This is a genomic window from Cytobacillus oceanisediminis (genome assembly GCF_022811925.1).
Classification (GTDB): domain Bacteria; phylum Bacillota; class Bacilli; order Bacillales; family Cytobacillaceae; genus Cytobacillus; species Cytobacillus oceanisediminis_D.
On the sequence record NZ_CP065511.1, the window covers coordinates 5,002,877 to 5,060,330 of the forward strand.

At 43.5% G+C, this 57,454-nt stretch carries 56 protein-coding genes and 2 riboswitches (2 of these 58 cut by a window edge); of the genes, 16 read left to right on the top strand and 40 right to left on the bottom strand.

Translation table 11 applies throughout. The features are described from left to right. From trxB to IRB79_RS25295, 8 genes are all read right to left on the bottom strand, one after another. Window positions 1–299 carry the start of a thioredoxin-disulfide reductase gene (trxB, locus tag IRB79_RS25260; RefSeq protein ID WP_243505886.1) on the bottom strand. The gene continues 652 nt to the left of window position 1, outside the view, so the window shows 299 of its 951 coding nt (coding positions 1–299); it begins with the start codon at window positions 297–299; its stop codon lies beyond the left edge, outside the window. 126 nt (window positions 300–425) lie between these two features. Then, window positions 426–1,925, bottom strand: coding sequence for a tetratricopeptide repeat protein (locus IRB79_RS25265; protein ID WP_243505887.1), 1,500 nt, complete (start codon window positions 1,923–1,925; stop codon window positions 426–428). Between the two features lie 501 nt (window positions 1,926–2,426). Further along, window positions 2,427–3,890 carry an alanine/glycine:cation symporter family protein gene (locus IRB79_RS25270; protein ID WP_243505888.1) on the bottom strand — a complete coding sequence of 488 codons (1,464 nt, stop codon included), beginning with the start codon at window positions 3,888–3,890 and terminating at the stop codon, window positions 2,427–2,429. Window positions 3,891–4,055: 165 nt separating this feature from the next. Next, window positions 4,056–5,552 carry an aldehyde dehydrogenase family protein gene (locus IRB79_RS25275; RefSeq protein ID WP_243505889.1) on the bottom strand — a complete coding sequence of 499 codons (1,497 nt, stop codon included), beginning with the start codon at window positions 5,550–5,552 and terminating at the stop codon, window positions 4,056–4,058. A 20-nt stretch (window positions 5,553–5,572) separates the two neighbouring features. Further along, a complete protein-coding gene (gene dapA / locus IRB79_RS25280; protein ID WP_243505890.1) occupies window positions 5,573–6,466 on the bottom strand; it encodes a 4-hydroxy-tetrahydrodipicolinate synthase in 894 nt (297 codons plus the stop codon). A gap of 31 nt (window positions 6,467–6,497) precedes the next feature. Beyond that, window positions 6,498–7,451: a proline racemase family protein gene (locus tag IRB79_RS25285; RefSeq protein WP_243505891.1), complete on the bottom strand. Its 954-nt coding sequence runs from the start codon at window positions 7,449–7,451 to the stop codon at window positions 6,498–6,500. Further along, complete coding sequence (locus IRB79_RS25290) at window positions 7,448–8,485, bottom strand: proline racemase family protein (RefSeq protein ID WP_243505892.1); 1,038 nt, start codon at window positions 8,483–8,485, stop codon at window positions 7,448–7,450. Before IRB79_RS25290 ends, IRB79_RS25285 begins: the two co-directional genes overlap by 4 nt. Next, window positions 8,485–9,660: an NAD(P)/FAD-dependent oxidoreductase gene (locus IRB79_RS25295; RefSeq protein WP_243505893.1), complete on the bottom strand. Its 1,176-nt coding sequence runs from the start codon at window positions 9,658–9,660 to the stop codon at window positions 8,485–8,487. Before IRB79_RS25295 ends, IRB79_RS25290 begins: the two co-directional genes overlap by 1 nt. Window positions 9,661–9,876: 216 nt before the next feature. On the opposite strand from IRB79_RS25295, the gene IRB79_RS25300 reads away from it, so the two are divergent. The 4 genes from IRB79_RS25300 to IRB79_RS25315 all read left to right on the top strand — a co-directional run bounded on the left by IRB79_RS25300 (window position 9,877) and on the right by IRB79_RS25315 (window position 13,399). Next, a complete protein-coding gene (locus IRB79_RS25300) occupies window positions 9,877–11,487 on the top strand; it encodes a sigma-54 interaction domain-containing protein (protein ID WP_243505894.1) in 1,611 nt (536 codons plus the stop codon). A gap of 76 nt (window positions 11,488–11,563) precedes the next feature. After that, a complete protein-coding gene (locus IRB79_RS25305; RefSeq protein WP_221879541.1) occupies window positions 11,564–11,839 on the top strand; it encodes a (2Fe-2S)-binding protein in 276 nt (91 codons plus the stop codon). Further along, window positions 11,832–12,164 (top strand): (2Fe-2S)-binding protein, encoded by a 333-nt coding sequence (locus IRB79_RS25310; protein ID WP_221879542.1) that lies wholly within the window; start codon window positions 11,832–11,834, stop codon window positions 12,162–12,164. The genes IRB79_RS25305 and IRB79_RS25310 overlap by 8 nt, the downstream gene beginning before the upstream one ends. Continuing rightward, window positions 12,161–13,399: an NAD(P)/FAD-dependent oxidoreductase gene (locus IRB79_RS25315; RefSeq protein WP_243505895.1), complete on the top strand. Its 1,239-nt coding sequence runs from the start codon at window positions 12,161–12,163 to the stop codon at window positions 13,397–13,399. The genes IRB79_RS25310 and IRB79_RS25315 overlap by 4 nt, the downstream gene beginning before the upstream one ends. A 46-nt stretch (window positions 13,400–13,445) precedes the next feature. Here IRB79_RS25315 and hisIE read toward each other — a convergent pair whose 3' ends face one another. The 13 genes from hisIE to hprK all read right to left on the bottom strand — a co-directional run bounded on the left by hisIE (window position 13,446) and on the right by hprK (window position 24,479). Then, on the bottom strand, window positions 13,446–14,090 hold the full coding sequence (hisIE, locus tag IRB79_RS25320) for a bifunctional phosphoribosyl-AMP cyclohydrolase/phosphoribosyl-ATP diphosphatase HisIE (protein WP_243505896.1): 645 nt from the start codon (window positions 14,088–14,090) through the stop codon (window positions 13,446–13,448). Then, window positions 14,087–14,845 (bottom strand): imidazole glycerol phosphate synthase subunit HisF, encoded by a 759-nt coding sequence (gene hisF / locus IRB79_RS25325; RefSeq protein ID WP_243505897.1) that lies wholly within the window; start codon window positions 14,843–14,845, stop codon window positions 14,087–14,089. The genes hisIE and hisF overlap by 4 nt, the downstream gene beginning before the upstream one ends. Beyond that, entirely contained in the window at window positions 14,839–15,576 is a 738-nt protein-coding gene (gene hisA / locus IRB79_RS25330; protein ID WP_243505898.1) for a 1-(5-phosphoribosyl)-5-[(5-phosphoribosylamino)methylideneamino]imidazole-4-carboxamide isomerase, read from the bottom strand. Before hisA ends, hisF begins: the two co-directional genes overlap by 7 nt. Further along, entirely contained in the window at window positions 15,573–16,211 is a 639-nt protein-coding gene (gene hisH / locus IRB79_RS25335; RefSeq protein ID WP_243505899.1) for an imidazole glycerol phosphate synthase subunit HisH, read from the bottom strand. Before hisH ends, hisA begins: the two co-directional genes overlap by 4 nt. Continuing rightward, window positions 16,212–16,799, bottom strand: a complete 588-nt coding sequence (gene hisB / locus IRB79_RS25340; protein ID WP_035329278.1) for an imidazoleglycerol-phosphate dehydratase HisB — start codon at window positions 16,797–16,799, stop codon at window positions 16,212–16,214. It lies immediately after the preceding gene. 15 nt (window positions 16,800–16,814) lie between these two features. Continuing rightward, on the bottom strand, window positions 16,815–18,086 hold the full coding sequence (hisD, locus tag IRB79_RS25345; RefSeq protein ID WP_243505900.1) for a histidinol dehydrogenase: 1,272 nt from the start codon (window positions 18,084–18,086) through the stop codon (window positions 16,815–16,817). A gap of 161 nt (window positions 18,087–18,247) precedes the next feature. Continuing rightward, on the bottom strand, window positions 18,248–18,892 hold the full coding sequence (hisG, locus tag IRB79_RS25350; protein WP_243505901.1) for an ATP phosphoribosyltransferase: 645 nt from the start codon (window positions 18,890–18,892) through the stop codon (window positions 18,248–18,250). Further along, window positions 18,889–20,073, bottom strand: coding sequence for an ATP phosphoribosyltransferase regulatory subunit (locus IRB79_RS25355; protein WP_243505902.1), 1,185 nt, complete (start codon window positions 20,071–20,073; stop codon window positions 18,889–18,891). The genes hisG and IRB79_RS25355 overlap by 4 nt, the downstream gene beginning before the upstream one ends. Window positions 20,074–20,407: 334 nt before the next feature. Further along, a complete protein-coding gene (locus IRB79_RS25360) occupies window positions 20,408–20,959 on the bottom strand; it encodes an acyltransferase (RefSeq protein ID WP_243505903.1) in 552 nt (183 codons plus the stop codon). Further along, window positions 20,956–21,603 (bottom strand): pyrophosphatase PpaX, encoded by a 648-nt coding sequence (ppaX, locus tag IRB79_RS25365; RefSeq protein ID WP_243505904.1) that lies wholly within the window; start codon window positions 21,601–21,603, stop codon window positions 20,956–20,958. Before ppaX ends, IRB79_RS25360 begins: the two co-directional genes overlap by 4 nt. Beyond that, window positions 21,593–22,540: a nucleoside recognition domain-containing protein gene (locus tag IRB79_RS25370; RefSeq protein ID WP_243505905.1), complete on the bottom strand. Its 948-nt coding sequence runs from the start codon at window positions 22,538–22,540 to the stop codon at window positions 21,593–21,595. The genes ppaX and IRB79_RS25370 overlap by 11 nt, the downstream gene beginning before the upstream one ends. 19 nt (window positions 22,541–22,559) lie before the next feature. After that, on the bottom strand, window positions 22,560–23,384 hold the full coding sequence (gene lgt, locus IRB79_RS25375) for a prolipoprotein diacylglyceryl transferase (protein WP_243505906.1): 825 nt from the start codon (window positions 23,382–23,384) through the stop codon (window positions 22,560–22,562). Window positions 23,385–23,543: 159 nt separating this feature from the next. Beyond that, a complete protein-coding gene (gene hprK / locus IRB79_RS25380; RefSeq protein ID WP_243505907.1) occupies window positions 23,544–24,479 on the bottom strand; it encodes an HPr(Ser) kinase/phosphatase in 936 nt (311 codons plus the stop codon). A gap of 358 nt (window positions 24,480–24,837) precedes the next feature. Here hprK and IRB79_RS25385 point away from each other — a divergent pair, with 358 nt between their 5' ends. From IRB79_RS25385 to IRB79_RS25415, 7 genes are all read left to right on the top strand, one after another. Next, window positions 24,838–26,220, top strand: coding sequence for a PTS transporter subunit EIIC (locus tag IRB79_RS25385; protein WP_243505908.1), 1,383 nt, complete (start codon window positions 24,838–24,840; stop codon window positions 26,218–26,220). 87 nt (window positions 26,221–26,307) lie between these two features. Next, the gene (locus IRB79_RS25390) at window positions 26,308–27,381 is read left to right on the top strand and encodes a DUF871 domain-containing protein (RefSeq protein ID WP_243509658.1); all 1,074 of its coding nucleotides are present in this window, start codon (window positions 26,308–26,310) and stop codon (window positions 27,379–27,381) included. Then, window positions 27,378–28,283: an N-acetylmuramic acid 6-phosphate etherase gene (gene murQ, locus IRB79_RS25395; protein ID WP_243505909.1), complete on the top strand. Its 906-nt coding sequence runs from the start codon at window positions 27,378–27,380 to the stop codon at window positions 28,281–28,283. Before IRB79_RS25390 ends, murQ begins: the two co-directional genes overlap by 4 nt. 187 nt (window positions 28,284–28,470) lie before the next feature. Beyond that, window positions 28,471–29,661, top strand: coding sequence for an N-acetylglucosamine-6-phosphate deacetylase (nagA, locus tag IRB79_RS25400; RefSeq protein ID WP_243505910.1), 1,191 nt, complete (start codon window positions 28,471–28,473; stop codon window positions 29,659–29,661). Next, complete coding sequence (gene nagB / locus IRB79_RS25405) at window positions 29,658–30,395, top strand: glucosamine-6-phosphate deaminase (RefSeq protein WP_243505911.1); 738 nt, start codon at window positions 29,658–29,660, stop codon at window positions 30,393–30,395. Before nagA ends, nagB begins: the two co-directional genes overlap by 4 nt. A gap of 29 nt (window positions 30,396–30,424) precedes the next feature. Then, a complete protein-coding gene (locus IRB79_RS25410; protein ID WP_206840158.1) occupies window positions 30,425–31,156 on the top strand; it encodes a GntR family transcriptional regulator in 732 nt (243 codons plus the stop codon). 109 nt (window positions 31,157–31,265) lie between these two features. After that, a complete protein-coding gene (locus tag IRB79_RS25415; RefSeq protein WP_243505912.1) occupies window positions 31,266–31,931 on the top strand; it encodes an N-acetylmuramoyl-L-alanine amidase in 666 nt (221 codons plus the stop codon). A 41-nt stretch (window positions 31,932–31,972) separates the two neighbouring features. On the opposite strand, the gene IRB79_RS25420 is transcribed toward IRB79_RS25415, so the two are convergent. From IRB79_RS25420 to IRB79_RS25460, 9 genes are all read right to left on the bottom strand, one after another. Beyond that, window positions 31,973–32,332 carry a phage holin family protein gene (locus tag IRB79_RS25420; protein ID WP_243505913.1) on the bottom strand — a complete coding sequence of 120 codons (360 nt, stop codon included), beginning with the start codon at window positions 32,330–32,332 and terminating at the stop codon, window positions 31,973–31,975. A gap of 3 nt (window positions 32,333–32,335) precedes the next feature. Further along, entirely contained in the window at window positions 32,336–32,530 is a 195-nt protein-coding gene (locus tag IRB79_RS25425) for a PspC domain-containing protein (protein ID WP_221879562.1), read from the bottom strand. A gap of 194 nt (window positions 32,531–32,724) precedes the next feature. Further along, window positions 32,725–33,834 carry a DUF4097 family beta strand repeat-containing protein gene (locus IRB79_RS25430; protein WP_243505914.1) on the bottom strand — a complete coding sequence of 370 codons (1,110 nt, stop codon included), beginning with the start codon at window positions 33,832–33,834 and terminating at the stop codon, window positions 32,725–32,727. Between the two features lie 23 nt (window positions 33,835–33,857). Beyond that, on the bottom strand, window positions 33,858–34,172 hold the full coding sequence (locus tag IRB79_RS25435) for a magnetosome magnetite crystal formation protein family (protein ID WP_243505915.1): 315 nt from the start codon (window positions 34,170–34,172) through the stop codon (window positions 33,858–33,860). 355 nt (window positions 34,173–34,527) lie between these two features. Next, the gene (locus tag IRB79_RS25440) at window positions 34,528–34,872 is read right to left on the bottom strand and encodes a hypothetical protein (protein ID WP_035329260.1); all 345 of its coding nucleotides are present in this window, start codon (window positions 34,870–34,872) and stop codon (window positions 34,528–34,530) included. A 137-nt stretch (window positions 34,873–35,009) separates the two neighbouring features. Further along, entirely contained in the window at window positions 35,010–35,774 is a 765-nt protein-coding gene (locus IRB79_RS25445) for a DUF459 domain-containing protein (protein ID WP_243505916.1), read from the bottom strand. 81 nt (window positions 35,775–35,855) lie between these two features. Continuing rightward, window positions 35,856–38,732 carry an excinuclease ABC subunit UvrA gene (gene uvrA / locus IRB79_RS25450; protein ID WP_243505917.1) on the bottom strand — a complete coding sequence of 959 codons (2,877 nt, stop codon included), beginning with the start codon at window positions 38,730–38,732 and terminating at the stop codon, window positions 35,856–35,858. 7 nt (window positions 38,733–38,739) lie between these two features. Further along, window positions 38,740–40,719 carry an excinuclease ABC subunit UvrB gene (gene uvrB / locus IRB79_RS25455; protein WP_243505918.1) on the bottom strand — a complete coding sequence of 660 codons (1,980 nt, stop codon included), beginning with the start codon at window positions 40,717–40,719 and terminating at the stop codon, window positions 38,740–38,742. Between the two features lie 394 nt (window positions 40,720–41,113). Continuing rightward, window positions 41,114–41,350, bottom strand: a complete 237-nt coding sequence (locus tag IRB79_RS25460) for a DUF2198 family protein (RefSeq protein WP_243505919.1) — start codon at window positions 41,348–41,350, stop codon at window positions 41,114–41,116. A 149-nt stretch (window positions 41,351–41,499) separates the two neighbouring features. Between IRB79_RS25460 and IRB79_RS25465 the strand changes: the two genes are divergently transcribed. Then, window positions 41,500–41,799 (top strand): alpha/beta-type small acid-soluble spore protein, encoded by a 300-nt coding sequence (locus IRB79_RS25465; protein ID WP_243505920.1) that lies wholly within the window; start codon window positions 41,500–41,502, stop codon window positions 41,797–41,799. 156 nt (window positions 41,800–41,955) lie between these two features. Here IRB79_RS25465 and IRB79_RS25470 read toward each other — a convergent pair whose 3' ends face one another. The 5 genes from IRB79_RS25470 to IRB79_RS25490 form a co-directional block, all read right to left on the bottom strand. After that, a complete protein-coding gene (locus tag IRB79_RS25470; RefSeq protein ID WP_243509660.1) occupies window positions 41,956–43,164 on the bottom strand; it encodes a M20 family metallopeptidase in 1,209 nt (402 codons plus the stop codon). A 24-nt stretch (window positions 43,165–43,188) separates the two neighbouring features. Further along, window positions 43,189–44,016, bottom strand: coding sequence for a MetQ/NlpA family ABC transporter substrate-binding protein (locus tag IRB79_RS25475; RefSeq protein WP_243505921.1), 828 nt, complete (start codon window positions 44,014–44,016; stop codon window positions 43,189–43,191). Window positions 44,017–44,034: 18 nt separating this feature from the next. Then, complete coding sequence (locus tag IRB79_RS25480) at window positions 44,035–44,634, bottom strand: methionine ABC transporter permease (protein WP_431833453.1); 600 nt, start codon at window positions 44,632–44,634, stop codon at window positions 44,035–44,037. 40 nt (window positions 44,635–44,674) lie between these two features. After that, on the bottom strand, window positions 44,675–45,706 hold the full coding sequence (locus IRB79_RS25485; protein ID WP_243505923.1) for a methionine ABC transporter ATP-binding protein: 1,032 nt from the start codon (window positions 45,704–45,706) through the stop codon (window positions 44,675–44,677). A 108-nt stretch (window positions 45,707–45,814) separates the two neighbouring features. After that, a riboswitch (SAM riboswitch) is annotated at window positions 45,815–45,915 on the bottom strand. A gap of 99 nt (window positions 45,916–46,014) precedes the next feature. Continuing rightward, window positions 46,015–46,113, bottom strand: a riboswitch (SAM riboswitch). Between the two features lie 73 nt (window positions 46,114–46,186). Beyond that, the gene (locus IRB79_RS25490; protein ID WP_243505924.1) at window positions 46,187–47,101 is read right to left on the bottom strand and encodes a DMT family transporter; all 915 of its coding nucleotides are present in this window, start codon (window positions 47,099–47,101) and stop codon (window positions 46,187–46,189) included. A gap of 131 nt (window positions 47,102–47,232) precedes the next feature. Between IRB79_RS25490 and IRB79_RS25495 the strand changes: the two genes are divergently transcribed. Then, window positions 47,233–48,657 carry a MocR-like pyridoxine biosynthesis transcription factor PdxR gene (locus IRB79_RS25495; protein WP_243505925.1) on the top strand — a complete coding sequence of 475 codons (1,425 nt, stop codon included), beginning with the start codon at window positions 47,233–47,235 and terminating at the stop codon, window positions 48,655–48,657. Window positions 48,658–48,784: 127 nt separating this feature from the next. Further along, on the top strand, window positions 48,785–50,200 hold the full coding sequence (locus tag IRB79_RS25500; protein ID WP_243505926.1) for a PAS domain S-box protein: 1,416 nt from the start codon (window positions 48,785–48,787) through the stop codon (window positions 50,198–50,200). 32 nt (window positions 50,201–50,232) lie between these two features. On the opposite strand, the gene IRB79_RS25505 is transcribed toward IRB79_RS25500, so the two are convergent. From IRB79_RS25505 to IRB79_RS25515, 3 genes are all read right to left on the bottom strand, one after another. Then, on the bottom strand, window positions 50,233–50,988 hold the full coding sequence (locus IRB79_RS25505) for an NRDE family protein (RefSeq protein ID WP_243505927.1): 756 nt from the start codon (window positions 50,986–50,988) through the stop codon (window positions 50,233–50,235). Between the two features lie 243 nt (window positions 50,989–51,231). Continuing rightward, window positions 51,232–52,332, bottom strand: coding sequence for an AI-2E family transporter (locus IRB79_RS25510; RefSeq protein ID WP_243505928.1), 1,101 nt, complete (start codon window positions 52,330–52,332; stop codon window positions 51,232–51,234). A 168-nt stretch (window positions 52,333–52,500) separates the two neighbouring features. Next, the gene (locus tag IRB79_RS25515; RefSeq protein ID WP_243505929.1) at window positions 52,501–53,058 is read right to left on the bottom strand and encodes a hypothetical protein; all 558 of its coding nucleotides are present in this window, start codon (window positions 53,056–53,058) and stop codon (window positions 52,501–52,503) included. 390 nt (window positions 53,059–53,448) lie between these two features. Between IRB79_RS25515 and IRB79_RS25520 the strand changes: the two genes are divergently transcribed. Both IRB79_RS25520 and IRB79_RS25525 read left to right on the top strand, forming a co-directional pair. Then, window positions 53,449–54,558, top strand: coding sequence for a glycosyltransferase family 4 protein (locus IRB79_RS25520; protein WP_243505930.1), 1,110 nt, complete (start codon window positions 53,449–53,451; stop codon window positions 54,556–54,558). Window positions 54,559–54,573: 15 nt separating this feature from the next. Beyond that, entirely contained in the window at window positions 54,574–55,749 is a 1,176-nt protein-coding gene (locus IRB79_RS25525; RefSeq protein WP_243505931.1) for a glycosyltransferase family 4 protein, read from the top strand. Here IRB79_RS25525 and IRB79_RS25530 read toward each other — a convergent pair. Together IRB79_RS25530 and IRB79_RS25535 are read right to left on the bottom strand one after the other, a co-directional pair. Further along, on the bottom strand, window positions 55,746–56,903 hold the full coding sequence (locus IRB79_RS25530) for a glycosyltransferase (protein WP_243505932.1): 1,158 nt from the start codon (window positions 56,901–56,903) through the stop codon (window positions 55,746–55,748). The two genes, IRB79_RS25525 and IRB79_RS25530, sit on opposite strands and share 4 nt — an antisense overlap. Then, window positions 56,900–57,454, bottom strand: partial view of a glycosyltransferase family 2 protein gene (locus IRB79_RS25535; protein WP_243505933.1) — the 3' portion only. 159 nt of this gene lie beyond the right edge of the window; only the last 555 of its 714 coding nucleotides appear in the window; its start codon lies beyond the right edge, outside the window; the stop codon is at window positions 56,900–56,902. The genes IRB79_RS25530 and IRB79_RS25535 overlap by 4 nt, the downstream gene beginning before the upstream one ends.

Sequence of the window (57,454 nt, forward strand, 5' to 3'; positions counted from 1 at the left end):
GATCCCGAAACAACAGTTTTGTATTCCTCGCCGTCAATGATTTCTTTAATATCTCCATACGCATATTCAGCGCCAAATTTCTTCGCATGATCGAACATTTTGGTGGATAAATCCGGCCCTAAAATATGGTCAAAACCAGGATAGTTTTCCACTTCTTCTGTATTGGCCATTTGTCCGCCTGGAACACCGCGTTCAATCATTAGAGTAGACAGATTTGCACGAGATGTATATACAGCAGCAGTCATCCCTGCCGGCCCTGCGCCAGCGATAATGACGTCATAAATTTTTTCTTCAGTCACAGCGATTCACTCCTTCAGTAATCAGAATTCCAGTATTTTACTAAACCACTCTATAAATACGTATTATAGTATGACCTTCTTACTGTTATCCTATAAAATTGGCTCGTGTTTCGTCCAAACATCTGCTCACTGAAGGCGTTCGTTCACCGATTTTACATATTTGCCCATCGTCGAAGCGGAAATGCCGTATCTCCCTGCAATTTTTGATTGGGAAACCTTTTCGTTTCGAAGCTTATGCCAGACATACTCAATTGCTGCAGCCCAGGCATTTTTGTTTTTTATATTCTGCCGGTTATTTGTCAATTCAGCAAATATAGTAAACCACATTAAATATAGTCCGGCTTCCACCGTGCCAATCGGATGGTAGTTTTCATAAAACAGTTCAGCTGTCTCATGTGCAGCCTGAACCTGGGCAGGCGCTTCCCGGTCAGTTTTCACAAAAGAAAGATATTCCTTCTCCATAGCTGAAAACTTATTGTTTCGCACAATTGCTTCAGACGTCAAAATTTCATCTCTTCTGCTGGATACTGACGTAAGGAAAAGGCCGAATAGCCGCTCTTCGATATAGTCGCTTTCCAGCTTTTTTAGAATGGATGAATAATGGTCTTCAAAGCCGCTGCTGGTTACTTTTTCATCGTTCCAGGGCTCAAATCCTTCTTTTTCCGGATTAATCTCGATGGCTTTCTTCCATGCCGATTTCGCCATCTCTTCACGGCCCGTGAAATATGCGGAATAGGATAGCCAGTAATAAAATGGTCCGTCCCCTTCAAAGCCTTTCTTTTGAAGCTTACGAAGCCATGCAAAGGCAGCCTCATACTCGCCGGTCAAAGCAAAAGTGGCACCAAGCTTGAACTGATGTTCAATTGAAAGCGGCTTAATTTTTTTCAGAGCCTCTTTCAACAAGCGCACCTGCCTGAAATCCCGCTCGTAAAAAGCAAAGACAAGCTTGTTGCACAGAGCGTGGAGATTACCCGGATTTTCTTCCAGCACCTTCTCTAAAATATCTGATGCCTTTTGCACTTCTCCAAGGTAAAAATACGCCAGGGCCAAATTGTTATATGCGGACCAATACTCCGGATACTCATCAATAACAGAGTTCAGGATTTCAACCGCTTTTGGAAAATGGCCGGACTCCAGCAATTCCCGTGCGTGTTCCTGCTTCGTAATCAGGTCATCCTGCTCGTAAAGCTCGTCATCCAAATCTTCCGCCTCAAGCGTCAGTAGTTCCAGCAGATCCTCTGTATCTTCTGTAAACTCTCCGTCCCGATCCAAATCCAGATACGTATTTGCATGCGTGTAAGCATCTTTGAAAAGGCCCAAATGAGCATAGTTGTTGGCAAGGAAATAATGGCATTCCACCATATCCTCATCAAGCTCCTCCAATATAATATGAAGCAGCTGATTCGACTCCTGATACTCACCCATTTCTGAATGAACAATCGCAAGCTGGCAGATAATCATCGGTTCACCCGGCTCAAGCTGCATCGCCCGCATTAAATATTTCTTTGCTTTATGAAAATCCCTGCGGTGGTACGCCTTAATCCCTTTGGAAAAATAGTACTCACCATTCGGGATAAATGACAGTAACTTTCCCTTTTGGTGTCTAGCTTTAGAGTCTTTACTCATGAAATCCTCCATAAATGTTAGTAACTAAAGTAGTATATCACACGAACAAGCCTGTAGAGAAGGGAAGAAATGACAATACTATTTCCAGCCTTAATTTTTTATTGGAAATCTTATCGCGGTTATGTTTTAAAGGGTTATTGCGCTGATTTGGGGTGATGGTGTTCGGATCGGAAATATTCTGGCAGTTTGGCGGCGGATGATAGCGGCGGCCTCTGTTAGTACCGGTGTGGGGGCTGTTGAGGAAATCTAATAAACTTCTGGATATATGAAGAGACCTCTTTTGATATTTTATAGAAGTTTAAGATATCAAGCTTTTCTGGAGATCCTTATCTGTAAGTGGAGTTTGGGATCTAGCTGCTGAAAATAAAGATGGCGACAGCCTGCAGTACTGGCGGTTTCCTAAATTGGGCTCCAGTAGTTGGTGAAGAAGCTGCCACCACATGCAATAAGGATTTTAGAATTAAAAATGGAAAGTGTTCTCTGTTTCCGGCTGCATTTCTCTTATATTACTTTCTTGCCTTTTGAATTGCTTTCTTTCACTTTCTCCTCCCAAAAATCAGCACCTTTAATGCCAAGTTTAACAGGATCGAAGACTGGTTCAATGCCTGCTTTCTTCTGTTCTTCATAATCTTTAAACACTTTTAAGGCTGTTTTAGTCAGGAATAGAATAGCGACTAAGTTAAGCCAGGCCATACTTCCGAAGCCAAAGTCTCCGAGCGCCCATAATAGGGATGCATTTTCGACACTTCCAAAGTAGATCATTCCTAAGAAAACAATCATTAAGCCTGCTTTAAGCCCTTTTAGATTTCTCTTTCTGCCAAGGTAAACGAGGGTTGTTTCAGAAATATAGTAGTAAGCCATTAGAGTTGTAAAGGCAAAGAAGAAGATAGCAATAGCAACAAACAAGCTGCCAAACCCAGGGATAACGCTTTCAACGGCAGCCTGTGTCCACATTGGTCCAGCTTCAACACCTTGGATGTTTTCAACAATCGGCTGCTTTCCTTCTGGTGTAACGCTGTACATGCCGGTAATTAGAATCATAAGTGCAGTAGCTGTACAAACAATGATGGTATCAATATAAACAGAGAATCCTTGAACAAGACCTTGTTTTGCCGGATGGGATACATCTGCTGCGGCTGAACTATAAGTTCCTTCCCCTACACCAGCAACGTTAGAGAATACCGCTCTCTTAACGCCCCATGCAATCGCTGCACCGATAATACCGCCAAACATTTCGTTTGCACCAAATGCACTTGAAATAATCAGCCAAAGCATTGCTGGAATTTCTGCTGCATTTGCAAATAAAAGAACGAAAGTGATAACCACATACCCTAAGGCCATGAAAGGGACAACCTTTTCCGCAACAGTAGCAATTCGCTTAACGCCGCCAAAAATAATGATGCCAAGTAATACAACCAGAATGATTCCAGTGATGCTTTTATTGAGACCAATTGTGTTTTCGAACCCAACAGCAATCGTATTGGCCTGAATACCTGGAACTAAAATTCCGTAGCAGATGGTAACAACAATCGCAACAAACACTGCGAACCATTTCATATTTAAACCTTTTTCAATAAAATAAGGAGTTCCGCCCCGGTATTGATTACCATCTTTTACTTTATAGACCTGAGCAAGAGTGGATTCAATAAAAGCACTTGCTCCTCCTAATAAAGCCATGATCCACATCCAGAAAACCGCTCCCGGACCGCCAAATGCAATCGCAGTAGCAACCCCAGCAATATTTCCAATACCGACCCGGCCGGCTAAAGCCATTGAAAACGCCTGGAAAGAGGACACACCCGACTCTGGGTTACCCTTTTCAAAAAGAAGTTTAATCATTTCCTTAAAATATCTAAATTGCACAAAACGTGTCATAATGGAAAAGAACAATCCAGCACCAAGCGCGAACGCTACCAACCCAAGACTCCAAACCATACCCGACGCTTTATTCACTAATTCTTCCATCTTATGCCCCCTATTCAAACTTTAATTTGTTAGTTCCGTCTCTTTTTTAATTTATAATATTAATAATTTTCAGACATATAAGTGTGTAAAATGGGACAATGGAACAAAACGCTGTCCCACTCCCATCCAATTACACAGGATTGATTGTTCAATTCTTCCTTATAATTACTCAACATGCTTAATGTTAACAAATACACTTTTCACTTCCGTATAGTTTTGCAGGCCATATTCTCCACCCATTTCGCGGCCAATTCCTGATTGTTTGTAGCCACCGAAAGGCATAGTTTCCCATTCAAGACCAAAATCATTAATCCAGACTGTACCTGATTGCAGCTTGCTTGCAATGTAATGACCCTTTTTCATACTTTCTGTCCAGACACTTGCAGCTAAACCATAGTCACTATCGTTCGCCCGTTTAATGACCTCATCAATCGTATCGAAAACGAAAATGGACATGACTGGACCAAAGATTTCTTCACGTGCAATAACCATATGATCTTGTACATCAGCAAAAATGGTTGGCTGTACAAAGTATCCTTTTTCAAATCCTTTTTCGCCGCCTGCCATGATTCGCGCCCCTTCTTTCTTCCCTTGTTCAATATAATTAAGAACAGTTTGATGCTGTTTCGCTGAAACAAGTGGGCCCATTTCCGTTTCGGGGTTCATTCCATCACCTAGCTTCATTGCTTCCGCCCGTTCTGCTAAGGCTTTTACTACATGATCATATATGTTTCTCTGTACAAATACACGTGTACAGGCACTGCAGTTTTGCCCATGATTGTACATCGTTCCGTTAAATACCCCTTCAATTGCTTCCTCAAGATTAGCATCTTCTAAAACAATGGCTGGCGATTTTCCGCCAAGTTCCAGCGTAACACCTTTAATTTGATCTGCAGCTTTTTTCATTACTTCTTTTCCGACAGCAGTTGATCCTGTGAAGGCTATCTTATCGACATCTTTATGTGCAGTAATTGCTTCTCCCGCAATCCTGCCCGTTCCAGGCACAATATTCACAACACCATCTGGAAACCCAGCTTCTTTGAATAGCTTTCCTGCGTAAAGAAGAGATAATGGTGTTTCAGTTGCCGGTTTAATCACAACCGTACAGCCGACTGCAAGTGCAGCTCCGAGCTTCCAGGCAGCCATGGCAAGCGGGAAGTTCCATGGAATAATTTGGCCTACAACCCCAACCGGCTCATGTACAGTATAGGTTACATAATTCTTTGAAACCTGAGTTGTTTTACCAAATATTTTTGTGGCCCATCCGGCGTAATATCTAAAATGCTGGATTGTTCCGTCGATATCATCTGCCAAAGCGATCTTGTAGGGCTTTCCGTTATCCAATGATTCCAGTTGTGCAAGTTCCTCTCGATTTTCTTCTAAGAGATCGGAAAATTTATAGATTAGATGAGAGCGTTCAGCGGCATCCATTTTTGTCCATTCGCCTTCATCAAATGCCTTTCTTGCAGCAGCTACCGCAGCGTTAATATCTTCCTCTTGCGCTTCACTTACTTCTGCAATGACCTCTTCGTTTGCAGGATTAACGACGGGAAACGTTTTACCACTAATCGCCGGTTCATAGTTACCGTTAATGTATAATCCTTTCACACCTTCCAAGAATTCTTGAACTTTTGGTTTCAAATTGTAATTTGTCGCTTGCATGTTCTCACTCCCTCAATATTTTAGTTTTTTACTGTTTCTAAACTTGCAAGCAGGTCTTTTAGCTTTTGATCTTCCTCAGATGATAGACCTAAACGAGGGTAACGGGCAGGTCCGCCAGCCTGGCCAGTTAATTCCATGGCTCTCTTCACAATTTGCACATACTTTCCAGATCCTTCAAGGAACGCGCACAGTGGTAAAATACGATCATTGATGGACCAAGCTTCTTCAAACTCACCGTTTTGAAAATGGGTATACATGTCTGTAACTAGCTTTGGCACGATATTTCCTGCAACAGAAATCCACCCAGTTGCTCCAACTAAGTAAGACTCCATTACAAGCTCTTCAGCACCGCAGAATACTTCAAAGTCTCCTTTTCCTTTTCTTGCAAGATCTCTTACCTTGCCAATTTCACCGCTTGATTCCTTAATGTGAGTCACATTTTCACAATCCTTGCCAATCTGAAGCATTAAATCTGCGCTCATATTAACACCAGAAGTAAATGGGTTGTTATAAAGCATGATTGGAAGATTAACAGAGCTGGATACTTCTTTGAAATGATGGTAGATTTCATTTTCCTTTGGCTTCATGTAATAAGGGTTAATGATTAGAGCACCATCCGCTCCGTGTACTTCAGCTTGCTTTGTATACTCGATTGTTTCCCTTGTTGTTTCAGCAGCAGTACCCACAATAACAGGGATGCGGCCGCCTGCTTCCTTCATGACAGTTTCTACCATCTGGTATTTTTCTTCTCTTGATAGACTGACAAATTCACCAGTACTCCCATTGATGACGATACCTGCCACACCTTGATCCACAAAGTAATTAACATTATTCTTTACTCCGCCCCAATCAATTTCTTGCTCCTGTGTCATTGGTGTAATTAATACTGGATAAGCTCCTCTAATTGTAGTCATTTTAATTTTCCTCCCTATATTTAATAGTTTTTTATTTTAATAAAAACCCTGCGAATAATGGATCTGTCGGGTCTAATACATATGTCTGCATACCCGTAATAAATCCGCGGGCTGAAAAACTAAACTCGTAACCGGCTTCAAATTGTGCTGAAAGCTCGGCTGTCAATTTGCCGTTGAAAATGCTTTCATTTTCAATTGGGCCATTAACAGATATATCACCATTTTCTATTAAATAGCTGCAACAGGCAGCTAGAGTTCCAAATCCCGGAGAACGCACAATATAACGATCCGGACGGAAGGTTACCGTTTTGATTTTGCCTACACTTTTTTGCGAATGATCCATCAAGATCACTCTGCTGAAAGCATGGTTGCCTTCTAAGGCTTCAATCACCTTTTGCCCCCATTGATTAATGACTGGAAGGTCCTCCATCTCAATCTCAAAAGGCAGCTCTGCTTTATCAAAAATCGCATAAAGATGATCGGCTTGGACTAGAGATACTTCTGTCTTTAAATCTAAATAAGATACTGGCACATTGGTTTGCACAACCTGGCATGGCTCGCTTTTTAATTTAACTAATTTCACTTCATCATCTTTCATAGTTGCAGCAACACCAATAACACCGCTGATTGTTTCAATTCTGTATTCATTTGAGGACTTGGCCTTTAATTGGCCACACTCTAACAATGCGGTTATGACAGCAACGATTCCGCCATATTGCATCGGAACGGTTCCGTTATGATCGAAAAAAATAACAGCTGCATCGGCTTCGCTTTTAAAAGGTGGAACGACCAAACAACCCATCAGTCCAGCAAATCCGCGGGGCTCATTTAAAAGAAATTTAATTTCCTCCTCATAAGCAAGCGAAAATTGCTCATTTAGCTCCTGTATACTTTTATAATGAATAAGTGGTCCATCCTTAATAATGCGATATGCCTCACCTGCTACGTGTACATCAGTTGCTGTGTAAGACTTTTGAATTTTCATTTCACATCCTCCATTTCATGTTCCATTGGGGGAATAAGTAAGAAGCCTTCTTTAAGCGGGTCTTCCTCGTTATAAAAGAACCGGTGCATTCCCATTAGCCATGCTGAACCAATGATTCTTGTAATAACGGCCTCTACACCCTGAACATCTGTTGATTCAAGGACTTCTCCGCGGAATAAAGAGCCAACAATACTCTCATGTACAAATTCTTCTTTGATACCTATCTCCTTTTTGGAATAGAGGACAGATAATTTAGCCGAAGTACCTGTACCGCATGGTGAACGATCAATCCCGCCTGGAGGGACAATAACCGTATTTTTCACATCTGCTTCTTCATGGGTTGGCTCAGTGAAAAACTCAATATGGGTCAAACCGCGAATAAATGGATATTGCGGATGAACGACATCCGTTTTTTCGTTAATTGTATTTCTGATTTTGATAGCCTTTTCAATGATTTTTGAGGCATTCTCCGGTGTCAGTTCTAATCCAACTGATTGGGCATCAATGATTCCATAGAAGTTGCCCCCATAAGCAATATCTGCATCGACGATTCCAATTCCCTCAACATCAACAGAGACACTCTTTAACAGGAAGGCAGGGACATTACAGAAGGAAACCTCTTTTGCTTTTCCGTGCTCTACCTTAATCTCTGCCTTAACAAGGCCGGCTGGTGTATCAATTTTTATCGAAGTAACTGGCTCTTGAACAGGGATTAGCCCCGCTTCAACTAATGCTGTACAAACACCGATTGTGTCATGGCCACACATCGGCAAATAGCCGCCGGTTTCGATATATATAACACCGATATCAGCTTCCGGATGACATGGATCTGTCAAAAGTACTCCTGACATTACGTCATGTCCTCTTGGTTCATTCATTAGCAGCTTACGAATCCAGTCATATTCCTTTTGCATATGAAGCATTTTTTCGGACATTGTCGCTCCTTTTAGCTCTGGGAGTCCACTAATCAATGTCCTTGTCGGATTTCCGCCCGTGTGTGTATCAATGGTTGTAAAAACTCGATTTGCTTTCATCAGGTCCTCACCCTTTCCTTAAATCGAGAAAATCTCAGCGGTTCAATTGGGATGCAAGTTTCCTTTTCATTAAGCATTTCCTCTATCACTTTTCCAGTAACAGCGGCAAGGCTAATTCCGTCTCCCTCATGACCGGCTGCAATATAATAGTTTGGAATTCCCTCTACTTCTGACACAATTGGCAAATGATCCTCCGTCCAGGGCCGTAAACCAGCATAGGAACGTATAACCATCATGTCAGCCATTTTCGGATAAAATCTAATGGCCCGATTGGCAATGCATTTAATAATTTCATTGTTGATCTTTGTATTAAACCCAACAAATTCACGGCTGCTTCCAATCAGGAAGTTTTGACTTTCAGTTGGTTCAAAGACAAGGGCTACTCCATATTTTTCAGTTATCGGATCCACTTGCCGCTTGCCGCCAAATTTTGAGATTAAGTAGCCAAATTCCATCACTTTTCTTGGCCCTACAAAGTCCTGTCGTGATGCGACAATGATGTGGCCTTTTCTTGGTTTAATTGGAATAGACAAGTCCAGCATCTCACCGATATATGGAGCCCATACACCTGCAGCATTAATGACATAGTTCGCGGTGAAAGTTCCATTGGATGTTTCAACGGCAAAAGTACCGTCCGTCTTCCTGCTCATCCCAGTAACTTCAGTTTGTTTATGGGCTTTAGCGCCCATCTCCTTTGCCCCCTTAAGAAGGTTAAAGGCAAGAAGATATGGATTAACTGTTGAATCTGTCGCACACTCTAAGCCGCCTAATAAATCATCAGCAAAATATTTGGAATCCTGGCGAATGTCCTGTCTGTCCAGCATCCTGAACGGCAAGCCGGCCTCCCTCTGACGGTCAACCCACTTTTGTGCGGCTTCCATTTCTTCTTCCGTCTCGCAGACAAGGATGCTTCCAGGAGCGCGATATTCAAAAGGCTGTTTCAATTCTCTGCTTAATTCATCTACTAATTTCTGACTGACAAGTGACATTTGACTATCGAAGCCAGGATCTTTATCAATAGCTAAAATATTTCCGTCACAGCGGGATGAAGTGCCACTGACAAATTCACCTTTTTCAATAACTGTTACATTTCTTCCAGATTTAGAAGTATAATAGGCAATTGCACAGCCTATGATTCCCCCGCCTATAACCAAAACGTCACAATGATAACTCACAAAACCAACTTCCCTTCGTCTTGTTACATAATTTTATTAATGCAAATAACATGCCAACTTTTATAAACTTGCGTAAAAATAACAATCTCCTAATTAATTTTGCAGTTAATCAAAATATACGTTTTTCATTTTGTTCGCAATTGTCAAAAAATTTGTTAAAATGTTGTATAAAATATTAAACAGTGTATAAAAAATTTTACATATCAGGAGGCTGTCATGTTTGAATTACCGTCAGTCAAAGAAATAATTGAAAATAATTTCATCTGTCTAAACACAGACAATGAAAGCGCTTTAGTTAGTGTTTGTTTAGATGATTCCTTTGCTGCATTAGCTGATGCCTGCAAGCGCTATGTAACCGTTGCCGTTGTAAATTCAAGCGGTCAAGTACTCGGCTGCATCACAAATGAACAAATCATTGATTTTTTGCATGATTCCTACAATCAATTAAAGGCTTTCTATGAAGCTGTCATCAAAACATCGGACGCTTCAGTCACAGTGATTGATGCTGATGAACGTGTCCGCACATGGACAGAGGGAGCTGAAAAAATTTTCTCTGTCAAAAAAGATGAGATTGTAGGCAAACCAATAATAGAATTCTTTGAACATCAGAATCTGCAAATCTTAGAATCCTTGTACAAAGGAAAAAGAATCCGGGGAAAGCATCACCAGCCAAGATCTGATCTATTCGTCCTAATAAATTCAAACCCTGTTTACTTTAATGGACGCATTATCGGGGCAGTTGTATCGGAAACTGATGTGACAAGCCAGGTTGTTCTTAATGAAAAATTATTTAATATGTCGACTGAGGTTCACCGTTTAGAACAGGAGATGGCGAAATACAGACCTTCTGATCCCTTTAGATACATTAAAGGGAAAAGCGCTGTGATGGAAAAGACAGTGCAAATGGCGAAAAAGGTGTGCTCTGTCCGATCAACTGTATTGATCTTAGGAGAAAGCGGAGTCGGCAAGGAAGTCTTTGCCAAATCCATTCATGAGGCAACTGAAGGACCTGAAGCACCATTTATATCAATTAACTGTGGTGCTATTCCAGCTTCATTATTTGAAAGCGAATTATTTGGGTATGAACGCGGTGCCTTTTCCGGTGCAGACCATAGAGGAAAAAAGGGAAAAATTGAGCTTGCTAAAGGGGGCACTCTTTTTCTGGATGAAATTGGCGAAATGCCTTTAGAAATGCAGGTCAAGATGCTTCGTGTACTTCAAGAAAGAAAATATTACAAGGTTGGCGGTGAAAAAGAAATTGAGGCTAATTTCCGGGTAATTGCTGCAACAAATAGGGATTTAAAAGAATTAATAAAAGAAGGCCAATTTCGGGAGGATTTATATTATCGGCTAAATGTTGTCAGTTTAAAAATTCCTCCTTTAAAAGAACGCTGTGAAGATATCGTTGAACTAATTCATTACTTTTTAAATGATTTTTCACTGCGCTATCAGCGGCCGATCCATCATTTTTCACAGGAAGTTATGCAAGAGATGCTTCAATATGATTGGCCGGGCAATGTTCGGGAGCTGCGTAATGTCGTTGAACGTCTGGTTGTTTTTGCAACAGATGGAGTCATTCGAAAAGAATATTTGCCATTTCACTCAGTAATGAGCTATTCAGCTGCAGCTGATACGGACCTTCAGGAAAACAACATAGAAATGAAAACGGTCATTGTGCCACTTCAGGAGGAAATGGATCAGCACGAAAAGAAGGTGCTCGAAAAAGCATTGGCATTAACCCATGGGAACAAATTAGAATGCTCGAAAAAACTGGGAATCACCCGAGCGACCCTTTACAATCGTCTAAAACGTCTTGGCTTAAGCTGATTTAAAATACAGGATTCAAAGTTGGTACGATTTTTGCATTATATTTTTACATATAACTGAAGAGGAGGATTTCCAAATGAATAACAATGAAGCACTTGTGATATGTCGTTGTGAAGAGGTTACCTATGGGCAGGTTTTCGCAACAGCAAAAGAACATCAATGTACATCCCGGGAACTAAAGCTTAGAACAAGGGCTGGAATGGGTTTTTGTGGAGGACGCACATGCAGAGTCATGGTCGATCGGATTATTGAAAGTATCGTACCTAATACAGGAGAAGGTGAAATCCCATTAAAATATCAGCCTCCAATTCGCCCTGTAACTTTTGGAACGGTAGGTGATAATAATGACTAGAATTATAGATCATCCGGTTTTAGGAAAATTAGATGATAGAAAAAAGATTACATTCACATTTGATGGAAAAGAATATGAAGCACATGAAAATGAAACAATCGCGGCAGCTCTGCTGGCAAACGGTGTGAGAACACTGCGTGTTCATGAGGAAAGTGGAACACCAAGAGGGTTTTATTGCAATATCGGCCACTGTATGGAATGCCGTGTAAATGTTAATGGGCAGGCCAATATAAGAGCTTGTTTAACTGTGGTGAAGGAAAATATGGTTGTTGAAAGAGGAAAACATCATCCTAATATAGTTAAAAGGATGGTGGAAAATCAATGATAGATGTAATCGTAATTGGAGCTGGACCAGCAGGTTTAGCTGGTGCCATAACCTGTGCTGAATATGGCTTAAAAGTAACCGTCATTGATGAATTTGTTAGGCCAGGCGGAAGATTAATCGGCCAATTGCACCAGGAACCGTCTGGAGAATGGTGGAATGGAATAAAAGAATCAACTCGTCTGCACAACGAAGCACAGAAACTATCAGTAGATATCCGTTGCGGCGTTTCTGTATATAACCTTGAAAAAGATAAGCATTGCTGGAAAGTTCATACTAATATAGGAACACTGATAGCTCCTTATGTGCTGGTAGCAACTGGTGCAGCTGAGTTCCCAATTCCTGTGCAAGGCTGGACTCTTCCAGGTGTTATGTCCATCGGGGCTGCACAGGTCATGACTAATGTTCATCGTGTCGAGGTTGGCAAAAAAGGCATAATCATTGGTGCTAACATTCTAGCATTTGCGATTTTAAACGAGCTCCAATTAGCCGGAATTAATGTGGACCATATTGTGCTGCCAGAAAAGAGTCCGCTTAGCCAAAATGCGGGAGAACCAGAGGAAGTCTTGAAATCACTTCTAAATGCGGCCCATCTTGCCCCGTCACCAATCTTGCGTTTCGGCAGCCGCTTTATGAAAAATAGAGGATTCCGCAAATTAGGAATGAAATTTTACCCTAAAAGCGGCGTTAAGGTGAATGGAACACCATTGCAGCTTAGAAAAGCAGCACTTGAAATTCTTGGAAAGGATCAGGTGGAAGGCGTCCTCACTGCAGAAATTGATGCGAATGGGAACGTGATCAAAGGTACGGAAAAAATTTACGAAGCAGATTTCGTTTGTATCGCAGGTGGCTTGTATCCGTTAGCAGAGCTTACAGCAGTTGCCGGCTGCCCATTCCAATACGTTCCAGAACTTGGGGGACATGTTCCGCATCATTCTGAAAAAATGGAAACTCCGCTCGAAGGATTATTTGTTGCCGGGAATATCACTGGCATCGAAAGCGGGAAAATCGCTATGGCACAAGGAACAACAGCTGGCATTTCGATTGCTAAACACGCCGGAAAAGGCAGCACTGACATTAACAAGAAGCTTGAACAGGCATTGAAAAACGTTCATACTGTCCGTCAAAACGCTGCCATCCAATTCAACCCTGAAATTGCAAACGGCCGGAGGAAAATTTATGAGCTTTGGGACGATCTTTATGGGAAAGAACAGGATTCTTTACAGGAGTTAGGATAAAATGATAATGCTCCACAAGCAAATTTTCGTAAAAAAACCGCCCTCCCTATTCGGAGGCCGGTTCGCTTTTCTTGTCATTCCGTTTATTCAGTACTTTCAAAACTTCATTAAAAGGCAGTTCCTGCTCACGTAGGAGCACCATCAAATGATAAATCAGGTCGGCCGCTTCCCACTTCAGTTCGTCCTTATCACGGTTTTTCGCAGCGATGATGACTTCTGCGGATTCTTCGCCGACCTTCTTCAGGATTTTATCCACGCCTTTTTCAAAAAGATACGTCGTGTATGCTCCTTCAGGGCGTGTTTTTTCGCGTTCTTCAATGACCTTTTCAAGTGTATAAAGGATTTCGTAGTCAGACAAACTCCCTGACTCTTCCCCGTATACTCTATCCTCAAAGCAGCTGACTGTTCCCGTATGGCAGGCAGGTCCAGTTGGTTCAACCAGAACCACAATGGCATCCTGATCACAATCTACTTTCATTTCTATGATCTTCTGCGTGTTTCCGCTTGTTGCCCCTTTGTGCCAGAGCTCATTGCGGGAACGGCTGAAAAACCAGGTCTCTCCTGTTTCCGATGATTTTAAAAGGGATTCCCGATTCATATAAGCTAACGTTAAAACTTCTTTTGTGTTCGCATCTTGCACTACTGCAGGGATCAGTCCCTTTTCATCGAACTTTACACTCTCAATATTCATCGGACAACCACCCCTTTTTCCTTAATATAAGATTTCACTTCTGCAACAGACGTTTCTTTATAGTGAAAAATTGATGCAGCCAATGCAGCATCCGCTTTTCCATCGATAAATGCTTCAGCAAAATGATCAGCATTTCCGGCACCGCCTGAAGCAATAACCGGAATCGAAACCGCCTCGCTGACTGCTTTTGTCAGATTGATATCGAAGCCTTTTTTCTCTCCGTCAGAGTCCATGCTAGTAAGTAAAATTTCTCCAGCCCCGCGCTCCGCCGCTTCACGCGCCCATGCTATGACCTCAAGATCAGTCGGTGTCCGTCCGCCATGTGTGTACACGCGCCAGGAACCAAGCTCTTCATCGTATTTGGCATCAATCGCAACAACGATGCACTGTGATCCGAAGAAATTTGCCCCTTCTGTAATTAAATCAGGATTGTTTACGGCAGCTGTATTAAGAGAAACCTTATCAGCCCCTGCTCGCAAAATTCGTTTCATATCTTCCAGCGCGTTAATCCCGCCGCCGACTGTAAATGGAATGGCCAGCTCAGACGCAACAGCCTTAACAACCTCAACCATCGTTTTCCGTCCTTCATGTGAAGCGGAGATATCGAGGAAGACCAGCTCGTCAGCTCCCTGCCCATCATAAAAGCGGGCAAGCTCAACCGGGTCTCCGGCATCACGCAGCTGCACGAATTGCACCCCTTTTACCACACGGCCGTCTTTTACATCCAGACAGGGAACAATACGTTTCGTCAGCATGATTCCATCACCTCTTTCAGCGCTTCCGCTACGGTAAACCGGCCTTCATAAATGGCCTTTCCGACGATGGCGCCAGCAACACCTTCAGAAGCATGCTCCCTGAGCTTCGCCAAATCAGCCAGCTGGCTGACACCGCCAGATGCAATAACACTTTTCCCGGTTTCCCCTGCAAGCAGACGAACCGCTTCTATATTTGGCCCCGATAGCATTCCGTCTGTTGCGATATCTGTAAAAATAAATGTTTCCGCACCTGCGTCGGCAAATCGCCTGCCTAAGTCAACTGCCTTCACTTCAGACGTCTCCAGCCAGCCATGTGTAGCCACATAGCCATTCTTCGCATCAAGTCCTACCGCTATGGCTTTGCCGTATTTGCGGATCATTTCAATAGCAAACTCAGGATTGGAGACGGCGATGCTTCCAATGATTACGCGTCTTACGCCATTATCCAGGTAATGCAGGATGTCTTCTTCCGTACGGATTCCTCCGCCGATCTGGACGGAGACGCCAAGTTCGCGGGCAGCCTGGATGACATACTGATCATTAACCCGCATCCCATCCTTTGCCCCGTCAAGGTCTACCATATGAATCCAGTCTGCTCCTTCATTAGCAAACTTTTTGGCCATATCAAATGGAGAGTCGCCATACACCGTTTCCTTATCGTAATCCCCCTGCAGCAGCCGGACGCATTTGCCGCCTCTCATATCGATTGCCGGATAGATCGTAAAACTCATTTCACAGACATCCTTTCTTCAACCAGCTCGGTAAAATTGCGTAAAAGCGCCATGCCGAGCGAACTGCTTTTTTCAGGGTGGAACTGCATGCCGAACACATTGCCCCTTCCGACAACCGCCGGCACTTCTACGTCATACATACTTCTGCTGATAACTACTTCTCTATCATCTGTATCTGCAAAGTAAGAGTGGACGAAATAGACATAATCTTCATCAAGCCCTTTTAAAATCGGCGAATCCTGCAAGAATTCAAGACGGTTCCAGCCCATATGCGGAACTTTGTAGGTTTCGCCTTCTGCTGTTACACCGGGAAAACGCCTCACATGTCCAGGGAGAAGCTGCAGGCCTTCCGTCATCCCATTCTCTTCGCTATCATCAAATAGCAGCTGCATGCCAAGGCAAATACCTAGGAGAGGCTTGCCTGTATCAGTAAACTCCTTTACCAGATCTGCCAGGCCTGTAGAATTTAAGATGGCCATGGCGTCTTTGAAAGAGCCTACACCCGGCAGAATCAAGGCGTCTGCTCCCAGAAGCTCGTCTTTATTTTCAGAAAGGAAATAAGGAACCTCCAACCGTTCAAGCGCTTTACTGACGCTGAACAAATTCCCCATTCCGTAATCGATGATGCCGATCATTTACAACATCCCTTTCGTTGATGGAACACCCTTAATCCTTGGGTCAATCGTTGTTGCCTCATCAAGTGCACGAGCGAGTGCTTTGAAAATGGCTTCGATAATGTGGTGTGTATTCTGTCCATAGTGAACGATGACATGCAGGTTCATTCTCGCTTCAAGTGCAAGTTTCCAAAGAAACTCATGAACAAGCTCGGTATCAAATGTACCGACTTTTTGGCTTGGGAACTCGGCACGCATCTCAAGGTGAGGGCGGTTGCTGAGGTCAACTACAACTTGAGCCAATGCTTCGTCCATCGGAACAAAAGCATTTCCATAGCGCTTGATGCCTTTTTTATCTCCTAAAGCATCTTTAAGTACTTGGCCAAGGCAGATGCCAATGTCCTCTGTTGTGTGGTGGTCATCCACATCCGTATCGCCATTTGCGACGATGTTCAAGTCGAATTGTCCGTGCTTGGCGAACAGGTCAAGCATATGGGTCATAAAAGGCACACCTGTTTCCAGATCGCTTTTGCCTTCGCCGTCTATATTTAAAGAAAGAGTGATATTCGTTTCATTGGTTTTACGTGAAATTTCTGCAGTTCTGGCCATGATTATTCCTCCAGCTTATTTTCTTAGTCTTGTTTCAATGGATCTGGCATGGGCTTCAAGTCCTTCCAGACGCGCAAAGGCTGCAATTTTTTCGCCATTATCCTTTAATGCTTTTTCACTGTATAAAAGAATGCTTGATTTCTTTTGAAAATCTTCTACATTAAGCGGGCTTGAGAAACGGGCCGTTCCGTTTGTCGGCAGGACGTGGTTCGGGCCGGCAAAATAGTCACCGACCGGTTCAGGGCTAAATCTCCCGAGGAAGATTGCTCCGGCGTGACGAATCCGTCCGAGAAGCTCCATCGGATTCTCCGTTAAAATCTCCAGATGCTCAGGAGCCAGACTATCCACCGTTTCAATTGCTTCATCCATGTTTTCAGCCACATAGATAGCACCATAGTTTTCAATTGATTGAAAAGCAATTTCCCGCCTCGGCAGCTCAGCCAGCTGGCGGTCCACTTCGCTTGAGACCTGTTCTGCCAGAGCTGATGATGGTGTGACAAGGACTGCACTTGCCATCGGATCGTGTTCGGCCTGTGATAAAAGATCTGAAGCCACTTCATCGGCGTGTGCCGTATCATCTGCTAAAATGGCAATCTCACTGGGGCCTGCGATCATATCAATATTAACATCCCCGAAAACTTCACGCTTTGCAAGAGCGACAAAGATATTTCCGGGACCTGTAATTTTATCAACAGGAGCTATCGTTTCCGTTCCATATGCAAGAGCTGCAATTGCCTGGGCACCGCCCGCTTTATAGATTTCTTCTGCCCCTGCGATTTGGGCCGCAGCAAGGACCGCAGGAGGCAGCTTTCCAGTCTTTTTATCAGGAGGAGAGGTGATGACAATCCGTTTGACGCCCGCAACCTTTGCCGGGATCACATTCATAAGAACTGATGATGGATAGGCAGCCGTACCGCCTGGGACATACAGGCCGACTGAATCAAGCGGTGTGATCTTTTGGCCAAGCACTGTGCCGTTTTCTTCTGTTGTCATCCAGGAAGGACGCAGCTGCTTTTCATGAAAAGACCGGATGTTTTCAGCAGCTTCTTTAATGATCTCAAGGATTTTTCCATCCACTTGACTCAAAGCTTCTTCTACTTCAGCCTGCGATACCTTGAAATCATCCAGGGAGATGCCATCAAATTTTTCTGTGTAATCTTTTAATGCCCGATCTCCGTTTTGGCGGACTGATTCAATAATATCTTTTACAATCGCCCGCTGTTCTTCTGTTCCGTTATCAACAGACCGTTTAATTGAAATCTGGTCATTTACTTTTAAAATTTTCATAGACCTCTACATCCTTTATCGCATATTAACGGGCAGTAATATCCCTACCTCATATTTTCAATCAAGACCTAATTAGAATCAGGTAGGGATAAACTGCCCATAAAGGCCCGATTGGTTCAACTAACCATCAGTGGAAGAACACCACTGATGGAAGTTTCACTTTAAGAACGAATTTCTTCACCAGCTATTACTTCCGTGAGACGTCCAACGAGTTCACTTATGCGTTCATCCTTCATGCGGTAGCTGACAGGATTGACAATCAATCTTGAAGTGATGCCGACAATGGTTTCGTATTCAACGAGTCCGTTCTCTTTAAGCGTTCGGCCGGTTGATACGATATCTACGATCCGGTCCGCTAGCCCGATCATAGGCGCAAGCTCTATAGATCCGTTCAATTTAATAATCTCCACTTGCTCCCCCTGCTCGCGGAAATACGCTGCCGCAATCTGCGGATACTTTGTAGCAATTTTAGGAGCTACATCATTCAGCCTGGTATTTGGCAGTCCTGCAACCGCGAGATAGCAGGAACTGATTTTTAAATCAAGAAGCTCGTAAACATCTCGCTCTTCTTCAAGCATTACGTCCTTCCCGGCAATACCAAGGTCTGCTACACCATGCTCTACATAGGTTGGCACATCCATCGGCTTTGCAAGGATAAAGCGGAAATTCTCTTCCGGTACATCTATAATCAATTTACGTGAATCATCAAATTCCGGCGGCAATTGAAAGCCTGCCTGGCGGAGCAATTCAGCCGCTTCTTCAAAAATGCGGCCCTTTGGCATCGCAATCGTTAAAACCTCACTCATTTTATGCTCTCCTTTCCAGCTTTTCCGACTAAAAAGGTAATATCCTCATATTGGCTGGTGCAGGCATCGATGTCCTTGACACCGCTAATATCCTGCAGAACCACTTTCTTTCCGGCAGAACGTTCTTCCTTCGCAACATCGAATGCCTCTTTGCGGCGTTCGGGACTGTATAAAACGCAGTACACAGGTTCAGCTGCATTGCTGTCTTCCAGAGCCTCAAGCAGGCGGTCCATTCTGATGGCAAAGCCGGTTGCTCCCGTATCTTTTCCGAACTTTTGGAGCAGCAGATCATAGCGGCCTCCATTTCCGATCGGGAAACCAACATTTCCTGCATATACTTCAAAAAGAATTCCCGTGTAGTAGCTCATATGGCTGACGAGCGTTAAATCAAATTTAACTGTGCCTTCCTGGCCGTAGTCCTGCATAATGCCCCAAAGCTGTTCGAGCTCTGCTAATGCTTTTTTTCCTGTGCCGTTTTCCAGAAGGCCATAAGCAATCTCAATGACTTCTTCCCCGCCTCTTAATTTAAGGAAATCGAGAAGCCTTTGTTTATCAATGGATGAAAGAGCCAGGCTCTTTACATGTTCCCTGTACCCGACATAATTTTTTTCATATAAAAATCTTGTCAGGTTTTCAACTCTTTCTTCCGTTCCTAAAATCTGCTGGAAGAAGTCACGGACAAAACCGATATGACCAGCTGAAAGCTGGAAGTTCTGAAGTCCTGCTTCTTTTAAAGCAGAGATCATCAGCGCCATTCCTTCGCCATCCGCACTGATCGTATGGTCGCCTATGCATTCAACACCGATTTGCTCAAACTCAGCTGGCCTGCCCCCCTCCCGCTGCTGGGCGCGGTATACATTGGCAGAATATGCAAGCCTGATAGGCAGCTCATCTTTTAAAAGACGGGATGCAGCCACCCTTGCGATCGGCGCTGTCATATCCGGACGCAGCACGAGGGTATGGCCCTGCTGATCAAGGAGCTTAAACAGCTGCTGATCAAGTATTGCTGATGCAGCTCCAACTGTTTCGTAATATTCGAGTGCAGGCGTTTCGATAAACTGATAGCCCCAGCGTTTCATTTCCCCCTGGATGGATGACCGGACTGCTGCCTTTCTTTCGTATAAATCGGGTAATGTATCTCTCATGCCTAATGGCTTTTCAAACATAAATAATCGGCTCAAAAGTATTCACCTCTATGACTTAAAAATTCCGAATCCTTTAGTTCGCTAATATGGTAGCAAATTGAAGTTATATGTAGTTTAACGCGCAAACTCCATGCCGTCAACCAAAAGGAGCAGAAAAATAAAAAAGACTCCCTTTTTTAAAAAAGGAGCTTTCTCATAGTTTGTACTTTTTTGGAAAGGTTATTTAAGTTAAAGACTTACATCTAAAAATATCTAGCATCTTTTGTATTTTATCTTTCATCCTTCTCCATTTTTCTATCATGAAATGATTATTACCCAGCATGTTTCGAAAAATATCTTAAATCTCAATTATAGAAAAAACCCCGCAAGCCTAAGCAAGCGGAGTTTTGTCTTTATTAACACCATATATTGGATCATCCGCCCAGCGAGCGGCAAGTTCTTCCCTTGTATAGATGACACGCATCGGGTTGCCGCCAACAAAAGCTCCAGACGGGACATCTTTATGAACAAGCGTTCCAGCTGAAACAATCGCACCATCTCCGATCGTGACGCCTGGAAGAATGGTTGAATTGGCGCCAATCATGACTTCGCTGCCAATTTCAACCCTGCCAAGGCGATATTCCTTAATCAGATATTCATGGGCGAGGATCGTCGTGTTGTATCCGATGACCGTGTTGCGGCCGACACTTATTTTTTCCGGGAACATGACATCCAGCATAACCATGAGTGCGAATGATGTCTGATCCCCCACCTTCATACTCAGGAAATTACGATAGAGCCAATTTTTCATGCCCAGAAATGGCGTGTAGCGCGCAAGCTGGATCACAATAAAGTTTTTGACCACCTTCAAGAACGGGACCGTTTTATACACATGCCAGAGAGAATTGCCTCCCTCTACCGGAAAACGCTCCGTTTTTCTCATTGGTTTTCTGCCTCAAGAATATCGAGCAGGTCAGCCATATTGTCCAGCATATAATCCGGTTCAAAGCGCGCGAGGAAATCACGGCCTTTCGCTGTCCAGGCAACACCAGCCGTTTTCGTGCCGGCATTTTTTCCGCCATCGATATCGTGCGAATTATCACCGACCATAATTGCTTCTTCCGGCTTTGCATCCAGCAGGGTCAATGCCTTCAAGATTGGTTCCGGATCGGGCTTAGGCTTATCCACGTGGTCGAGCGTGACAACCACGTCGAAAAACTGGTCAAGATTTGTCAGCTTTAAGCCCTTTTCAACTACATTGGAAACTTTCGTCGTAACAATGCCCAGTTTATATCCCGATTCTTTTAAAGTCCGAACCGTTTCAAATACTCCAGCAAATTCCTTCACAAGCACGTCGTGGTTCTTAATATTGTACTCCCGGTAAACCGAGATCATCTCCTCCACTTTTTCCGGGTTGATGGACTCGAATGTTTCATGCAGGGTTGGCCCCATGAACGGGAGAACATCTTCCCGCTGATAGCGGTCAGGATAATATTTTCCCAGCGTATGCAAAAACGAGGAAATAATCAATTCGTTTGTGTCGATCAATGTTCCATCTAAGTCAAATAATAGTGTGTTAATGCTCATATGTTGCTTCCTTTCTTTTTGCCATATCAGCACGGTTCCAGATCGCTGCCACTGCCAATGTCAGGATAATTGCCACACCCAGGCGGATCAGCAGAAGCGGTAATACCGGAATGCCAAGCGGCACAAAAATCAACGTATCTTCAACGACTGCGTGGCAGGCAACGAGGAAAATAAATGCGATCGTTACATCTTTTTTGCTGACGCCATCTTCCTCTACAGCCTGGATCATGACGCCCGCCCCATAGGCAAGGCCAATCAGCAAGCCGGCTGCAAGGGTTGTAGATGTATTTTCTTTCATTCCAAGTGCCCTGGTCACAGGCGCCATCCATTTTGAAAAAACAGCAAGCCATTGCTTATCTTTTAAGATTTGAATAATAATCATCAGCGGAATGACGATGATGGCAAGCTGGAGAATACCTAGCAAAGCAGTCTGCAGTGCATCCAGCAGGATTGGCAATGCCCCGGATGCCTGCTCTTCTTTTGCCGGAATGAATCCGTACTTAGCAGTTTCGGATCCTCCCTGCCAAACAAGGTTGATGACAATCGCGCTTAAAAGCGCCAGGCCGATGCGAACTGCAAGGACGACCCAAAGCTTAACGCCGACCTTCAATGCCACTCCCGTTTCAATCAGCATATTATGTGAAAAAGACAGCATGACAGCAATAATAAATACTTCTTTTACCGAGAGATCGAGCGTTAAAATGGCTCCAATCCCTGCATACAAATTTAAGAAGTTCCCCAATACAAGCGGTATGGCTGCATCTCCTGACAGCCCAATCAGATTCATAAGGGGCGTGATCAGCCTGATAACCCATGGAAGCACTGGCGTATGCTGCAGCAGTGCCACAATAAGCGTGACCGGGAATATGACTTTCCCGAGTGTCCATGTTGTCTTTAAGCCGGCCATCAGCCCCCGTTTGCAAGATTCAACCAGCATCTCTACTCTCCCCTGTCCGTTATTTCCCCTCGGCTTTATCCAAATAACGAGCTTTGGCAAGACCCTCTGCTCTTCTATAGAAAATCAGGACTAGCGCTCCAATAATAAGAACGATAGATATCGTCTGAGCAACCCTTAAATTCTCAGTAAGCATCAGGCTGTCTGTCCGCAGGCCTTCTACGAAGAAACGGCCGATCGAATACCAGATTACATACGTGAGGAAAAGTTCCCCGCGCCTTAAGTTTGCTCTTCTTAATAATATAAGGATGATAAATCCAATGATATTCCAAATCGATTCATATAAAAACGTCGGATGATAATAGGCTCCGTTAATATACATCTGGTCAATGATAAATTCAGGCAGATGCATATTTTCCAGGAAAGCCCGGCTGACTTCCCTGCCATGAGCTTCCTGGTTCATGAAGTTGCCCCAGCGCCCGATTGCCTGCCCCAAAATGATGCTTGGCGCTGCAATATCGGCAAGCTTCCAGAACGATATCTTCTTTTTCTTTGCAAAAACATAAGCTGTGATGACAGAACCAATCAAGGCTCCATGAATGGCAATTCCGCCATTCCAAATTTTGATGATTTCTCCCGGATTCTGCGAGTAAAAATCCCATTGAAAAATAACGTAATAGATTCTTGCGGAAATAATCGCAATGGGAATAGCCCACAGCATTAAATCGGCAAAGATATCTTTAGGGAGTCCCCTTCTCTCCCCTTCTCTCATCGCGATAATGAGAGCCAGTGCAATGCCTACACCGATAATCAGGCCATACCAGTGGACCTGAATCGGCCCAAGGGAAATGGCAATCGGATCTAACGGCTGAATATTGTTTTCCATGATCACTTCTCCTTCTCTAGAAAAGCGCAAGCCCCGTTAAGTTAGTTTTTTGCAACAGGCGCTATAGCCAGACATTTATCTAATATTCTTCTATTTTAAGCTATGAGTGAGGTTTATCAGCCTTCAATCAAACGTTTGATTGAAAATGTTTTGCCCTCTTTAACGATCATCATGGTCTCCGTCCTCAATCACATCCGACAGGCGGTTCGTGAACTGTTCCGCTGCATTCATCCCCATTCTCTTTAAGCGGAAGTTCATTGCAGCCACTTCAATGATGACAGCCAGGTTTCGTCCGGGTCTTACCGGAATGGTCAGCTTTGTAACTTCTGTATCGATGATTTTCATCTTTTCTTCATCAAGGCCAAGACGGTCGTACTGCTTTTTCGGATCCCACAGCTCCAAATTCATGACCACAGAGATTTTTTTATAGCTGCGGACTGCTCCAGCACCAAACAGGGTCATGACATTGATGATGCCGAGGCCGCGGATTTCAAGCAGATGTTCGATCAATTCCGGTGAGTTTCCTACCAGATAATCTTCATCTTCCTGCCTGATCTCTACGCAGTCATCCGCAACAAGGCGGTGTCCCCGCTTTACAAGCTCGAGCGCCGTCTCACTCTTACCTACTCCGCTTTTTCCTGTTATCAGTACCCCTACCCCATAAATATCGACAAGGACACCATGTACGGCCGTGGTTGGAGCAAGCTTGCTTTCCAAAAAGTTGGTCAGCAAACTGGAAAAACGGGTCGTTTTTTGCTTGGAGCGAAGCAGCGGAACCGATTCTCTCTCTGCCGCTTCAATCAGTTCGTCAGGTATATCAAGCCCTCTCGTGACGATTATGCCGGGAGTAATATCAGTACAGAGCCGTTCAAGCCGGATCTCCCGCTCGGAATTATTTAATTTTTCAACGAAAGACAGCTCGGTCTTTCCGATCAATTGAATGCGTTCAGCCGGATAATAATCAAAATAACCAGCCATCTCCAGACCCGGACGGGAAATATCACTCGTCGTAATCGGCCGGTTAATGCCTTCCTCTCCGGCAATCAATTCGAGCCCAAATTTTTCTATAATATCTTTTGTGCGCACTTTTACCAAAATAGGTTCCTCCTTTAATGCTGGCACTTCTGGATGCTCTCTTTATATGTAACTTTTTAATTCTTTAAATTCCACTGAGAAGTTTCACTCTATTTTAGCACTTTTTAACGCAGAACCAAATTTCTGAAAACGATTTTTACAAAATTAACACTAGGCCCATATGCTTAATCCTTTTCGATAGGGACAATTTTCCGGATGTTCTGCGTATAAATATGATGACATGCCTTTTATAAAAATATACAGATGGTATAGACAACTATACTAAACCTTGGTAATATGATTATGTAAGCGAATTCATTAACATTTTTTAGCTTTTATTACTTTCATTCATTTTTTAAAAAAAGAGGGGGAAAAACTCATGCGTAAAGAAGAACGCTTGGCGAAAGAGATTACGGAGCAGTTGGGCGGCACCGGCAATATCGCGGAACTGGCCTCCTGCATGACCCGCCTTCGCGTGAAGCCGGTCGATGAAAGCAAAGTCAACCTGAATAGCATCAAGGATATTGATGGCGTTATGGGTGTGGTGGAAGCAGAAACACTCCAAATCATTCTCGGACCTGGGATCGTCACCAAAGTAGCTGACGAAGTTTCCAAAATGACAGGTAAAAATGTATCGTCCGTTGATGATGATGACGAAGAGATAGACACTTCATTGGAAGGGCTGGCAGCCCGGACGAAAGCCGGACTCAATGAGAAAAACGCTACTCCTTTCAAGTTATTTTTAAGAAAAATTGCAAGTATCTTTATCCCGCTGATTCCAGCTATCGTTGCTTCTGGTTTGATTGCAGGGATCAATAATGTAATCATCAAATCAGGCGGAGATCCGGAATCCACCCTCGTTCAAATGCTTGATCTGATTGGCTGGGGCTTATTCGGTTACCTGGGCGTGTTTGTAGGTATTAACACAGCGAAGGAGTTTGGAGGGTCTCCTGCTCTGGGCGGTGCGGCTGGTATTCTATTAATTAACCCAGGCCTTGCCAATATAACTCTCTTCGGTGAAGCGTTGGTGCCAGGCCGTGGCGGCCTGATTGGAGTCATGCTCGCTGCTGCGCTTGTGGCCTTTTTGGAAAAAAGAATCCGCAAAGTCGTCCCGTCAGCAATTGATATTATCGTAACACCGACACTGGCATTATTAATTACAGGCTTTGCGACATTCTTTGTACTGCAGCCCGTTGGCGGATTCCTTTCTGACATTATCACTAAAGGGCTGCTTGGCATACTTGATGTCGGCGGCATCCTGGCTGGATTAGTACTTGCCGGAACATTCCTTCCTTTAGTTGTAACTGGTTTGCATCAAGGTTTGACACCAGTTCACATGGAATTAATTAACACAATTGGCGACGACCCGCTGCTGCCGATTCTTGCAATGGGCGGTGCAGGCCAGGTTGGTGCAGCGTTCGCCATCTACTTCAAAACAAAAAATGCCCGTCTGAAGAAAGTCATCAAGGGCGGACTTCCGGTTGGAATGCTCGGAATCGGAGAACCGCTTATTTTCGGGGTCACCCTGCCGCTGGGGCGTCCTTTCCTGACAGCTTGTCTCGGAGCTGCTGTCGGCGGCGCTTTCCAGGCTTTCTTTAAAATTGCAACGGTTGCCATCGGTGTTTCCGGCATACCTCTAGCCTTCCTTGTGCATCCGAATCAGGTCGTCATGTACCTGTTGGGACTATTACTTGCATATATATTCGGCTTCCTGTTCACATGGATGTTCGGATTCAAAGAGGAAATGGCGAAAAACATATAATAAAACAAGGAGAAGGAGGAGCCATTCCTCCTTCTTTACTTATGAGATCACGTTTTTGAAAAATTCAGACTTATAGAGGTGACCATGATGCTTGGAATATCAGTTTATCTATCAGAAGAGCGCCAGCTTCAAAATGCAAAATGGATTGAACGGGCGGCTTCTCACGGCCTCACATCCATCTTCACTTCCCTCCATATTCCCGAAGATGACCACAGCACTTATAAACATTTGCTGCAGAACCTCGGTGCACTTGCAAAGCAGCATCAAATGGAACTCCTCGCCGACGTTTCCCCTCAATCATTGGACCATCTGGGATTGGACTGGGAATCGATCGATACTATTCTTGAATGGGGTCTCTCCGGAATCCGGGCAGACTACGGCTTTACTTCTGAGCAGATTGTTGAACTCTCTAAAAAAATGAAGCTTGGAATCAATGCGAGTACTATCTCTGCTGAAGAACTGCAGGAGTGGATGGAACTGGGCTTAAACGCCCATAATGTTGAAGCCTGGCATAATTTTTATCCGCGGCCTGAAACGGGTCTGGATAAAGCCTTTTTTGTAGAGCGAAATCGGTTCCTTAAAAGTATGGGAATAACCACCATGGCGTTTGTGCCTGGTGACGCTGAACTTCGCGGGCCCATTTTTGCTGGGCTGCCTACTCTTGAAAAACACCGGGGCTGTTCACCCGCTGCGGCGGCAGCTGAATTGATGAACAGCTGCAATACAGACAAGGTGCTGATCGGTGACCATTCAGTAAAAGACGGGACTCTTGCACAACTGGCGAAAATCGCTGAGGGTGCTGTGCCTCTCCGAATCGAGCTGATTGGCGGACAAATCCATGAGGATCTTTTTAACAAAGCCCATACAAATCGGATGGATCCTGCCCGTAATGTTGTAAGGTCAGTGGAATCAAGGTCATACGCTGGGAAGGGATCAAATACATGGGAACCTATGAACCAGCTGGAACGTAAAAAAGGCATGGTCACTGTTGATAATATTTTATACGGGCGCTATGCTGGCGAGATGCAAATTACTTTAGCAGATCTGCCCCGGGATGAACGCGTGAATGTGATCGCAAAAGTTAGGGACGAGGATCTGCCGCTTCTTGATCAGATCAAGGCAGGAACTAAATTTCAATTAATAGTGGGGGATTACGAATGAATATTACAAAGCTAAATACCGAGCAGCGAAACCCAAAAACACTGGAAATAGATTTGATGACAACTGAAGAAATTATTACAATCATAAACCAGGAAGATACTATTGTTCCAAATGCCATTGCAAGAGAAATCCCTCACATTGTAAAAGTGGTGGATGAAATTACAGACAGTTTTAAAAATGGCGGACGCCTGATTTACGTTGGAGCTGGCACCTCAGGACGCCTTGGCATTATCGATGCTTCAGAATGTCCGCCAACTTATGGAACGGACCCTGAAATGGTTGTCGGCATTATCGCCGGCGGCAAGGAAGCTATGACCGAGGCAGTTGAAGGCGCAGAGGATGACAGTGCACAGGGACGCAAGGATGTCGCTGATATTCAATTATCGGACAAGGATGTGCTTGTCGGCATTGCTGCGAGCGGCCGTACGCCGTATACGATCGGAGCTCTTCAATATGGAAATGAAGTCGGTGCCGTTACTGTAGCTGTTGCCTGCACCAAAGACTCCGAAATGGGGAGAATCGCTAAATATACGATTGCACCTATCACAGGTCCCGAAGTGGTTACAGGCTCTACAAGAATGAAAGCAGGCACTGCACAAAAGCTCGTCCTGAACATGTTAACAACAGCTTCCATGATCAAACTCGGAAAAGTGTACGGCAATCTGATGGTGGATGTGCAGATGACAAATGAAAAGCTGTTTAAACGTGCTGAAAATATCGTCAAAATGGCTACAGGTGCATCTGATGAGGAAGCCCAGGCCGCTCTCAAAGAACAAAACCATAATACAAAGGCTGCGATTCTTCAAATTTTAACAGGATTAAAAGGTGAAGCAGCTGCCAGGCTTCTGGAAAAGCATAATGGCTATTTACGGGAAGCCATTGCGGAATATCATACTAAATAATCATATATATTGTATGAATTTACCTTAAAACTAAAATTAATAGGATAGAAAGCGCCCACCCGCCTTCTATCTTATTTCAGTTGTATAGACCAAAACGCCAGAGTGAATTAAATCTTTCAACTGGTATAGACATCTAAACACAAACCTTTTATAATATAAGTATCATTCAAACGGAGATGAACTGAAAATGAGCCGTCTATTACTGAAAAACGCTAGAATTATTCTGGAAAACAGCATGATCGACCAAGGGTTTATTCTAATAGAAAAAGACCGAATCTTAAAAACTGGAACTTTGGAGGAGCTTCCTGCCATAGGCCAGGATACAGAAATCATAGAACTTTCCCCTGAGCATACAATCAGTCCGGGGTTTATTGATGTTCACATTCACGGCGCTGGCGGTGCCGATACAATGGATGCAACATTTGAAGCACTAAACACGATGGCCAGTGTTTTGCCTGAAGAAGGGACGACCAGCTTCCTGGCCACGACCATCACACAGGAAAAGGAAAAAATAGAAGCAGCGCTGGTCAATGCAGCTCACTTTCAAAAAGAACAAAATACTCCTGGCCAGGCTGAAGTAATCGGAATCCACCTGGAGGGCCCGTTTATTAATGAAGCAAGAGGCGGAGCCCAGCCGAGGAATCATATACTCGAGCCTGATATTGAACTTTTTAAGCGCTGGCAGGAAGCAGCGAATGGGACCATCAAACTGATTACACTTGCACCTGAGAAAGCAAATGGCTATGAATTTATCCGCTACTTAAGTGAAAACGGTGTTGTTCCTTCAATCGGCCATAGCGATGCCATTTATACAGAAATGGAGAAAGCTGTTCAGGCGGGAGCTAAGCAGGTTACTCACCTTTTTAACGGAATGAGAGGCATGCATCACCGTGAACCTGGTGTAGCCGGCGCTTCGCTTCTATTCAAAGAATTGATAGTTGAAATGATTGCCGATGGAATCCATGTCCGGCCTGAGATGATCAAGCTTGCACTGAACGCCAAGGGCCCGGATGGAATGATTCTGATAACGGATTCCATGAGAGCAAAATGCCTGAAAAATGGCCATTATGATCTTGGCGGACAGGATGTAAAGGTTGAAAATGGCCAGGCACTGCTTGCTGACGGCACACTGGCTGGAAGCATTTTAAAAATGAAAGATTCCATAAAAAATATGATTGATTTTACTGATATTCAGCTGTCTGAAGCTGTCCAGCTTGCGAGCAGCAACCCGGCCAGACAGCTCAATATGTTTGACCGGAAAGGCAGCATTTCGGAAGGCAAGGATGCCGACCTGGTTGTACTCGATGAAAACCTTGAGGTTGCCATGACTTTCTGCAGAGGCGTCAAAGCCTTTGAACGTGAGGTGAAAAGACCTTGAAAATCATTCGAACAGCCGATTATAACGATATGAGCCAAAAAGCAGCCCAGCTGATGATTGAAAAAATTCGACAGCAGCCGGATATGACATTAGGGCTTGCAACCGGCAGCACACCAAAAGGAGTTTATGCCGAACTGATTAAAGATCATCAAAAAAATGGCACTTCTTATGAAAAAATCACGACGATTAATTTGGATGAATATATCGGCCTGCCTCCTTCCGACCCTAATAGCTACAGGCATTTCATGAATAGTGAACTATTTGATCATCTGGACATCCGGCTGGTAAACACGCACCTTCCCAATGGAGCAGCAGAAGATATGTCAAAGGAATGCGAACGGTATGAGCAGCTGATCAAGGATCTTGTCGATATCGATCTGCAGCTGCTGGGAATTGGACGCAACGGACATATCGGCTTCAATGAACCGTGCACGTCTTTTCACAGCCGAACGCATGTCGTGGACCTGGCGGAAAGTACACGTAAGGCTAACGCAAGATTTTTCAGCTCTATTGAAGACGTTCCGGCCCAAGCGATTACAATGGGAATCGCTTCGATTCTTGATAGCCGGGAAATCATCCTGCTCGCTTCAGGTTCTGCCAAGGCAGAAGCCCTCAGACAACTAGTTTATGGAGAGCCTGATGAACAGTTTCCCGCATCAGCTTTGAAGCTGCATGCGAATGTGACAATCATTGCCGATGAAGAAGCACTCAGTCTTGTCAGTAAGGATCGATGAGCACTACTAATAGTGATAGGAGAATTCCCATGATCGATAAGCAATCACCCATCCCGATATATCACCAATTGGAAGAGTATATTAAACAATTAATAGAAAACGGCATATTAAAGCCTGATGAAGCAATCCCTTCTGAGCGCGAGTATTCTGAGCAATACCAGATTAGCCGCATGACAGTCAGACAGGCATTAAACAACCTCGTCAACGATGGCTATCTATACAGGCAAAAAGGACGCGGAACTTTCGTCAACAAGCAAAAGGTCGAACAAAAGCTCCAGGGATTGACCAGCTTTACGGAAGATATGAAAGAGCGCGGCATGGTGCCGAGCAGCCGTCTAATTTCATTTGAAATCATCCCGGCCGAGCCGCAGCTGGCGAGAAAGCTTGATATAAAAGAAAACACACCTGTTTATGAAATTAAACGGGTGCGGATGGCAGATAATCTGCCAATGGCGCTGGAAACCACCTGCCTGCCTGCTAATCTCGTTAAAGGGCTTACGGAAGAAATCATCAACAAGTCACTTTACCAGCATATTGAAGAAAAATTGTCCCTGACCATCAGTGAAGCAACCCAGCAAATTGAAGCCTCCATCGCTAAGGAAACGGAAGTAAACCACTTGCAGGTCGAACCTGGGTCGCCTGTACTGCTTATTGTCCGAACTTCCTTTTTAGAGGACGGCACGCCTTTTGAGCTTGTCAAATCAGCATACCGCGCAGACCGCTATAAATTTGTTCATACGATGCAGCGCGCTGCAAAATAGGAGAAAGCCCATCAGGGTTTTCTCCTATTTTCATTTTACCATGTCCTTTTGGAAGGTTTGTCCATATTATATATATGAGGATATTTTTTTATATGAAAGGAGCGATTAGATGAAAATCATACTGGATGCCGGGCACGGATACAGCACCTCCGGCAAGCGAAGCCCTGACGGAATGAAAGAATATGAATTCAACCGTGCCGTTGCAGACCTGGCAAAGGAGATGCTGGGAAAGTATCAAAACACAGAGGTTTTCTTTGCCCATTCCGATGAACGGGACGTACCGCTAGCCGAAAGGACTGCGCTGGCAAATAAACAAAATGCGGACTGCTATGTGTCCATCCATGCCAATGCTTACGGAACGGACAGTTGGAACAGTGCAGGGGGAATCGAAACATATGTCTACCCTTCCAAGCCTCGGGAAGCACTCGCATTAGCCCAAAAAATACAGCGAAACTTAATCAGCGCGACAGGCTTGCGGGACCGGGGAGTCAAAACAGCTGATTTCCAGGTGCTTCGTGATACAAAAATGACTGCAGTACTTGTAGAATGCGGATTTATGACCAATAAAGAAGAAGCTTCCCTTCTCCGAACCCCTCTCTATCGAAAACGCTGTGCACAAGCCATTGTAAAAGCAATCGCAGAACAATACGGCTTAAGAAAGAATGATAAAATCAAACAATATAAAGTTCAAGTTGCATTTTCAGAAAAGCAGCTTGCCGAGAAACTTGCCGGGAATCTGCAGAAGGACGGCTTTAATGCCACTATCATTGAATAGCAAAAAGCCAGCATCATCACGGTGCTGGCTTTTTAACGCATTTACTTTTCCCTCGCCGGTTCAAGGATCGCTTTTTGAATGATCAGATTAACAATTGACATAATCACAGACACAAGAATCGCGGTGCCAAACCCGGCAATTTCAAATGAATCCCCCATAAAGCCATCTGTAATCATTAACGTAACAGCATTGATGACGAACAAAAACAGACCGAGCGTTAAAACAGTGACGGGCAGGGTTAATATAATCAGGATTGGTTTCACAAGAACGTTCAGGATGGAAAGCATGAAGCTGGCACCGATGGCAGCCCCAAATCCCGATAAGTAAAACGAATCCTTAAAAAAGCCGGCAATCGCTACAAATAGGACTGCATTAATCAAAATTCCAAGAATCCATCTCATTTCTTACAGCACCTCTTCATTCGGAAGCACGAACACAAGCAGAGCATATATGAGTGTCATTGGAAAAACGCCTGTTGTAAATAATAAAACAATGAAAATCACCCTTAGTATGGCAGGATCGATGCCGATCGATTTTGATAAGCCGCCCAATACCCCCGCTAATTTCCGGTTGCTGCGGGAGCGAACCAATTTATTCACAAAGAATCCCTCCTATCAAGAAAAGCGGAAGCGCCTTGCCCACCCCCGACACCACGAGGGGGTAGGCGCTCCTCCTAAAAGCTAGCGCTTTTAGTCGTGCGATGATAAAGCTGTCGAAGCGTTCCTTGTGGAGCTAGACAGTATTCGATGTTCAAAATTTTATACTATCTATCAACAGCCAAATTCCTTAGGCTTTACCAGGCTGTTGACCGCTTGATCGTGATCGCACCTGTTTTTGAGTCAGCCCTCAGCTTAAGTCCGCTGCCGCTTTCTTTTACAGACTTAAAGCGCAGCATTTTCTGAATCACTTCGCTCTTTTCTTCTATTACTTCAATACCCTCAATATCAGGGTGGAAACTGCCCAGATTGGTGCGAAGCTCTCCGCTGACAGCAGCGAAATCCGGAACAAACAGGTGGATGCTGCCTGTCGCTGCCTTCGCTTCGATCCATTCACAGCGTTCATTTTCTGCCCTGCACGTTACATTGCCATTAAAAGATTGGAGTTCGGCTTTTTTGAAGTCTCCTTCAGCTAGAATTGCGCCATTCAACGTTTCGGCTTCTACATGATCGATTCTGCTTTTTTGAATGGTAATCTGCCCGTTGGCTGTTTCAGCTTCAACATTTTTACTGTTTAAATCACTAACCGTAATCTTTCCATTGGCCGTTTTCGCTTTAAAGTTTTCCACTGTTAAGTTTTCACTTTCAATCGGGCCATTAAACATGCGGATTTTCACATTTTCATATTCAGATCTTGGAATATAGATGACCGCTTCAAGCTTCATCCACTTTTGCTGAGTGGAAAATCTCAGCCTTTGCCCTTCAATGGCAAAAATAACATCCTTCAGGAAATTTCTGCGTGCTTCATCCTGATTATCCACACGATAGACCTTAGCTTTGCATTCAACGCGGACATCACTTTGCTCCCATGGAATCACCTTAACTGTCCCATTGGCAACATCAATGTCCAGATCTTTTAAGTATGCGTCTGCATGCTGAAATATATGAGAGATCTCAACACTTTTCCCAAAATTAAAATCAAGATCCAGATCCTTCACTTTCTTAAATGCTGAATCTACAAAATCAATGATTTTTTCCTTGGCACTTTGATGCTTGGAGCTGTATGGCTCACCCTTTTTAGCTTCTTCAAACTTAACCTCAGCAGATAGCTCCTTAATTAAATCCTCCTGCTTCTGTTCCATCGTCTGATTTGTTTTTTCAAGCTGCTCCAGCAGAGTTAAAGCTTCGTCAACAGTAAGCTTTCCATCCTCGACCATTTTCAAAATACGTTTGCGTTCCTCTTTCATTCTTTGGCCCTCCTCTATTAGTTCTATTCTTGTATCAGGACTTTTACCCCTTTAATGATATTCCAGATAAGTACAATTAATAGCAGAATGATTGTGATGCCGACAGCTGCCAGAAAAAACACCGGGATTTCCTGATCATTTACTGTGAACTGGGTCACACCAGCAAAAACAATAAACGGAACAGGAACCAGCGGAATCAAATGTGATAAAAATGCGCTCTTGGCATGCCGCTTCACTTCCGTGTCTTCTGATGCAAAAAATACAATGAGCGGAAAAATAAATCCTGCGAACATAATGCTAAAATAGCTTAAGGCAGACAGAACCTTTCTTGTTTCCATTGTTTTCAGCCCCTTTATCGCAGTCTAACGGGCAGTAAGACCCCCACTTCAAGACTCAGAGAAACCAATGGAGGATAAGTGGGGTTCAAACTGCCCGTAAAGGCCCGATTAGTTCAACTAACAATCAGCGGGGGGTAAAAAAAACCCCACTGATTGAAGTTTCACTTTATCTGTCATACGGAAATGGAGCGCTAAAAGTTTCAGCCTCTTCTTCATTATAGAAAATCAAAGGAGTATTTTCCTCCATATTTCTAAAAATACATCTGCAGGCTGAGGGGGTCCATAGCCTCAAGTCGCATAGCCTTTTCTATAATAAAAACCGCCTTTCTTGAAAAGACGGTTTTATGGTTATGTCCTATTTATAGGCAGCTGCCAGGTCAGTGCGCGGCGCTTCCTTCTTTTTCACTTCGTCGATTTTATTGACAAACATTTGGAATACTTTTCGTTTTTCATCCAAATCACGTATGTATTCTTTCAATTCGTTATACTTCTCTTCAAAAGGCTTATGATACATTTCGCGGATATTATCAATAATCTCTTCGTTCACAGTAGACTGGATAACCTGTTTGGTAATTCCGTATTTATAGGAATATACTTTGAGTTCTTTTTTAACATCCTCATATTCATTATTAATCTGATCCAAAACCTCGGAAATATCCTCTTTCCATTCTTCCAGAGACTTCGCTAAATAATCCTCCATAATGACCTCCCCTTCTGTATCCAGACAATAGTTTCCCTTATATAGGAGTATAACGCTGCTTGGTTACATTGGTTTTGCTGGAACATTACATTGCGTTATCAATTAATAGAAGGAGAGGCAAATAAATTTCCAATAAACTAAAATGAGTAATTATCTATAATCTTATCCGCAATCAGCTCATATCCCTGTCCGTTCGGATGAAGGGAATCAGCGAAGTACTGTTTCTTATTTTTCCCCTTGAACAGTTCATTGGTAGAAATGTAGGTGATATTTTTATCTTCTGCTGCTTTTTTTCTTATGGATTCGTTCCAATGGTCAATATATTTTTCAATCTGGTCGCCGTCCGGATAGGGATTGTATAGTCCGAGCAGGATAACAGGTGCATCACGGTTGGCGGTTTCCAGTGTTTCCAGGATTCCGTTCAGTTTATCCTCATAAATGTCTTTTGCTTCAACAAGCTTTTCGTGATGGAGCGGGTACAGATCGCCGCCGTTGCTTTTCAGCAAATCGTTTGTGCCAATATATACGATAAACATATCTGCATTTTTGATATCCTGTGCCACTTTCGGCTTTAGCATTTGCTTGAGAACATCAGAAGATTTATAGCCATAAACTCCATGATTCGTTATTGTATAATTCTTATCCGGATAGGTCCGATCCAGTTTGCTCTGCAGCCTGCCAATATAGCCCTCTTCCGTTTCATCTCCATATCCGTAGGTAAGCGAATCGCCAAAAGCTGCAATCGCCTGACTGCTTTCAGCCTTTTTTTCTTCTCCAAGAAATGTGATGGATAGATAGATGCCGAACCCAAGCAAAATAAGGCCTGCCAAAAGGTAGATTTTATTTTTCATAGTGAATGTTCCTTTCTTGGTTGAGACTAGTGAAGGTTTCTGCAGACGCATGTTCTATACCCCTCATCCCGGAGAATTAATCTTTCTTCCATAAAAAAGAAGCAGTACCAAAACGGCACTGCTTCCTCTTAATTAAGCGTTTGTCACGCCCTCTTTTTCTTCAATTTGCTTTTTCATTCTCAGGCGGTCTCTTTCCAGGATTGGTTTGAGATACTTACCTGTATAAGATTCTGGAACTTCGGCAATTTTTTCCGGTGTACCTGCTGCTAAGATGGTACCGCCCTTATCTCCGCCTTCAGGTCCAAGGTCAACGATATAGTCTGCTGCCTTGATGACATCAAGATTATGCTCAATAACCAGTACCGTGTCTCCATTTTCAACAAGACGCTGAAGGACCACGAGCAGTCTTGAGATATCATCAACATGAAGACCTGTTGTCGGCTCATCAAGAATGTACAGGGAGCGGCCCGTTGAACGGCGGTGCAATTCGGAAGCAAGCTTGACACGCTGCGCTTCACCGCCGGACAATGTTGTCGCAGGCTGTCCCAAAGTGATGTAGCCCAGGCCAACATCATAAATCGTCTGCAGCTTACGGCGGATTTTAGGGATATTTTCGAAAAACTCCAGTGCATCTTCCACTGTCATATCGAGAATCTCCGAAATATTCTTCCCTTTGTACTTTACTTCAAGCGTTTCCCTGTTATAGCGTTTGCCATGACAGACTTCACATGGGACATACACATCAGGCAGAAAGTGCATTTCAATCTTGATGATCCCGTCTCCGCGGCATGCTTCACATCGTCCGCCTTTTACATTGAAGCTGAAGCGCCCCTTTTTGTAGCCGCGCACTTTTGCTTCATTGGTTGAAGCAAACACATCACGAATATCATCAAACACTCCGGTATATGTTGCCGGGTTGGAACGAGGCGTCCGCCCGATTGGAGATTGGTCGATATCAATGACTTTATCCAGGTGATCGATACCTTTAATTTCTTTATGCCCACCCGGCTTTGCTTTGGCTCTATGGAGCTTTTGGGCCAGCCCTTTATGAAGAATTTCATTGATTAATGTACTTTTTCCTGAACCGGATACGCCAGTAACGGAAATAAAAGTGCCGAGCGGGAACTTAACGTTCACATTTTTAAGATTGTTTTCTTTAGCCCCTTTAATTTCAATAAAGCGTCCGTCGTTCTTGCGGCGCTCAATTGGAAGCGGAATGAATTTCTTGCCTGACAAATATTGCCCTGTCAGGGAGTTTGGATCATCCATTACCTGCTGAGGCGTACCCGCTGAAACGATTTGTCCGCCATGAACCCCTGCTCCCGGGCCCACATCAATTAAATAGTCGGCTGCCACCATCGTATCTTCATCGTGTTCTACCACAATCAGGGTGTTGCCGATATCACGCATATTTTTCAGCGTATCAATCAAACGGTCATTATCACGCTGATGGAGACCAATGGAAGGCTCGTCCAGAATATAGAGTACACCTGTCAGGCGCGAACCGATTTGTGTGGCAAGGCGAATACGCTGTGCTTCACCCCCGGACAAAGTTCCCGCTGCCCGGCTTAATGTCAGGTAATCAAGCCCGACATTAATGAGGAAGCCCAGCCGCTCCTTAATCTCACGGAAAATGAGATTCGCAATCTTCATTTCTTTTTCAGAAAGTGTCAGATTCTCAAAAAAGCTGAATGCTTCCTCAATCGAATATTCTGTTACATGTCCGATATGCTTTCCGGATACAAGCACCGCAAGAGTTTCCGGCTTCAGACGGTAGCCTTTACAGGAAGGACATGGATGCTGGGCCATGTATTTTTCCATTTGTTCCCGGATATAATCAGAGCTTGTTTCTTTATAGCGGCGCTCCACATTGCGGATGACACCTTCAAAATGGATATAATTCTCCCTCACCTGGCCAAAATCGTTTTCATATCGGAAATAAATGCTGTCCTTGGCGGATCCGTATAAAACTTTATCAAGCAAGTGTTCAGGAATATCCTTAACCGGCAGGTCCATATCAATTCCATAATGATTGCAGACTGCCTCCAGCAGCTGAGGGTAATATTGAGAGCTTGTCGGTTCCCATGGGGCAATGGCATTTTGCTTTAATGAAAGATCCTTATTGGGTATTACCAGATCAATATCTACCTCTAGCTTTGAGCCCAATCCGTCACATTCCGTACAGGCACCAAACGGACTATTAAAAGAGAACATTCTTGGCTCAAGTTCGCCGATTGAAAATCCGCATTGAGGACAGGCGTGGTTCTCGCTGAACAGCAGTTCTTCTTCCCCAATTACATCCACAAGCACCTTGCCATTGCCCAGATTCAAAGCGGTTTCCAATGAATCTGCCAGCCGCGGCGCTACGCCTTCTTTTACGACAATCCGGTCGATTACTACTTCAATAGAATGCTTTTTGTTTTTTTCCAGCTCAATGTCATCACCGAGATCCATCATTTCCCCGTCGACACGGACACGGACAAACCCCTGCTTTTTGACATCCTCAAACACTTTTACATGCGTGCCTTTCCGGCCGGATACAAGCGGAGCCATAACCTGGAGTTTTGTTCTTTCAGGGTATTCCATAATCCGGTCAACCATTTGTTCAATGGTCTGTGAGGAAATTTCAATATTGTGAATCGGACAGGTGGGACGCCCCACCCGTGCAAATAATAATCGCAGATAATCATATATTTCTGTCACCGTTCCCACTGTGGAACGAGGATTTCTGCTTGTCGTCTTTTGATCAATTGAAATGGCAGGTGACAGCCCTTCGATCGCATCTACATCAGGCTTATCCATCTGACCGAGGAATTGCCGTGCATAAGCAGATAATGATTCCACATAGCGGCGCTGCCCTTCTGCATAAATCGTATCAAAAGCCAGTGAGGATTTTCCTGAACCTGAAAGTCCTGTCAGGACGACAAGCTTATCTCTCGGAATGGTGACATCAATATTTTTCAGATTATGGGCTCTGGCACCCTTTACAATCAGTTTATCCATCGCCATTTTCACGTCATCCTTCCGCTTTCAGCTCTAATATTAAATCACGAAGCTCGGCAGCCCTTTCGAAATTCAGGGATTTGGCCGCTTCCTTCATTTCTTTTTCCATATCGCCGATCAGTTTCTCGCGCTCTTTCTTGTTCAGCTTGCCGAGCTTTGCTGACGGCTGGTATTCTTCCTGCTCTTCTGCCGCATGGGTTGCACGGATTGAATCGCGTATATCCTTTTGGATGGTCATTGGCGTGATGCCATGCTTCTCATTGTACTCTTCCTGAATGGAACGGCGGCGCTTTGTTTCACTGATGGCTTTTTCCATGCTGTCGGTGATCCGGTCTGCATACATAATGACATGGCCATTCGCATTACGCGCTGCACGTCCAATCGTCTGGATGAGTGAACGTTCTGACCGGAGGAAACCTTCTTTATCAGCATCAAGTATGGTAACGAGAGACACTTCAGGAATATCAAGCCCCTCCCTCAGAAGATTGATGCCTATTAACACATCGTACTTGCCAAGACGGAGCTCGCGGATAATTTCAATCCGCTCAAGCGTTTTTACTTCTGAGTGCAGATACTGCACTTTAATGCCGATTTCCTTTAAATAGTCAGTTAAGTCCTCAGACATCTTCTTCGTTAAAGTGGTCACAAGAACACGTTCGTTTTTCTGGATGCGCTCCTGAATTTCGCCAATAAGGTCATCGATTTGCCCTTCGATTGGACGGACATCGATGGTTGGGTCAAGCAGGCCGGTTGGGCGGATAATTTGCTCCACCATTTCCGGTGTATGCTCAAGCTCATAAGGGCCAGGTGTTGCCGAAACAAAAACAGCCTGCTTCACATGCTTTTCGAACTCGGTAAACGTAAGCGGCCTGTTATCCATGGCTGAAGGCAAACGGAAACCATGGTCCACAAGCACGGATTTTCTTGCCTGGTCACCATTGAACATACCGCGGATTTGCGGCAGAGTAACGTGCGATTCATCAATCACGATTAGAAAGTCTTCCGGAAAGTAATCCAGAAGGGTATATGGAGTTGAACCAGCTGGCCTTAACGTAAGATGGCGGGAGTAGTTTTCAATTCCGGAACAAAAACCCATCTCTCTCATCATTTCAAGGTCATAACGGGTCCGCTGCTCGAGGCGCTGGGCTTCAAGCAGCTTATCGTTTTCTTTTAATTCAGCAAGGCGCACTTCCAGTTCTTTTTCAATGTTCTGGATGGCGATTCGCATTTTTTCTTCACGCGTTACGAAGTGGGATGCCGGAAAGATCGCAACATGCTCTCGTTCACCCATGATTTCTCCGGTGAGTGCATCTACTTCACGGATCCGGTCTATCTCATCTCCGAAAAACTCTACACGGATACAATGCTCATCCCGTGATGCCGGGAAAATCTCTACAACATCCCCGCGCACACGGAAGGTGCCGCGCTGGAAGTCGATATCATTGCGCTCATACTGGATGTCAACGAGCCTGTGAAGAAGCTGATTCCTCTCAATCTCCATTCCGGTTCTGAGAGATAACACCATTTCACGGTATTCTTCAGGAGAACCCAAGCCATATATACAAGACACACTGGCAATAATGATGACATCATTGCGCTCAAATAATGAAGAAGTCGCCGAGTGGCGAAGCTTATCAATTTCATCATTGATGCTTGCATCTTTTTCAATAAAGGTATCTGTAGAAGGCACATACGCCTCCGGCTGATAGTAGTCATAATAGCTGACAAAATATTCAACAGCATTGTTTGGAAAAAAGTCCTTGAATTCACTGTATAACTGCCCTGCAAGTGTCTTATTATGGGCAATGACAAGCGTTGGCTTGTTAACCTCTTTTATTACATTCGAAACCGTGAAGGTTTTTCCCGTTCCTGTTGCACCCAAAAGCGTCTGGTGCTTCTTGCCGGAGTTAATACCCTCCACAATCTTTTTGATTGCCCCAGGCTGGTCGCCCTGAGGGGAATATTTTGAGACTAATTCAAATTGATCCTTCACCTAAAAGCCTCCCGTTCAAATTACTTTTATCTATATATTAATCACAAACCAGCATTGAAAGAATTTAAGATCCGGGATGCATGGCTGATTTGTCAGTTTTTTACTCAAAACTCATATCATCATTCTACCACAAAGAGCCTAAAACAAACCAATAATATGCGAACGGATATTCGTTTTTTTATTTTCACTGAGAAAATATTGCTTGGGAAATATGCCGAATTTTTGAGGGGTATGTCGAAGCAAGGTCAATCAAACGTTTGATTAACAGCGTGTAATTCAATCAATCGTTTGATTGATATCCATTTAAAATTGATCTGACGCAAGCATAAATACAGCTAAAATTTCATTAAACAAAAAACCTGTCGATAAGTTTGTTCGACAGGTTCCGCAAAAATTATTTCGCACTTGGTTTTGTTTTGGGCTTCAATTTTTGAGCGTACCAAAACCCGACAGTCAGCGAAAGTGCGTCTATAACAATTAAGGCAAAAGAATTTGTGTAGCCTTTATAAACAGAAGCAGCAATCAGTCCCACAGTTAATACAAGCCCAATCACACGATTATAGCTTACTCTCGTAAAGAGCAATACCAGCAGGCCAGGCAGCAGAAGTGCTGACAAATATTTTAATGCCAATTAAAACACCTTCTTTTGTTTATTCACAAAAATTCAAGGTTTCTACCATTAGAATAGCTTTTCAAAAGAAGATGTACAAGTTTTTTCAGTGTTATTCCTTACGTTCTTTCACATAATAAGAAAAAGAACTGATTATGGAGGAATGCATCATGGCAAGAAGAAAAAGACGCCCGCTTGTGCCTGAATCAAGAGCGGCCTTAGACCAGCTGAAAAATCAGGTAATGGCAAACCAGGGATACCGTGTTGACAGTGAAAATCCTGATGGCGTGAAATATGAAATTGCTGATGGCGTGAAATATGAAATTGCTGAGGAGGCAGGTGTGCCTTTGAAGCCGGGCTATAACGGCCGTCTTACATCAAAACAGGCAGGAACAGTGGGCGGGAAGATTGGCGGCAGTATGGTAAAGGAACTTATTCGGATGGCACAGGAACGAATGAAGCAACAGTAGGTAATTGTGAACTTTGGGAAAAGAATTATTAAATTGAGGAAACGAGCACTAAATTTGAGGAAAAGATTCAGCAAATTAGGGAAGGAAACCTCCAATTTGAGGAAAAAACTCACTAAAATAAGGAAAAGCTATCCCGCAAAAGGATAGCTTTTGTTCTTATTCAGCAGCTTTCCGCTCTAGAAATTCCTGTTTAATGGATTTAAGCAGCTCCTGATCCGTTACCAGCTGGAAGGCAGTAAGTGCGAGACCCTTTGCTCCAGTTATCAGTGCTTCGTCTCCTTTTACAGATGCTGCAGCCTCCCGAAACGGAACTGTATGGGCAACAAGATCATCAGCACCAATTTTAATATAAGGATGAATGGTTGGTACCACTTGGCTGATGTTGCCTGCATCAGTTGAGCCGATTCCATCTCTGTCCCCTGCCACGACAGTTTCTCCCAAGTCCTCAATCACTTCTTTAAACACTTGGTCATATGTCTTGTTTAACAGCAGGTTGTCAACTTCATTTTGAAAAGCAATGACATTCAGCTTTGCTCCTGTTGCCAATGCGGCGCCTTCAGCGACAGCTTTAACCTTCCGTGTTACCTCATTTAAATTGGTTCTGGTTGAAGCACGGATGAAGAATCTGGCTTTTGCATACTCAGGGATAATATTAGGAGCATCCCCGCCATGAGTAATAATTCCATGGATTCGCACATCATCCTTTAACTGCTGGCGTAAAGCATTTATTCCGTTAAACAGCTGAATAACTGCATCAAGGGCATTGATTCCTTCCTCCGGTGAAGCTGCCGCATGGGCAGGCTTGCCGATAAACTCGAAGTCAAGCGGATCTACTGCCAGTGATGAACTGGTCAGGCGGGTATGGTTTGACGGATGAACCATAAGGGCGGCATCAACGCCTTCAAGCAAGCCATACTTCACAAAGCTTCCTTTTGCACTTCCATTTGGCCCGCCTTCTTCTGCCGGGGTTCCAAATACTACTGCTTCTCCACCGGTCTCGTCAATGACCTTGCTCAATGCAATGGCTGCTGCCACACTTGTCGTTCCTATGATATTGTGACCGCATCCATGGCCCAACCCGGGAAGGGCATCATATTCTGCAAGGAATGCAATGGACGGCCCCGGCTTATCAGATTTTTTCCGGGCCAGGAAAGCTGTTTCATGCCCCGCCACTGCTCGCTCTACTTCAAACCCTTCCTTCTCAAGGATGCCTGAAAGTAAGCCCGAGGCAAAAAACTCCTCATTTCCTATTTCCGGGTTTGCATGGATCTGGTGGCTTGTGGAAAGGTAAAGTTCTTTTTTATCATCAACATTCTCCTTGATTGCTTCTTTCAGTTCGGATAGTGCTTTTACAGGTGCAGTCATCATTGTTCCTCCTTTATAAATTAATTACCAGCCAATATCACTTAAAGGAATGAAAGTCGGAATCATGCTTCCGTCATATTCTTTCGTGATGAAATCAGCTACATCATCTTCCTGGTAAAGTTCAGCAATTCTCTTAAGCGTTTTGTTATCCTTGTCTTCTGTTCTGACAGCAATGATATTTACATACGGAGTAGCGGTTTCGCTTTCAATAAAAACTGAATCCTTAGTTGGGTTAAAGCCTGCATCTACAGCAATTCCGTTATTGATTACAGAAGCAGAGACATCCGGAAGTGCACGCGGTGTCTGCGCTGATACCATTTCTACAAATTCAAGGTTCTTCGGATTTTCAACGATTTTATTCAAGTCCAGGTTTCCGTCATAGTCCTCGGACAATTTGATCAGCCCGGCTTCCTCCAGTAAAAGAAGGGCTCTTCCGCCATTTGAAGCATCATTTGGAATGGCAATTTTGCCGCCTTCCGGAATGTCTTCTACAGATTTTACTTTTTCAGAATAAAGACCCATTGGTGCTAATACAGTTGTCGCTATTGGGGTAAGATCCATATTATGCTCTTTAATAAAAGTGTCAAAATAAGCGACTGTTTGGAATGCATTCACATCAAGATCGCCTTCTGCAAGGGCAACGTTTGGCTGCACATAGTCAGAGAATGTCACAACTTCAATTTCAATGCCTTCCTTTTCAGCCTTTTCTGCAATAAAGTCCCAGATGCGTGTATCAGAACCGCTGACACCTAATTTAATTTTCTTTGTTTCTTCTCCGCCAGTCGTGCTTGAGCATGCTGCAGTGAACACAGCCAATGCTAAAATAATAAATGTTAAAAATAGTTTTTTCATGATGTATTTCCTCCTCATTTATCTTCTTCTGATTTTTTTGGATAAAATATTCCCGAATGACTGCAGGCCCTGAACCATGACAACTAAGATCGCAACGGTAATCAGCATGACTGTTGTATCGAATCGCTGGTAGCCGTAGGTAATGGCGAGGTCACCAAGCCCGCCGCCTCCGACTGCCCCGGCCATGGCTGATGCTCCGACCAATCCGATTGTCGCAATTGTAAAGCCTAATACCAGCGAACTGAGTGCTTCCGGAATCAAGAATTTAATAATTATCTGGCCCGGTGTTGCACCCATTGCTTCTGCAGCTTCTATGACTCCCGGATCTACCTCAAGCAATGAGTTTTCTATTAATCTTGCAATATAGGGCCCGGCATAAAATACCAGCGGCACTACGGCTGCAGCCGTACCAATCGATGTTCCGACAATAAGCCTGGTAATTGGGATAATGGCTACCATTAAAATGATGAAGGGAACAGATCTGAAAATATTAATAATGCTGTTTATGATGTTAAAAACAACGAGGTTTTCCAGCAGATGCCCTTTCCTTGTCACGACAAGCAATATGCCAAGCGGCAGTCCGATAACAGCTGAAAACAGCAATGAGAATGCCACCATTTGGACCGTTTCGATTAAGGCTTCTATGATTTTTTCCTGATTAACTAGCACGTGATGTCACTTCCTTTATTGAAACTTTTTCCTGGCTGATGTACTGAATAGCACGTCTGATTTCACTGTCCGGACCCTGGAATTCAACAATCAGGTTGCCAAAAGGTGTTCCCTGAAGTTCAGTAATATTTCCAAACAGGACGTTGAAGTCGATATTAAACTTTTTGGCAACCTGCGAGAGCAGCGGCTGTCCGGCAGAACTTCCAACAAAGTTGATTCTAAATACCTTTTGAAGCCCTTGCTGTCTTTCGATCACTTCTTTAATGGAGTCAGGTATTTGATCATTCATGACAGTGCTGACAAAGTTTTTCGCTGTTTGTGTATTTGGTGAGGAAAAGACATTAAAGACGGTTCCTTCTTCGATAATTTTTCCTGCCTCTATGACAGCGACACGATCACAGATCTCTCTGATTACAGACATTTCATGTGTAATGATCAGAATAGTAATGTTGTATTCTTTATTTATTTTTTTCAGCAGTTGCAGGATAGAGCTGGTTGTCTGCGGATCCAGAGCTGAAGTCGCTTCATCACATAATAGAATGGAAGGCTGGGTCGCCAGCGCCCTGGCAATTCCGATCCGCTGCTTTTGACCGCCTGACAGCTGATCGGGATAGCTGTTCGCCTTGTCTGCAAGCCCCACGAATTCTAATAGTTCTTGGACACGCTTTTTTATTTCATCCTTAGGGACCTTAGCCAGTGTGAGCGGCATCGCCACATTGGCAAACACTGTTTTCGAGTTTAAAAGGTTAAAATGCTGAAAGACCATCCCGATGTTTCTTTTCACTTCGCGAATTTCTCTTACAGATAAAGCCGTCAGATCATGTCCGCTGACAATGACCTTTCCTGAAGTCGGCTTCTCCAGCCAATTGACACAACGGATCAAAGAACTCTTTCCCGCACCGCTGAAGCCGATCACACCGAAAATCTCACCCTTATTAATCTTTAAGTCTATTCCATTTAAAGCAGCTACCTGCTGTCCTCCGCTTTCATAGACTTTCTTTAAATTCTGAAACTCTATCATTCAGCATCTCTCCTTTTCTAAAGTTATATCTTATTATTCCTATGCAAAAACTAAGAATTATATCCTGAAATTTACCCCTTCCATCAGAAGAGGTTTTTTGAAGTCCTCTCCTTATCTTTCAGGCTTTCGCCTGCTGGATTTGGCACAGTGCAGTCTGCCTGCTGCCGAAGCTTCATTGGGCCAGGTCCCTCTGCTTCTCTCGATAAGAATTATTCATATGTTTATGAATAGAATCCCGCTGTATTTTCCGGGTAAAACAAAAACCCTCTTCTAAAGAAAGAAGAGGGCAGCATTTATCAATGGTCCTCTCCTTATCTTTCAAGCAATGCTTGCTGGATTTGGCACGGTACACGCTGTCCGCTGCCGAGGTGTCATAGGGCCAGTCCCTCAACCTCTCTTGATAAGAAGATTTTTATTATTCGGTTGTTAATATGCTTATTACTTTACCACCATAAAGAAAAGGATGTCAATCATTATTTTTCAAATATTTTCACTTGGCCCATTTTCATAAATTTCTGTTACTTTAATAGAGCTATCTTTACGGTGAATAATCATCACACCTGCCAGAGCGATCATACCACCCGCAATGGATAACATAGCCGGCACCTCTCCCAGCCAAATCCACGCAATAACAAACGCTATTGCTGGTGTCAGGTAAAGAGAGCTTGTCGCTTCAGAAGCCCCTCCTACGGACGCAAGAAAAGCGAGGGCAATATATGGAATTACCGTTGGAAAAATCCCCAAATAGAGGACACTTAAAGTGGATTCGGCCGACGCATGAAAAATCTCATTACCAAGCCCAGGAAGATAAATCAGCATAAAACTAGTCCCTGCCCATACCGTATATGATGTAAATGACAAAAATCCGTATTTATTTAAATATTTAGTCTGAAACACGAAATAGATGCTTTCTGAAATGGAAGCAAGCAGGACGAATAAAATACCGGTTTGAATTTCAAGCCCGCCTCCTATACCAAGCGAAATAAGTGCGGCACCCGCAAAACTGACTGCGGAACCAGTCCACCTTACCCTTCCAAACCTTTCCCTTAAAAATAGAGCAGCCAAAGCAGCCGAAAAGATCGGAGTCATTGATACAATCAAGCTTGCCGGCCCGGCGCTTACTGTTTTTTCCCCAATGTTGAGTGCTGTATGATAAACCGTAAAACCAAGGAATCCAAGTATAAAAATAGCAGGAAGATCTTTTATATCCGGAAGACGCATCCTTGTCAGCAGTGCTAAGACACCAAGTGCAGCGGAACCTACTAAAAGTCTAAAAAGGGCAAGGTGCTCAGGGGAGTACGATTCAAGTCCAGCCCGAATTCCCGGGAATGCGGATGCCCAGAGAATGATGATAGAACTATGTGCCCCGATAATCATTAGTTTTTTATGAGCCAATTTCATCCCCCTTATCAACATTTCCAGCCATTATCTGTGCTGCTTTTCATGATAGTCAATAACTGATACAATGTCCTCAACCAATTAGGAAAGAATTTTACCAGCCAATTTTCATGAAGGCGGTTATATAGATGGATACAACACAATTGCCAAAATATCAGCAAGTTATTGAGACTATTAAAGAAAAGATTTCCAAAGGTGAATGGCCAATCGGAAGTAAAATTCCAAGCCAGCGGAAACTGGCTGAGGAGTTTGGAGTAAACCGAAGCACAATTATCACTGCTCTGGAAGAACTTGCTGCAGATGGACTAATAGAAGGGAAAACGGGGGTTGGCACTAAGGTTATTAATAATACATGGACTCTGCTCGCTTCAAGGCAGTCTGCCAACTGGAGTGAATATATCGATACAGGGATACACAGAGCCAGCGAAAAGATCGTTCAGGAAATTAATGACTTAGAAATGGATCCCACTTTTATACAGCTCAGCAAAGGAGAGCTTTCCCCTGAAATTTTCCCTGTGCAAACGATGAAGAAAGTTCTAAAGGAAGCTGCTGATGAATTGTGTGAACTCGGTTATGAGGAACCAAAGGGGTATTTGCCATTAAGACAGGCAGTCAGTGAGTATTTGGCAGCATACGGAATCTTCGCATCTCCTTCCTCCATACTTATTGTTTCTGGAGGGCTGCAAGCGCTGCAGCTTGTTTCACTCGGACTTGTGCAAAGAGGGGCACCCGTATTTCTGGAAAAGCCCTCTTACTTATATTCTTTACAGCTTTTCCGATCATCAGGCATGAATTTAAAAGGATTGCCAATGGATAAGGAGGGAATTATCACGAAAAGCATCTCTTTGAAGAAATACGAAAAAGGGAAATCCATTTTATACACGATTCCTTCCTATCATAATCCTACTGGAATTTTAATGACAGAAAAAAGACGGAGAGAACTGCTTGATGTATGCAGAACAGAACAGCTGCCAATTGTGGAAGACGATATTTACCGTGAGCTATGGCTTGATGAAGTGCCCCCTCCACCATTAAAAGCAATGGACAAAAACGGCCAGGTCCTTTATATGGGAAGCTTGTCGAAAACATTGAGTCCCGGACTTCGAATAGGCTGGGTAGCAGCACCTGAACCTGTTATCGACCGGCTTGCCGATCTTAAAATGCAGACTGACTATGGTTCAAGTTCACTTTCACAAAGGGTAGCTGAAAAATGGCTGTCCACCGGCCTCTATCAAAAGCATATGGAAAATGTACGTGAGCAGTTGAGAATTCGTCGTAATACTGCCCTAAATGCATTAGATGCTCACTTGTCCGGGATAGCAGAATGGAATTCTCCGGAAGGAGGTTTTTTTATATGGCTGAAAGTACCGTCTAATATTTCAATTCGAATCCTCTATCGGCAGGCTATTTCAAGAAAGCTGCTGATTAATCCCGGCAGCATATACAGTGACGGGCCGAATCATTTTATACGAATTTCATATGCTTATGCCTCTCTGGGGGAACTGCAGGAAGGTATATTCATCCTTGGAGAGGAAATTAGAAAGCTCCAATGAGAATAGTACCTAACAAGGTATCCTTTTCACAGTTGTTGGCATAGAGTGAAATTTATCCTATATGTCAATCTAAACATGTATTGTATAATGATGGAAAAGTGCCATTTTCCAAAAGGAGGGACAGAAAATGATTATGACCGAGAATCCTGCAGATTTATTCGCGGACAAAGTGGAAGCGAGGAATCTGCAGCTGGCCATTCAGCATTCCAGCGATGTGATTGCAAGAGTGACAAAAGAAGGCATTGCTTTATATGTCTCCCCTTCCTGCTTGCCGATGCTGGGATATTCGCAGCAGGACTTTTATCGAAGCAGCCTTTATACATACTGCCATCCAAATGACCGGGACCTTTTAAAAGATGCATTAGCCGAACTCGAACAGCTTCCGCAAAAACGGGAGACCTTTCGCTTCAGGCATAAGGAAGGGCATTATCTGTGGCTTGAAGCCAATTTTTCAGTCATTAATGACGATAAAGAAATGATGTGCATCATCCGGGATATGACACAGAGAATTATCATGGAAGAGGAGATTCTTGAAACACAGGAGAAGTACCGCTTTCTGGTGGAGTACTCCAAGGATACGATAGGAATGGTGACACAAAAAGGGATTTGGACCTACATCAATAATGAAGGAAAGAAGCTTTTCGGATTCACGAGCATCAAAGAGATGATCGGCACCTCCCTCCACGACTACACTCCTCCTTCAGAACATTCCACTCTCGATGATTTTCTGCAAACAAAGCTAAGTGTGAATTTTGAGCTTAATCTGATCCGGACTGACGGGCGAATGAGAAAAGCCGAAGTCCAGCTGATTCCAACCACTTTCAAGAACAGAAAGGTCTACCAGATCATTATTAAAGATGTGACTGGACAAAAGAAGACGGAAGAAAAGCTGCAGAATGCTGAAAAACTTTCGGTTGTCGGTCAGCTTGCCGCAGGCATTGCCCATGAGATCCGCAACCCGCTAACAGCCATAAAAGGCTTTACACAGTTATTATACGAAGAACATAAAGGCGATTTCGCGGAGGTTATTCTTAATGAGCTGGAGCGGATTGAAGGCATCGTCAATGACCTGCTCGTTCTCGCCAAACCTCAAATCACCGAAATGGAAGAAACCTGCCTGACAAACGTTGTAAAAAGTGTGATCACTCTTTTAAACAGCCAGGCAGTTATGGAGAATATCATGATCGAACTAACACAGTCACCCGGCGAGTTTTATGTTAAATGTGAAAAGGATAAAATTAAACAGGTGCTGATTAACATCATTAAGAACTCGATTGAAGCCATGCCGATGGGCGGGAAAATAAATGTGGATATCCGCCAGGAGGACCATTGTGTCATCATCAGTGTCGAGGATGAAGGAATTGGCATACCTGAAGAACGCCTCGCCAAACTGGGAGAGCCGTTTTACAGCACAAAAGAAAAAGGCACAGGCCTTGGCATTATGATCTGCAAAAAAATCATTAAAAACCATGGCGGAAACCTTTACATCCACAGCAGGGAAAATGAAGGAACAACGGTCCGGATTACTTTGCCGCTTTCCTGAATTAAAGAAGCCAGATGCCTGAACTGGCTTCTTTAATTTTGGATGATAAACTCCTGGTCCTTCCCTCTATCCCCAATATGTACCCTTTCCTTATAAAAAATCTCTTCCTCTGACATAAGCATCACTGTTGAACTCCTGGTTCCGTAGCCTTTGCTTTTGATAAATAAAGGAGACAGAATCCGCTCCCACTCAAGTGAAACTCCTGTTTTCGGAAGCATGTCATCAGGGGCAGGGTCTGCATTCTGGAGAAGTGTGAACAAGTCTTCGGTAAAATTCCCAGAAGCATGATTTATTATCTTAGATAAGCCCTCCTTCCCCTTTTTCACCTTTGGCCACTCGGTATTCAGCACATGATTGCTGACCCCGTACACTCCTGGTTCAAGCTGCTCTAGTCTATCTTCCACGTTCGAATAATAAAAGAGCTCCTCCAAATTGCCCGCAAGCAGATTGTAGCCGGGATAGCTGCTGCGATGTTCAGATGCTATTTTCATAAAATCAGCAGGCGAAGCACTGCCTTTCAGAAAATCCGCCACCAAATCTCCTCTTGACCTCTTGCCATCTGTCACTTCGTTCGGATCGCGGTAATTTGTAAGAGCTGCAAATCGTTCAGTCTTTGTGACACCCATCCACGTCCCCATCTTGCTTAAATCGCGTCCAGCCAGAATAGCGGGATGGTCCTCCCAAAAATGGGCCGGTGCAGTGGGGCGCTCATAAAATTCATCGCGATTAGCGGCAACGATAAGCTTGTATACAGGATGGACTTTGTATGCGAAAAGGATTAAACACATTTGGATCACTGCTTTCGTTTTATTTATTATTTTAACTTTTCGGGAGGGAAAAATAAAAAATACCCACTTTAGTTATGTGAAATATTAGATAAATTCTAATACATGTTAGATCAGATAGAGATTATGCCAGATAAATCTTTTAACATGCTAGAAAAAACCAACAAGTTGTAACATATTTGATGAATCATGTTAGATAAATATAGCAATAAAAAAAGCCCCTTTCTTAAAAGGAGCTTAATCAAATTAAGTAACTGCACCTTCCCTCGCTGTCTTCCTCGCCCTTAAAAATCTAACTGTATTCAAAACAATCGTTTTGGTCACAGCATAAGTAGGTATTGCCAGGATCATGCCGAGGATACCGGCAAGATTGCCTGCAACCAGCAGTAGGATGATGATGGTGGCCGGATGTGTGTTTAAGGTTTTTCCCAGAATCAGCGGTGACAGCACATTCCCCTCTATCTGCTGGGCTATCACAATGACTACGACAACCAGTAAGGCTTTAGTCGGCGAGTCAAAAAGTGCGACGATTACAGCGGGGGCACCGCCAAGAAACGGCCCGACATAAGGGATGATATTGGTTATGGCAACAATAAGCGCCATGACTAGCGCATATGGCAAATCGATGATTAAATAGCCAATAAACGAAAGTGTTCCAACAAATAATGCCACTGTAATCTGCCCCTGGATGTAGGAAGAAAGAGTCTCTCCTGTTTCCTTAAGCGTTTTAACTCCCTCTTCCCTGTAAGAAGCAGGAAGAAACTTTGAAACAGCAGCAGGGAACTTATCTCCATCCTTAAACATATAAAACAGCAGGAATGGCACCGTTACAATTGTGATCGCAATATTGGTGACCAGGCTGACAATTCCTGCTACCCCCTCCGTCACACGGCTTGGGAGGGTATTGGCATATTCCATAATGCGGGCTTCAATTTCTTCAAGCAATATGTAGTCCTGCGTCAAAAACCATTTAAACTCTTCAGTGTTAGACATTGAAGTAACAAAGTCTCTTGTCGTTTTCGCATACCCCGGCAGGTCGTTGAATAATTCAGTCACCTGTCTGCTGATAAGCGGAGCAATGTTGCCAATAACAAGCATCACTAAGCCGATAACAGCTGCATAGATGATTAATATCGCTGCCGTTCTTGGCACCTTGTAGCGCTGGAGCAATCTTACCAGCGGACTCAATAAGAAATAGAGAAATCCCGATATAATGATTGGAAAAAATAATGTTGACGCAAAAATACCGACCGGTTCAAACAGAAAGGAAATTTTCGTTGATACATAAATGATTGTTAAAATAATCAGCAATTGCAAAGTCCAGTACTGCAGTTTTTTCTTTGCCACAATGTCACCTTTTTTCCTTTTATTAATTAAATAAAGAATACCACATTGGTGTTCCCTTCTACTATTATGAGATAACACTATATACGTATAGCCTTTCTGAATGGTTTCAAAAATAGACCAAAAAAAACAGCGCCTCCTGAATGGACGCTGTTTTTTTATTTATGATGGTCATTTTTTACACCCGCAATCTTTTCCCTCACATGGAACGAAGTCTTTATAGCGGAACAATAAGGCTGAATCTGCCTGCTCAAGGCCTGGCTCTTCGGGATTAAAAATACTTCCGCCGGCAACGGAAATTTCCAGAAGACCGCACACCGGTTCACCTGTATGCTCACTTAATTTAAAATCTCCTTTTGCTCTTACCCGGTAGACAGCATTCGCCTCACCTTCGCCTATCATTATCCCGCCTGGAATATCCCTTTCAATCCTTGTACACGTATGGGGCTGCAGTTCATGTGTCCCCAGATTGATTTCTGTCTCGGGTATATTTTTGAACACACGAATTCCATTTTTATCATAAGATGAATATTCAGGCTGCAGGCAAACGCCAAGCACAACAGAAGCCCTTAGTTTTTGATTGGTCGGATTTTTAAGGATAATGATCAGCCTTTCATTATCACGGCCAATTTGTATTTCGGAATCTGCTTCCATCGGAATTAGAAAAGGGCCTGTTGTAATCTCTGCCCCTGGTGATTCCTTCTGGCTATTTTCATAACTTCTTAGCATAACCAAACGCTCCTTTTTATTTTTGGCTTTGTTAAAGGTTATTGTTGATTTTGCATCCTGCTGATTGGAGCGGAAGGCGCGAGCTCCCCGGAAATGCTATCGGATTTCGTTCGTGCAGTGTTTAACTCAGAGATGCTTATTCAATCCTGCTAGAATAGCGTGTCAGCGGGAGACCCCGCAGGTGCAAATGCACCGAGGAGCATTGGACCGCCCTCTGAACGCTTGAGGCCTCGTGCTGAAATCAACGGGTAAATTAACAGAGCCTTATTTTCTTGCTGCTCCCCTTTCTAATATTAAATTCATTGTGATGATAATCTGAGCAGGCGAATATAATAGTTTATTTAATAAATATCTTCTAAATCACCAATTGAAGACTAAGGAGGCTGCAGGATGAGAATCGGAATTAATCTCCTCAATCTATCTCAAGACCGGTTTGGAGGGGTTGAACAATATATAACGAATTTAATTGGCCATATGGCTGACAGCGGAGAAAATCTTACCCTGTTCCTTTTTCTTAAGCGGAAGCTGAAAAACGTTTTTCCCCAACATGAAAAAATAAAAACAATTCGGTTCCGGAAGTTAATGGATTCTGCTGATGTTTATGATGCCATCAAAAAATGCAAGCTGGACCTTTGGTTTTGCCCATTACACAGATCGTATCTCCCAAGTGTCCCTGTTCCGACTGTGGCAACGATTCATGATGTACTTCATACGGAATATCCGGACTTTGTCCCTGGCGGATTAGAAGAGAATAATCGCTATTATGGACAATATACAGCTTCGTTCGATGCTGTCATTACAGTTTCGGATTTTTCCAAGGGTGCCATAGCCCGTCAGCTCTCCATTCCAGAGAGAAAAATTCATGTCATTCCCCTAAATGCACCAGCCATATTTGATCAAGCACCAGCGAAAATCACAATGAAAGGAGTGAAACAAAGATATCAATTGCCCGATACTTACGCCATATATCCTTCAAGCTATAATCCGCACAAAAACCATCTGAATCTGCTAAAGGCCATTCTGATCCTGAGGAAAAAATACAATACCACCATACCGCTTGTCCTGACAGGCTATGCAGATAAAAGCAATGGAGTTTATCAATCTGTTTTGCAATTTATAAGAGAACGTTCTTTAGAAAAACAGGTTTGGGTTCTGGGGTACGTTCCCCCTGAAGAAATGCCTTCACTTTATTGGAACTCAAGCTTTTTGGTCTTTCCTTCCCTATATGAAGGATTTGGCATTCCCCTGGTGGAGGCGTTTAAAACAAAAACACCGATCGTTTGCTCAAACAAGGGAAGCATCCCTGAAATCACAGACCACGCGGCTCTTTATTTTAATCCTGAAAATCCTGAAGAGATTGCTTTAAAAATGATGGAGCTGTTAAATCCTTTAACAAGAAAACAGCTTAGCGAAAAGAGCAGTCTTAGGTCACGGCATTTTTCCTGGAAAAAGACTGCCGCAGAAACGATGAAAGTTTTTCGGAGTGTGACCCGGAACTAATGAAGAGGAGGGGAAATGATGAGAAAAATACTTGTCCTTAATATTTTCCCAACGGTTTTCCCGCCGACAAGCGGAGGCACATTGAGGTATTTTCATATTTATAACGAATTAAGCCATTTTTATGATATTACTCTTCTATCCCAAACAAACAGTAAAAAGGGGAAGGTCATAAAATACTCTTCAAGCTTTAGAGAATACAAAGCTGAAAGGGATCCTCTCTACTCGCAAATAAGACAGAAGCTTCATAATGCAGCTTCAGGCTATGAACTTCCTTTAATTATGTATTTGGAGCTTGCCAATTATCCTGCATTATACAAAGAGTATTTCGAGAAGCTCTACCAAACAAGCGATATCATTATTCATGAAACCCCTTATTTACTGGATTATGACTTCCATTTCAACAAAGATCAAAAGCCAAGAATTTATAACAGCCATAACCATGATTACTCACTGGCAAAGCAAATTTGGAAGGATGAAAAAGCGCGGGAATACCTTCCCCGGCTTTATGAAGCAGAACAGCGATTAACTTCACACGCGGACTTGATTTATGCCACATCTGCAGCGGAGAAGGAGGAATTTATTAAAGATTATGGGCTGGATCCTCAAAAAATAATGCTTGCCCCAAATGGAATCAATCCAGATGAATGGCTTCCGCGCAGAAAGAAGCCTGCCGGAAGGCCAAAGGCTCTGTTTATTGGAGCAGATTATCCGCCTAACACTCAGGCAGTGAAGTTTATCATTGAGCACCTTGCCGATAAATGCCGGGATATTGACTTTATCATTGCAGGCGGATGCTGCAGACCTTTTCAAGAGCCTAAGAAAAATAACGTAAAATTAATGGGCAAGGTTAAGCACAAAAAAAAATTAAAGCTATTTGCTGAAGCTGATATCGCTATCAATCCGATGTTTAGCGGTGCAGGGGTCAATTTGAAAACGCTGGAATTTTTATCAGCAGGAATTCCCCTGTTTTCCACTTTATGCGGTGTCCGGGGATTAGAACTCATTAACCGCAAGCACTATATCCATGCCGAGGCAGAGGATTTCGCGGATAAGCTTAACCAGTTCAGCGGCAGTCATAAATTTTTGGAGGAGATGGCGGCATGCGGGCAAAAACATATTAACAGCCGTTTTTCATGGAGAAGTATAGCTGAAAAAATCCATAATGATATTGAAGAGATTTTTTCTGATTAAGAAAGAATCTCTTCTATAGCCTTTTTCAATAAAATTCCGGCCTTATCCCAGGTAAGATTCAGCATATCCAATCTTCCTTGTTGGCCTTTCTGTTTACACAGATGCGGATTTTCATAGGCCAATCTCATCTGTCTTTTTGTATCCTCCAGATCCGCTTCAGCCCAAAGATGGTCCTCATGTTTAAATAAATGAGGGTATAACCTCGATATGGCACTTTTGCTGCCCATGCTGTCTCTTGGATTCTCCAGCTTGCAGTCTATTAAAAAGGAATTTTGTTCATTCAAAAAATCCATTTGTCCGCCCCAGCCTGTAGCTATGACTGGGATACCGCTTGATAATGCCTCAATATATGGCAGACCTACCCCTTCTCCCCTCGTGGGAAGAATGAATGCATTGCCCAGCGTATATAAACCTTTAAGCTGTTTTTCCGGTATAGTGCCCGTTATTACATGCAGAGGGGCAGTTTCATTTGTAAACCCAAGACTTCTTTTATATTGCGAAATAGCCTTTAATATTTTTTTACGCTTGCTGCCATATGTTTTAATGACCAGCAGTACATTGTCTTTAGAAGTGAACTCGCTCCAATAGGCTTTTAGCAAAGTTTCAGGATTTTTCCTATGCTGAAAATCAAAAACCGAAACAAAAACAAACTTCCCTTTTGCTTCCTTTAATGTAAGCTTTTTGTTTCCAGGGTCAAATGCATGTGTATCAGCCCCATGAGGAGCCAGAAATACAGGAACATTTACTCCGCCTCCAATCATGGCTTTCATATTTTGAGAGCATGGCACGCATACCCCATCACATGCATTAATGGCTGGCAGCCATGGACTTGGAATCTTTTCTGTTTCCCAAACAGTATTTAATAGAATCCGGTCAAAATTTTTTCTTTCTTTATTGATATCATCAATATTTCCAGGCGGACAATGATAAATTAAAATTTTTTGTTTATTTTTTTGGAGTGGCTTTTCTATTAAATGCAATAATCTCTTTTTCTTGTTTTTATTGCTAAAATCATAAGGAAAATTCCAAGTATACGGTTGGATAATAAGATCAACACCAAGACGGTCCAATGCAAGAGTGTATTCTCTGCTTGCAATTCCATATCCGCTTGCATCAAGAACCGGCCCTCTCCAAATTACTTGATAATTTGTCATTTGTACGCCTTCCCTCCATCGCTGACAATCTGTTTTACCTTATTAAAGTCACTGGTTCTGCTTACGGGAACAGATTTTCTTATCAGCCTGTCGTTGTCAGCAGTCCATGTATGATGTCCTGGCTGCGAGATTCTCAAACAGGCATAATTATTTTTGTCACCAGAGTATATTTTAAGCTTACTTTTGTTGCATAGCTTTAAGAAGTAGGTATCTTCGCCCAAGTTCACTTTCGGAAACCGGACATGATCCATGATTTCCTTCCTGAAAACCAGGGTAGCTCCCTTTATTCCATGCTTGACAAACCGGTTTTCTTTTCCAGGCTTTTGGATGGCCAGCAGCTTCTCTTTTTGAAAATACATGTAAACCGTTCTTTTCCCTACTATATCTGCCTTTGTTTTCTTCAGAGTTCTGACAGACTGAGCCAGATAGTTTGGAGCATAAAAATCGTCATCATCGAATTTTGCAATTATGTTATAACGTGAATTTAGAATGGCAATATTCAGGCATTCCCCAAGTGTGACTTCTTCGCGCAGTTGAAAAACAGTTACATT

Excerpts from the sequence above, each read along its gene's own strand:
- IRB79_RS25265 (WP_243505887.1), bottom strand. The coding sequence starts at position 1,925 with ATGAGTAAAGACTCTAAAGCTAGACACCAAAAGGGAAAGTTACTGTCA.
- IRB79_RS25270 (WP_243505888.1), bottom strand. The coding sequence starts at position 3,890 with ATGGAAGAATTAGTGAATAAAGCGTCGGGTATGGTTTGGAGTCTTGGG.
- IRB79_RS25275 (WP_243505889.1), bottom strand. The coding sequence starts at position 5,552 with ATGCAAGCGACAAATTACAATTTGAAACCAAAAGTTCAAGAATTCTTG.
- dapA (WP_243505890.1), bottom strand. The coding sequence starts at position 6,466 with ATGACTACAATTAGAGGAGCTTATCCAGTATTAATTACACCAATGACA.
- IRB79_RS25285 (WP_243505891.1), bottom strand. The coding sequence starts at position 7,451 with ATGAAAATTCAAAAGTCTTACACAGCAACTGATGTACACGTAGCAGGT.
- IRB79_RS25290 (WP_243505892.1), bottom strand. The coding sequence starts at position 8,485 with ATGAAAGCAAATCGAGTTTTTACAACCATTGATACACACACGGGCGGA.
- IRB79_RS25300 (WP_243505894.1), top strand. The coding sequence starts at position 9,877 with ATGTTTGAATTACCGTCAGTCAAAGAAATAATTGAAAATAATTTCATC.
- IRB79_RS25305 (WP_221879541.1), top strand. The coding sequence starts at position 11,564 with ATGAATAACAATGAAGCACTTGTGATATGTCGTTGTGAAGAGGTTACC.
- IRB79_RS25310 (WP_221879542.1), top strand. The coding sequence starts at position 11,832 with ATGACTAGAATTATAGATCATCCGGTTTTAGGAAAATTAGATGATAGA.
- IRB79_RS25315 (WP_243505895.1), top strand. The coding sequence starts at position 12,161 with ATGATAGATGTAATCGTAATTGGAGCTGGACCAGCAGGTTTAGCTGGT.
- hisIE (WP_243505896.1), bottom strand. The coding sequence starts at position 14,090 with ATGAATATTGAGAGTGTAAAGTTCGATGAAAAGGGACTGATCCCTGCA.
- hisF (WP_243505897.1), bottom strand. The coding sequence starts at position 14,845 with ATGCTGACGAAACGTATTGTTCCCTGTCTGGATGTAAAAGACGGCCGT.
- hisA (WP_243505898.1), bottom strand. The coding sequence starts at position 15,576 with ATGAGTTTTACGATCTATCCGGCAATCGATATGAGAGGCGGCAAATGC.
- hisH (WP_243505899.1), bottom strand. The coding sequence starts at position 16,211 with ATGATCGGCATCATCGATTACGGAATGGGGAATTTGTTCAGCGTCAGT.
- hisB (WP_035329278.1), bottom strand. The coding sequence starts at position 16,799 with ATGGCCAGAACTGCAGAAATTTCACGTAAAACCAATGAAACGAATATC.
- hisD (WP_243505900.1), bottom strand. The coding sequence starts at position 18,086 with ATGAAAATTTTAAAAGTAAATGACCAGATTTCAATTAAACGGTCTGTT.
- hisG (WP_243505901.1), bottom strand. The coding sequence starts at position 18,892 with ATGAGTGAGGTTTTAACGATTGCGATGCCAAAGGGCCGCATTTTTGAA.
- IRB79_RS25360 (WP_243505903.1), bottom strand. The coding sequence starts at position 20,959 with ATGAGAAAAACGGAGCGTTTTCCGGTAGAGGGAGGCAATTCTCTCTGG.
- ppaX (WP_243505904.1), bottom strand. The coding sequence starts at position 21,603 with ATGAGCATTAACACACTATTATTTGACTTAGATGGAACATTGATCGAC.
- IRB79_RS25370 (WP_243505905.1), bottom strand. The coding sequence starts at position 22,540 with ATGCTGGTTGAATCTTGCAAACGGGGGCTGATGGCCGGCTTAAAGACA.
- lgt (WP_243505906.1), bottom strand. The coding sequence starts at position 23,384 with ATGGAAAACAATATTCAGCCGTTAGATCCGATTGCCATTTCCCTTGGG.
- IRB79_RS25385 (WP_243505908.1), top strand. The coding sequence starts at position 24,838 with ATGCGTAAAGAAGAACGCTTGGCGAAAGAGATTACGGAGCAGTTGGGC.
- IRB79_RS25390 (WP_243509658.1), top strand. The coding sequence starts at position 26,308 with ATGCTTGGAATATCAGTTTATCTATCAGAAGAGCGCCAGCTTCAAAAT.
- murQ (WP_243505909.1), top strand. The coding sequence starts at position 27,378 with ATGAATATTACAAAGCTAAATACCGAGCAGCGAAACCCAAAAACACTG.
- nagA (WP_243505910.1), top strand. The coding sequence starts at position 28,471 with ATGAGCCGTCTATTACTGAAAAACGCTAGAATTATTCTGGAAAACAGC.
- IRB79_RS25410 (WP_206840158.1), top strand. The coding sequence starts at position 30,425 with ATGATCGATAAGCAATCACCCATCCCGATATATCACCAATTGGAAGAG.
- IRB79_RS25415 (WP_243505912.1), top strand. The coding sequence starts at position 31,266 with ATGAAAATCATACTGGATGCCGGGCACGGATACAGCACCTCCGGCAAG.
- IRB79_RS25420 (WP_243505913.1), bottom strand. The coding sequence starts at position 32,332 with ATGAGATGGATTCTTGGAATTTTGATTAATGCAGTCCTATTTGTAGCG.
- IRB79_RS25430 (WP_243505914.1), bottom strand. The coding sequence starts at position 33,834 with ATGAAAGAGGAACGCAAACGTATTTTGAAAATGGTCGAGGATGGAAAG.
- IRB79_RS25435 (WP_243505915.1), bottom strand. The coding sequence starts at position 34,172 with ATGGAAACAAGAAAGGTTCTGTCTGCCTTAAGCTATTTTAGCATTATG.
- IRB79_RS25440 (WP_035329260.1), bottom strand. The coding sequence starts at position 34,872 with ATGGAGGATTATTTAGCGAAGTCTCTGGAAGAATGGAAAGAGGATATT.
- IRB79_RS25445 (WP_243505916.1), bottom strand. The coding sequence starts at position 35,774 with ATGCGTCTGCAGAAACCTTCACTAGTCTCAACCAAGAAAGGAACATTC.
- uvrA (WP_243505917.1), bottom strand. The coding sequence starts at position 38,732 with ATGGCGATGGATAAACTGATTGTAAAGGGTGCCAGAGCCCATAATCTG.
- IRB79_RS25465 (WP_243505920.1), top strand. The coding sequence starts at position 41,500 with ATGGCAAGAAGAAAAAGACGCCCGCTTGTGCCTGAATCAAGAGCGGCC.
- IRB79_RS25470 (WP_243509660.1), bottom strand. The coding sequence starts at position 43,164 with ATGACTGCACCTGTAAAAGCACTATCCGAACTGAAAGAAGCAATCAAG.
- IRB79_RS25475 (WP_243505921.1), bottom strand. The coding sequence starts at position 44,016 with ATGAAAAAACTATTTTTAACATTTATTATTTTAGCATTGGCTGTGTTC.
- IRB79_RS25480 (WP_431833453.1), bottom strand. The coding sequence starts at position 44,634 with ATGGTGGCATTCTCATTGCTGTTTTCAGCTGTTATCGGACTGCCGCTT.
- IRB79_RS25485 (WP_243505923.1), bottom strand. The coding sequence starts at position 45,706 with ATGATAGAGTTTCAGAATTTAAAGAAAGTCTATGAAAGCGGAGGACAG.
- IRB79_RS25495 (WP_243505925.1), top strand. The coding sequence starts at position 47,233 with ATGGATACAACACAATTGCCAAAATATCAGCAAGTTATTGAGACTATT.
- IRB79_RS25500 (WP_243505926.1), top strand. The coding sequence starts at position 48,785 with ATGATTATGACCGAGAATCCTGCAGATTTATTCGCGGACAAAGTGGAA.
- IRB79_RS25505 (WP_243505927.1), bottom strand. The coding sequence starts at position 50,988 with ATGTGTTTAATCCTTTTCGCATACAAAGTCCATCCTGTATACAAGCTT.
- IRB79_RS25515 (WP_243505929.1), bottom strand. The coding sequence starts at position 53,058 with ATGCTAAGAAGTTATGAAAATAGCCAGAAGGAATCACCAGGGGCAGAG.
- IRB79_RS25520 (WP_243505930.1), top strand. The coding sequence starts at position 53,449 with ATGAGAATCGGAATTAATCTCCTCAATCTATCTCAAGACCGGTTTGGA.
- IRB79_RS25525 (WP_243505931.1), top strand. The coding sequence starts at position 54,574 with ATGATGAGAAAAATACTTGTCCTTAATATTTTCCCAACGGTTTTCCCG.
- IRB79_RS25530 (WP_243505932.1), bottom strand. The coding sequence starts at position 56,903 with ATGACAAATTATCAAGTAATTTGGAGAGGGCCGGTTCTTGATGCAAGC.